Annotated in this window: 62 protein-coding genes, 1 pseudogene and 1 riboswitch (1 of these 64 only partly in view); of the genes and pseudogenes, 15 read left to right on the top strand and 48 right to left on the bottom strand. The window is 39.7% G+C overall.

All coding sequences use genetic code 11. The annotated features are described in order from the left end of the window. Positions 1 to 62 precede the first annotated feature (62 nt). The 6 genes from AC2YHV_RS17825 to AC2YHV_RS17850 form a co-directional block, all read right to left on the bottom strand. A complete protein-coding gene (locus AC2YHV_RS17825; RefSeq protein ID WP_063575253.1) occupies positions 63 to 332 on the bottom strand; it encodes an excalibur calcium-binding domain-containing protein in 270 nt (89 codons plus the stop codon). Positions 333 to 489: 157 nt separating this feature from the next. Beyond that, on the bottom strand, positions 490 to 1047 hold the full coding sequence (locus AC2YHV_RS17830) for a competence protein ComK (RefSeq protein ID WP_377331068.1): 558 nt from the start codon (positions 1045 to 1047) through the stop codon (positions 490 to 492). Positions 1048 to 1202: 155 nt separating this feature from the next. Further along, positions 1203 to 2234: a DNA sulfur modification protein DndB gene (locus AC2YHV_RS17835; protein WP_487373724.1), complete on the bottom strand. Its 1032-nt coding sequence runs from the start codon at positions 2232 to 2234 to the stop codon at positions 1203 to 1205. Further along, positions 2221 to 3327, bottom strand: coding sequence for a DNA sulfur modification protein DndB (locus AC2YHV_RS17840; RefSeq protein ID WP_487373726.1), 1107 nt, complete (start codon positions 3325 to 3327; stop codon positions 2221 to 2223). The genes AC2YHV_RS17835 and AC2YHV_RS17840 overlap by 14 nt, the downstream gene beginning before the upstream one ends. 314 nt (positions 3328 to 3641) lie before the next feature. Continuing rightward, positions 3642 to 3953 carry a protealysin inhibitor emfourin gene (locus AC2YHV_RS17845; protein ID WP_264639374.1) on the bottom strand — a complete coding sequence of 104 codons (312 nt, stop codon included), beginning with the start codon at positions 3951 to 3953 and terminating at the stop codon, positions 3642 to 3644. Positions 3954 to 3985: 32 nt separating this feature from the next. Beyond that, complete coding sequence (locus AC2YHV_RS17850; RefSeq protein ID WP_487373727.1) at positions 3986 to 5044, bottom strand: M4 family metallopeptidase; 1059 nt, start codon at positions 5042 to 5044, stop codon at positions 3986 to 3988. A 383-nt stretch (positions 5045 to 5427) separates the two neighbouring features. Between AC2YHV_RS17850 and AC2YHV_RS17855 the strand changes: the two are divergent. From AC2YHV_RS17855 to AC2YHV_RS17865, 3 genes and pseudogenes are all read left to right on the top strand, one after another. Beyond that, a pseudogene (locus tag AC2YHV_RS17855) lies at positions 5428 to 6770 on the top strand (PepSY-associated TM helix domain-containing protein). A gap of 27 nt (positions 6771 to 6797) precedes the next feature. Next, positions 6798 to 7268 carry a FixH family protein gene (locus AC2YHV_RS17860; protein WP_063575248.1) on the top strand — a complete coding sequence of 157 codons (471 nt, stop codon included), beginning with the start codon at positions 6798 to 6800 and terminating at the stop codon, positions 7266 to 7268. Positions 7269 to 8048: 780 nt separating this feature from the next. Continuing rightward, positions 8049 to 8225 (top strand): hypothetical protein, encoded by a 177-nt coding sequence (locus tag AC2YHV_RS17865; RefSeq protein ID WP_156500252.1) that lies wholly within the window; start codon positions 8049 to 8051, stop codon positions 8223 to 8225. Between the two features lie 221 nt (positions 8226 to 8446). Here AC2YHV_RS17865 and AC2YHV_RS17870 read toward each other — a convergent pair whose 3' ends face one another. Both AC2YHV_RS17870 and AC2YHV_RS17875 read right to left on the bottom strand, forming a co-directional pair. Continuing rightward, the gene (locus AC2YHV_RS17870) at positions 8447 to 9646 is read right to left on the bottom strand and encodes a phosphoglycerate dehydrogenase (RefSeq protein WP_487373728.1); all 1200 of its coding nucleotides are present in this window, start codon (positions 9644 to 9646) and stop codon (positions 8447 to 8449) included. A 106-nt stretch (positions 9647 to 9752) separates the two neighbouring features. Continuing rightward, a riboswitch (ZMP/ZTP riboswitch) is annotated at positions 9753 to 9831 on the bottom strand. Between the two features lie 148 nt (positions 9832 to 9979). Beyond that, on the bottom strand, positions 9980 to 10408 hold the full coding sequence (locus AC2YHV_RS17875) for an ATP-dependent metallopeptidase FtsH/Yme1/Tma family protein (protein WP_487373729.1): 429 nt from the start codon (positions 10406 to 10408) through the stop codon (positions 9980 to 9982). 148 nt (positions 10409 to 10556) lie between these two features. On the opposite strand from AC2YHV_RS17875, the gene AC2YHV_RS17880 reads away from it, so the two are divergent. Continuing rightward, positions 10557 to 11075 (top strand): N-acetyltransferase family protein, encoded by a 519-nt coding sequence (locus AC2YHV_RS17880; protein WP_487373731.1) that lies wholly within the window; start codon positions 10557 to 10559, stop codon positions 11073 to 11075. 59 nt (positions 11076 to 11134) lie between these two features. On the opposite strand, the gene AC2YHV_RS17885 is transcribed toward AC2YHV_RS17880, so the two are convergent. The 4 genes from AC2YHV_RS17885 to AC2YHV_RS17900 all read right to left on the bottom strand — a co-directional run bounded on the left by AC2YHV_RS17885 (position 11135) and on the right by AC2YHV_RS17900 (position 13373). Continuing rightward, entirely contained in the window at positions 11135 to 11551 is a 417-nt protein-coding gene (locus AC2YHV_RS17885) for a VOC family protein (RefSeq protein WP_098863860.1), read from the bottom strand. A 109-nt stretch (positions 11552 to 11660) separates the two neighbouring features. Continuing rightward, positions 11661 to 12152: a PTS sugar transporter subunit IIA gene (locus AC2YHV_RS17890; RefSeq protein WP_048687174.1), complete on the bottom strand. Its 492-nt coding sequence runs from the start codon at positions 12150 to 12152 to the stop codon at positions 11661 to 11663. Positions 12153 to 12243: 91 nt separating this feature from the next. Further along, on the bottom strand, positions 12244 to 12633 hold the full coding sequence (locus tag AC2YHV_RS17895; RefSeq protein WP_095679008.1) for an iron chaperone: 390 nt from the start codon (positions 12631 to 12633) through the stop codon (positions 12244 to 12246). Positions 12634 to 12722: 89 nt separating this feature from the next. After that, positions 12723 to 13373, bottom strand: coding sequence for an alpha/beta hydrolase (locus AC2YHV_RS17900; protein ID WP_487373732.1), 651 nt, complete (start codon positions 13371 to 13373; stop codon positions 12723 to 12725). Positions 13374 to 13568: 195 nt separating this feature from the next. On the opposite strand from AC2YHV_RS17900, the gene blaOXA reads away from it, so the two are divergent. Both blaOXA and AC2YHV_RS17910 read left to right on the top strand, forming a co-directional pair. Then, positions 13569 to 14360, top strand: coding sequence for a class D beta-lactamase (blaOXA, locus tag AC2YHV_RS17905; RefSeq protein WP_487373733.1), 792 nt, complete (start codon positions 13569 to 13571; stop codon positions 14358 to 14360). Positions 14361 to 14542: 182 nt separating this feature from the next. Continuing rightward, on the top strand, positions 14543 to 15277 hold the full coding sequence (locus AC2YHV_RS17910; protein WP_487373735.1) for a DUF1796 family putative cysteine peptidase: 735 nt from the start codon (positions 14543 to 14545) through the stop codon (positions 15275 to 15277). Between the two features lie 48 nt (positions 15278 to 15325). On the opposite strand, the gene AC2YHV_RS17915 is transcribed toward AC2YHV_RS17910, so the two are convergent. The 15 genes from AC2YHV_RS17915 to AC2YHV_RS17985 all read right to left on the bottom strand — a co-directional run bounded on the left by AC2YHV_RS17915 (position 15326) and on the right by AC2YHV_RS17985 (position 32383). After that, positions 15326 to 17083: a SulP family inorganic anion transporter gene (locus AC2YHV_RS17915; protein ID WP_095679011.1), complete on the bottom strand. Its 1758-nt coding sequence runs from the start codon at positions 17081 to 17083 to the stop codon at positions 15326 to 15328. Between the two features lie 16 nt (positions 17084 to 17099). Continuing rightward, complete coding sequence (locus AC2YHV_RS17920) at positions 17100 to 17693, bottom strand: beta-class carbonic anhydrase (protein WP_191929324.1); 594 nt, start codon at positions 17691 to 17693, stop codon at positions 17100 to 17102. A gap of 336 nt (positions 17694 to 18029) precedes the next feature. Further along, a complete protein-coding gene (locus tag AC2YHV_RS17925; RefSeq protein WP_063575240.1) occupies positions 18030 to 18764 on the bottom strand; it encodes a PepSY domain-containing protein in 735 nt (244 codons plus the stop codon). 28 nt (positions 18765 to 18792) lie between these two features. Then, positions 18793 to 20136, bottom strand: a complete 1344-nt coding sequence (locus tag AC2YHV_RS17930; protein ID WP_487373736.1) for a sensor histidine kinase — start codon at positions 20134 to 20136, stop codon at positions 18793 to 18795. Beyond that, on the bottom strand, positions 20133 to 20834 hold the full coding sequence (locus tag AC2YHV_RS17935) for a response regulator transcription factor (RefSeq protein ID WP_034304119.1): 702 nt from the start codon (positions 20832 to 20834) through the stop codon (positions 20133 to 20135). Before AC2YHV_RS17935 ends, AC2YHV_RS17930 begins: the two co-directional genes overlap by 4 nt. A gap of 170 nt (positions 20835 to 21004) precedes the next feature. Beyond that, positions 21005 to 21886, bottom strand: coding sequence for a PhzF family phenazine biosynthesis protein (locus AC2YHV_RS17940; RefSeq protein WP_487373737.1), 882 nt, complete (start codon positions 21884 to 21886; stop codon positions 21005 to 21007). A gap of 284 nt (positions 21887 to 22170) precedes the next feature. Next, positions 22171 to 22890 carry an alanyl-tRNA editing protein gene (locus tag AC2YHV_RS17945; protein ID WP_487373738.1) on the bottom strand — a complete coding sequence of 240 codons (720 nt, stop codon included), beginning with the start codon at positions 22888 to 22890 and terminating at the stop codon, positions 22171 to 22173. Then, positions 22866 to 23927, bottom strand: a complete 1062-nt coding sequence (locus tag AC2YHV_RS17950) for a threonine aldolase family protein (protein ID WP_487373740.1) — start codon at positions 23925 to 23927, stop codon at positions 22866 to 22868. Before AC2YHV_RS17950 ends, AC2YHV_RS17945 begins: the two co-directional genes overlap by 25 nt. Next, positions 23914 to 24372, bottom strand: a complete 459-nt coding sequence (locus tag AC2YHV_RS17955; RefSeq protein WP_197483631.1) for a MarR family winged helix-turn-helix transcriptional regulator — start codon at positions 24370 to 24372, stop codon at positions 23914 to 23916. Before AC2YHV_RS17955 ends, AC2YHV_RS17950 begins: the two co-directional genes overlap by 14 nt. Positions 24373 to 24566: 194 nt before the next feature. Then, entirely contained in the window at positions 24567 to 24887 is a 321-nt protein-coding gene (locus AC2YHV_RS17960; protein WP_440970091.1) for a hypothetical protein, read from the bottom strand. A 174-nt stretch (positions 24888 to 25061) separates the two neighbouring features. Next, positions 25062 to 26357, bottom strand: a complete 1296-nt coding sequence (locus AC2YHV_RS17965; protein WP_239859073.1) for a hypothetical protein — start codon at positions 26355 to 26357, stop codon at positions 25062 to 25064. A gap of 220 nt (positions 26358 to 26577) precedes the next feature. Further along, on the bottom strand, positions 26578 to 27897 hold the full coding sequence (gene argH, locus AC2YHV_RS17970) for an argininosuccinate lyase (protein ID WP_063575232.1): 1320 nt from the start codon (positions 27895 to 27897) through the stop codon (positions 26578 to 26580). A gap of 33 nt (positions 27898 to 27930) precedes the next feature. Beyond that, a complete protein-coding gene (locus AC2YHV_RS17975; RefSeq protein WP_063575231.1) occupies positions 27931 to 29502 on the bottom strand; it encodes an APC family permease in 1572 nt (523 codons plus the stop codon). Positions 29503 to 30355: 853 nt separating this feature from the next. After that, positions 30356 to 31180 (bottom strand): SAM-dependent methyltransferase, encoded by an 825-nt coding sequence (locus AC2YHV_RS17980; protein ID WP_487373741.1) that lies wholly within the window; start codon positions 31178 to 31180, stop codon positions 30356 to 30358. 495 nt (positions 31181 to 31675) lie between these two features. Then, a complete protein-coding gene (locus AC2YHV_RS17985; protein WP_145504418.1) occupies positions 31676 to 32383 on the bottom strand; it encodes a DNA alkylation repair protein in 708 nt (235 codons plus the stop codon). Between the two features lie 459 nt (positions 32384 to 32842). On the opposite strand from AC2YHV_RS17985, the gene AC2YHV_RS17990 reads away from it, so the two are divergent. Continuing rightward, positions 32843 to 33460, top strand: coding sequence for a cell wall hydrolase (locus AC2YHV_RS17990; RefSeq protein ID WP_487373742.1), 618 nt, complete (start codon positions 32843 to 32845; stop codon positions 33458 to 33460). 232 nt (positions 33461 to 33692) lie between these two features. Here the strand turns inward: AC2YHV_RS17990 and AC2YHV_RS17995 are convergent, their stop codons facing one another. The 4 genes from AC2YHV_RS17995 to AC2YHV_RS18010 form a co-directional block, all read right to left on the bottom strand. After that, positions 33693 to 33911, bottom strand: coding sequence for a hypothetical protein (locus tag AC2YHV_RS17995; protein WP_063575226.1), 219 nt, complete (start codon positions 33909 to 33911; stop codon positions 33693 to 33695). 470 nt (positions 33912 to 34381) lie between these two features. Further along, the gene (locus AC2YHV_RS18000) at positions 34382 to 34786 is read right to left on the bottom strand and encodes a YbaN family protein (protein WP_048687144.1); all 405 of its coding nucleotides are present in this window, start codon (positions 34784 to 34786) and stop codon (positions 34382 to 34384) included. Between the two features lie 188 nt (positions 34787 to 34974). Continuing rightward, entirely contained in the window at positions 34975 to 35619 is a 645-nt protein-coding gene (locus AC2YHV_RS18005; RefSeq protein ID WP_340860216.1) for an MBL fold metallo-hydrolase, read from the bottom strand. 220 nt (positions 35620 to 35839) lie between these two features. Continuing rightward, positions 35840 to 36385: a TetR/AcrR family transcriptional regulator gene (locus tag AC2YHV_RS18010; RefSeq protein WP_098187374.1), complete on the bottom strand. Its 546-nt coding sequence runs from the start codon at positions 36383 to 36385 to the stop codon at positions 35840 to 35842. Between the two features lie 235 nt (positions 36386 to 36620). Between AC2YHV_RS18010 and AC2YHV_RS18015 the strand changes: the two genes are divergently transcribed. Both AC2YHV_RS18015 and AC2YHV_RS18020 read left to right on the top strand, forming a co-directional pair. Further along, entirely contained in the window at positions 36621 to 37706 is a 1086-nt protein-coding gene (locus AC2YHV_RS18015; protein ID WP_487373743.1) for an alpha/beta hydrolase, read from the top strand. Positions 37707 to 37997: 291 nt separating this feature from the next. Beyond that, positions 37998 to 39164: an MFS transporter gene (locus AC2YHV_RS18020; RefSeq protein ID WP_487373744.1), complete on the top strand. Its 1167-nt coding sequence runs from the start codon at positions 37998 to 38000 to the stop codon at positions 39162 to 39164. A gap of 411 nt (positions 39165 to 39575) precedes the next feature. On the opposite strand, the gene AC2YHV_RS18025 is transcribed toward AC2YHV_RS18020, so the two are convergent. From AC2YHV_RS18025 to azlC, 3 genes are all read right to left on the bottom strand, one after another. Beyond that, positions 39576 to 39716: a hypothetical protein gene (locus AC2YHV_RS18025; RefSeq protein ID WP_487373745.1), complete on the bottom strand. Its 141-nt coding sequence runs from the start codon at positions 39714 to 39716 to the stop codon at positions 39576 to 39578. 72 nt (positions 39717 to 39788) lie between these two features. Beyond that, entirely contained in the window at positions 39789 to 40121 is a 333-nt protein-coding gene (locus AC2YHV_RS18030; protein WP_063575223.1) for a branched-chain amino acid transporter permease, read from the bottom strand. Next, the gene (gene azlC / locus AC2YHV_RS18035; protein WP_106026228.1) at positions 40118 to 40873 is read right to left on the bottom strand and encodes an azaleucine resistance protein AzlC; all 756 of its coding nucleotides are present in this window, start codon (positions 40871 to 40873) and stop codon (positions 40118 to 40120) included. Before azlC ends, AC2YHV_RS18030 begins: the two co-directional genes overlap by 4 nt. Positions 40874 to 41061: 188 nt before the next feature. On the opposite strand from azlC, the gene AC2YHV_RS18040 reads away from it, so the two are divergent. Next, the gene (locus AC2YHV_RS18040) at positions 41062 to 42450 is read left to right on the top strand and encodes an aminotransferase-like domain-containing protein (RefSeq protein WP_487373746.1); all 1389 of its coding nucleotides are present in this window, start codon (positions 41062 to 41064) and stop codon (positions 42448 to 42450) included. Positions 42451 to 42888: 438 nt separating this feature from the next. Here the strand turns inward: AC2YHV_RS18040 and AC2YHV_RS18045 are convergent, their stop codons facing one another. Further along, positions 42889 to 43575: an MBL fold metallo-hydrolase gene (locus AC2YHV_RS18045; protein ID WP_487373748.1), complete on the bottom strand. Its 687-nt coding sequence runs from the start codon at positions 43573 to 43575 to the stop codon at positions 42889 to 42891. 310 nt (positions 43576 to 43885) lie between these two features. Further along, positions 43886 to 44335, bottom strand: a complete 450-nt coding sequence (locus tag AC2YHV_RS18050) for an NUDIX hydrolase (protein WP_487373749.1) — start codon at positions 44333 to 44335, stop codon at positions 43886 to 43888. 228 nt (positions 44336 to 44563) lie between these two features. On the opposite strand from AC2YHV_RS18050, the gene AC2YHV_RS18055 reads away from it, so the two are divergent. Together AC2YHV_RS18055 and AC2YHV_RS18060 are read left to right on the top strand one after the other, a co-directional pair. Further along, entirely contained in the window at positions 44564 to 44788 is a 225-nt protein-coding gene (locus AC2YHV_RS18055; protein WP_487373750.1) for a hypothetical protein, read from the top strand. Continuing rightward, entirely contained in the window at positions 44785 to 44985 is a 201-nt protein-coding gene (locus AC2YHV_RS18060; protein WP_487373751.1) for a hypothetical protein, read from the top strand. Before AC2YHV_RS18055 ends, AC2YHV_RS18060 begins: the two co-directional genes overlap by 4 nt. A 109-nt stretch (positions 44986 to 45094) precedes the next feature. Here the strand turns inward: AC2YHV_RS18060 and AC2YHV_RS18065 are convergent, their stop codons facing one another. The 3 genes from AC2YHV_RS18065 to AC2YHV_RS18075 form a co-directional block, all read right to left on the bottom strand. Continuing rightward, positions 45095 to 48265: a bifunctional cytochrome P450/NADPH--P450 reductase gene (locus AC2YHV_RS18065; RefSeq protein ID WP_487373753.1), complete on the bottom strand. Its 3171-nt coding sequence runs from the start codon at positions 48263 to 48265 to the stop codon at positions 45095 to 45097. Positions 48266 to 48333: 68 nt separating this feature from the next. Next, on the bottom strand, positions 48334 to 48909 hold the full coding sequence (locus AC2YHV_RS18070) for a TetR/AcrR family transcriptional regulator (RefSeq protein WP_487373754.1): 576 nt from the start codon (positions 48907 to 48909) through the stop codon (positions 48334 to 48336). 281 nt (positions 48910 to 49190) lie between these two features. Beyond that, positions 49191 to 49511: a MazG nucleotide pyrophosphohydrolase domain-containing protein gene (locus AC2YHV_RS18075; RefSeq protein WP_487373852.1), complete on the bottom strand. Its 321-nt coding sequence runs from the start codon at positions 49509 to 49511 to the stop codon at positions 49191 to 49193. A 97-nt stretch (positions 49512 to 49608) separates the two neighbouring features. Between AC2YHV_RS18075 and AC2YHV_RS18080 the strand changes: the two genes are divergently transcribed. Further along, a complete protein-coding gene (locus AC2YHV_RS18080) occupies positions 49609 to 50190 on the top strand; it encodes an LOG family protein (protein ID WP_034304154.1) in 582 nt (193 codons plus the stop codon). 61 nt (positions 50191 to 50251) lie between these two features. Here the strand turns inward: AC2YHV_RS18080 and AC2YHV_RS18085 are convergent, their stop codons facing one another. The 3 genes from AC2YHV_RS18085 to AC2YHV_RS18095 all read right to left on the bottom strand — a co-directional run bounded on the left by AC2YHV_RS18085 (position 50252) and on the right by AC2YHV_RS18095 (position 51825). Beyond that, the gene (locus tag AC2YHV_RS18085; protein WP_487373756.1) at positions 50252 to 50671 is read right to left on the bottom strand and encodes an NUDIX hydrolase; all 420 of its coding nucleotides are present in this window, start codon (positions 50669 to 50671) and stop codon (positions 50252 to 50254) included. A gap of 2 nt (positions 50672 to 50673) precedes the next feature. Next, a complete protein-coding gene (gene fabZ, locus AC2YHV_RS18090) occupies positions 50674 to 51099 on the bottom strand; it encodes a 3-hydroxyacyl-ACP dehydratase FabZ (protein ID WP_487373757.1) in 426 nt (141 codons plus the stop codon). Between the two features lie 111 nt (positions 51100 to 51210). Further along, positions 51211 to 51825, bottom strand: coding sequence for an undecaprenyl-diphosphatase (locus tag AC2YHV_RS18095; RefSeq protein ID WP_098863885.1), 615 nt, complete (start codon positions 51823 to 51825; stop codon positions 51211 to 51213). Positions 51826 to 52009: 184 nt separating this feature from the next. On the opposite strand from AC2YHV_RS18095, the gene AC2YHV_RS18100 reads away from it, so the two are divergent. Further along, complete coding sequence (locus AC2YHV_RS18100; protein ID WP_278089643.1) at positions 52010 to 52384, top strand: SRPBCC family protein; 375 nt, start codon at positions 52010 to 52012, stop codon at positions 52382 to 52384. 115 nt (positions 52385 to 52499) lie between these two features. Next, positions 52500 to 53093, top strand: coding sequence for a dienelactone hydrolase family protein (locus AC2YHV_RS18105; RefSeq protein ID WP_487373758.1), 594 nt, complete (start codon positions 52500 to 52502; stop codon positions 53091 to 53093). Positions 53094 to 53108: 15 nt separating this feature from the next. Here the strand turns inward: AC2YHV_RS18105 and AC2YHV_RS18110 are convergent, their stop codons facing one another. The 6 genes from AC2YHV_RS18110 to AC2YHV_RS18135 all read right to left on the bottom strand — a co-directional run. Beyond that, positions 53109 to 53303, bottom strand: a complete 195-nt coding sequence (locus AC2YHV_RS18110) for a hypothetical protein (protein WP_054399704.1) — start codon at positions 53301 to 53303, stop codon at positions 53109 to 53111. Between the two features lie 25 nt (positions 53304 to 53328). Further along, positions 53329 to 53535: a Fur-regulated basic protein FbpA gene (locus AC2YHV_RS18115; protein ID WP_063575213.1), complete on the bottom strand. Its 207-nt coding sequence runs from the start codon at positions 53533 to 53535 to the stop codon at positions 53329 to 53331. Between the two features lie 185 nt (positions 53536 to 53720). Further along, positions 53721 to 54923, bottom strand: a complete 1203-nt coding sequence (locus tag AC2YHV_RS18120) for a M20 family metallopeptidase (protein ID WP_411738956.1) — start codon at positions 54921 to 54923, stop codon at positions 53721 to 53723. 33 nt (positions 54924 to 54956) lie between these two features. Further along, positions 54957 to 55829: a MetQ/NlpA family ABC transporter substrate-binding protein gene (locus AC2YHV_RS18125; RefSeq protein ID WP_098863891.1), complete on the bottom strand. Its 873-nt coding sequence runs from the start codon at positions 55827 to 55829 to the stop codon at positions 54957 to 54959. A 21-nt stretch (positions 55830 to 55850) separates the two neighbouring features. Further along, positions 55851 to 56501, bottom strand: a complete 651-nt coding sequence (locus tag AC2YHV_RS18130) for a methionine ABC transporter permease (protein WP_048687362.1) — start codon at positions 56499 to 56501, stop codon at positions 55851 to 55853. Between the two features lie 21 nt (positions 56502 to 56522). Further along, on the bottom strand, positions 56523 to 56739 hold the final stretch of the coding sequence (locus AC2YHV_RS18135) for a methionine ABC transporter ATP-binding protein (RefSeq protein ID WP_487373760.1). The gene runs 800 nt beyond the window's last position; only the last 217 of its 1017 coding nucleotides appear in the window; its start codon lies beyond the right edge, outside the window — the gene reads right to left on this strand; it ends in the stop codon at positions 56523 to 56525.

Here is a 56739-nt window from a genome sequence, read left to right on the forward strand (position 1 = left end):
CCATGTTCTCTTTTTTCTCTGTCTACCTGAAGGGGATAATACCAGGTCTCTTTGAATAATCCTTACTTTTCACAAGCGATTAAGTCTTTGTCGCGATCGCTTTTTTTATTGGCATCATAAAGTGCCTTTGAAACGTGAGGCTTGTATTTCGTTTTTCCTCCTTTATTTTTAACGGAAGATGTACGGGCTACGCCTCCTTTGTAGTCTTTATTCAATGCTGTACAGTTTTTATAAGTCTTCACCTTTGTTTTGGCACTGGCAACGTCATTTGCGCCAAACGAGAGACCTAAAACTAGTCCAAAAGATAGTAAAATGGCAAATATTCGTTTCAAAATACGTACTTCCTTCCCTAAATATTAACTTTTTACTAATCATAATGTATCATTCCATTTTTTACAATAACTATTTTTCTGGATTTTAAATAATCCCCGCTCTCACTTCATCCACTCCTAAGAAAAGACCGCCAATTCAGCGGTCTCATAGATTATATTATTCCTTCCTTTTCACCCTGTAATGGACCTCCCCAGGTTGTTTGCAAAAGGTGATTCCGCTTCCCGGTTCGTAATAAAAGGTCTTTTTACCCAATGAGCGTTCATGGAAGGTCGTATGCAGATAGGCTGCTTGGTCCCTTTTGAAGGCGAGCTGATTTTTGCTTAAGTTTACTGGTAGGCAATGACCGTAGTTTGTGTGGACCAGTGTTTCCTTTTCGTTCATTTCCTCTAAGTCACGAATGTGGATGTAGGAAAACCAGACTCCTCCTCTTTTCCGGAATGAGCGGGAGGAGAACCAGACCATCCCCAGTTGGGCGTTTATGCAGACGGGCAGTCTGTATTTACCGCCCAGTACGGATTTGGCTGCCGCTAGTCCGCCATCCAGATCCAATCCAAAGTGGTTTAACGTGTTATTCAGGATTTCCTGGCGCGGTTGCCTAACATGGAAAGTGCTGTCTCCCTCCACTACCGTAGTCATCTCGACACCATTGGCGTCGTATCGCTCCATCATTCCTACCGTTTCCATATTCAATAAATAGTTTTTTCGTATCATCATTCCATTCACTCCCCATTTCACTATTCCTTTTTATGGAGTATACTGGACATAGAGGCAGGTATACTCCTGCTCGCAAGCCCTTAGGTGATTGTCTGACCGGACGTCCTCACCTAGGGGTTTTTCACTTTTTCATTATCACATTTCCCCTCACCTCCTCAACAGCTATACAGCCAGCTTACTAGCTCTTCGATATTGTTTTTATCTTTGCTTAGGTGAAATAATGGCGGCCGCCCTTTGTATGTTCCTTTAAACTCTTTCCAAATGGGATTATCAGGGCTCCAGTCCACCTCTTTCAATTTTGACATTCTCGTGGCAATCAGCTGTTGTCTTTGTTCGATTGGCTGGTTTTCCATTTTGTCATTGATATAAAGGGCAACGGCAATGAAAAGCGGGTAACTGGCAAGCATGCATTTTGTGTAATCACCCATCTGTCCTGCCGGGTATATGTCGAATAGTTCATTAAGATAGAGATGAATGAGTGTGATGTATTCACTGTTCGAAAGCGGACTTTGTGATACTTTCTCTTCGATGTTTACGTTTGCCTTCCCAGTCATGAAGATGCCGATGACCTGCCTCAATTGCGATAGCGATAAGAGGTTTTTATTGGCTGGACGATTGATGGAACGCTTTTCAAGTTCGACACCGGCTGTTTTTAGCGATTGATGGGTATGGAGCACCTGATTGGTAATGACGTTGAGGTTGTTTCGCGAGTCGAATGATATCCGTTTGGAAAGGGCCACTTTCTTGCCTTTTAGATTGAGATCCAGGTAGAGCTGGGATTCTTCCGCTCTTGTTAGCCCTTCAAATACTTGGATCGCAATCGAGCTGTCCTTCATGAGTGAATCCAGTTCGTATGCTAGTTTCACCTTTTCTTCACCTTTCTTTAACGCTTTAAGGATACTGTCCTCCAATTGCGCGAAAGCCGCTATTCGTTGTGTTCCGTCGATGATCGAAAGTTCGATAGGATCTCCATTAGGGGCTGCTCCTTCCCTGCTGCTGGCAACAAGTGGCGGCAGGTAGATATTTTTCGTTAATGCATTGTCCAAAAGATAGTTTTTGATCGATCGGACCCGCAGCTGGTTGATTTCCCTCGTGGCGATCTGACCGTTGCGATACATATGGACCAGCTCGATGATGGAGCAGGAAACCATCGTCCTTCTTTTCCGGTCCAATTCACCTAGAATCATTTAGCCATCCTCCTTCTTGTTCTATTTTTCGTTTGAACGCGAGAGCCGTTTTCTGGATGGCGTTTGTAGTCGAATGGTTTTTGACTCTTTTTTTCAAGGGGTCGTAAATGTGTGAATAAAGGGTATCATCATGCTTCCAAGTACAGGCTTTCTTCAAATGCAGCATATGATTTATTGCTTCTTCATAGGGGATTTCATGATGTTTTCGGAGTTGGTGGATCGTTTGGGCAAGGGCTATTTGAATGCCGGAATACCCTGATGTGAATGTAGTCCGGTCTGTCATCTTCTTCGGAAAGATTTCCAGCCATGACTCGAAAAACGCGGTCGCGGTGTTGATGATTTCGGCTTTGTTCATATCACCATAATTGGCTTTACCCGTTTTCGCGGTGACGTTTCCTTCAAATAAAGCAATAAGGCAGCGCCTCATGATCGTCAGCGTAGTCAGCGCCGTACATCTCACGGTAATCCTCGAAAGGGTGGCCTCTATCTCCATCTTACTTTCTAATATCCTGGCAATGTTCCGTGTTAGTTCTGCATATTCATCGCGCTGGTCATACTTCATCACCAAGCCGTTATGCGGCTCTTTTCGCTTCGTATTAATATCATTGAATAGCTGTCTTTCTTCATGCGTTTCCAGATTTAAATAGATTTGAATCGTGACCGGATAGGTTTTCAACTTATCAATTTGGTTTTGGAGCTTTGCCGCTTCGGGAAAGTTTCCGATTTCTTCTTTCGTTTCCTTCCGTGCCCTTAGGTGACTGATGGCTGAAATGAGGGCATAGGTCCTATGCTGCCCGTCAAGTATGTATATTTTACTTCCTGGTGGCAGTTCCCCGCCCACGGGCACTTCTTGGATCGCTCCCCTGCTCGAGAAGATGAATGGGGAAAAGTAAAAGTCCCCTTCCGATACAGAATCGATGATGAACTCCCTGATTTCAGTCCTTCGATTGAGATCAAGCTTTCTTTGAACCGCCTCATCGACTTCGAATATCGCCTCCAATGTCGAGAATTGAATCTGCGAGATTAATATTCTTTTCCCGAATTGGGTAAGGCTGTTTCCGGCTATCGTCACTTTCATTTCTTGATATGTCATTCACTTCACCTCTCTGCGACCATTATCCTATTTTATGCTTTTTTTGTAAAACCGCTCTTGTATTATCTCTTTCAAAATTGGTTCCCTTTTGTGACTGCTTTACCTGTTTGATTGGCTAACTCTTTACAAAATCTCATCAAAGGGCTATACTATCTAATTTCCGTTTCAAATTTGCTGCTGCGGATCGCTATTTTGTGTCCATTTAGAGAACAAACAGCCAAAATTCAGATAAAAGTGAAACGAAATGACATTTTTGTGAAGTTTTACGACTCGTCAAAAAAAGTCTATCTGAATGATAGACTTTTTTGACGAGGTTATTCTGCCAGCTTTATTTCAATTGCTAAATTCCGTAAATAATCCAATAAGGGCCGGACTTCCTCTGGAGCTGTTGTGTCTGTGAATGAGAAAGACTGCTTCTTCTTTTCAACGGCTATATCCAGCTTGTACGAAAACGAGTCGAACCCTTGCGTTTTTACCATTTTACTTTGGGCAGCATTATGAAGGTCAGCATGTTTCATTAAGTTCTGCAATTCCTCATACTTCTCTTTCGGCAATTCATCCGTATCTATTTCGAAATTCAAGTCGAGGTTGGCAAATCCCCCTATGCAGCTAAATTTGATATGCATGGTAGATGAAGCCTCCTATTCATGGAATATTTCTACTCAGGCAGTCCAACCGCTTTAAAAGCATTTTCAATTGTCTTGATGGCTGTTTTCGTAACATCGCCGCTATCAACAAGTTTTTGCGCTGCCTTGATGACGATTTGCACGAATTGATTGAAATTCGCCGTCGCAAATAAATTCTGCATCGCATTGAACCAAATCAAGGCCGCTTTGTCCGTTCCAATTTCCATCGATACTAGGTAAAAGGCCTTGTTTGGTATGCCGCTATTGATATGGACACCATGATTATCGCGTTCTCCCTTATAGAAGTTCTTCATATGATCAGGCTGAATATCCTTACCCATTAACTTATTGTCAAATGCCGTACCTGGTGCCTTCATCGAACGGAGTGCCTGCCCTTTCAGTGTCGGTCCCATTATATCAGCACCGATCAGCCAATCGGCATCTCCTGCAGTTTGCTTTAAGTGAAATTGTTTTATGGCAACTCCAAACACATCTGAAAGATGTTCGTTCAATGCCCCGGACTGACCCTCATACTCCAATCCACTTGTGAACTGCGTAACCCCATGTGTCAATTCATGTCCAATTACATCGAGTGAATTGGCAAAATTGCTAAAGATGACCCCATCGCCGTCACCAAATACCATTTCATCTCCGTCCCAATAAGCATTCGTGAATTTATTGCCATAATGAACGTTCAGAATGAGATCAAGACCTTGGTTATCAATGGAATTACGGTGCAAAACATCCTTGAAATAATCACGCACAACTCCGCTATAATCATATGCAGCGTTAACAACAGGGTCTGCACTTGATCGATCTCCTTCTTTCCTTGCTTCATTCTGCCGGAGTTTCGTTCCCCCTTTACAATCGTAAACATGTCGGGCAGATTCACCTTGCCGTTCAGATCCTGCATCCGTTAAAGCGATAACACCGTCAATATCATATTCTTTAAAGATTCTGCGCCTGCGCATTTGACGGCTTTTCGCTAAACTGATCCGTGCTTCTTCCACTTCATTTTGTGCCATGTTCTCAAGAATATAGTTAGGTACGATGAAACACTGACACCTTTTGGAACAATCCTTATTATGCATATTCGTCACTCCTTTAAAGTTTTTTCGATTTATACCATTTCTTCTTTCAAGAGTACTGCTTTTCTTATTGCGATTGTCTTCAACATCGGTTCATTAGCAGTTTACCTGATCCGTTTACATTGAGATCTTGATGCCTATCTTCAACACATTTCTATAGATTACTTTCGCCACAACTACCTCATTTCCCTCCATTCCTCCCTGCCCCACTGCTTGCTAACTCTTTCTCAGGAAGTTCACTCCTTAGTTACAGTTGTTCTTTTTAGTTGATATGACTTAATTATTCTTTAACAAATACAAACTTCCTTTTTTTATAAATTTCATATTTTTCTCACAATTTTCTTTTATCATCTATATAGTGAATACGACTCGGAGGTTCTGTATAAATGGAAACTAAACAACCAAACACCTCTCTGTATAGAACAGTATGGAGATGGCATTTTTACGCTGGAATCATTTTTGCACCCTTACTTATTATTCTTGCAGTTACCGGCTCAATCTATTTATTTAAGCCGCAGATTGAACAAGTTCTTTATCAAGACTACCAAGGGGTTACACCGCTAGGAGATAGATTGCCGGCATCCCAGCAGATTGAGAATGTGAAGGAACTTTACCCTGATGCGGTGGTGACAAAATATCATCCCGGAGAAAATGCATCTCGTTCGAGCGAAGTAAGCATCACTTCTAATAAAGAGTCTCTTACGATTTTCATGGACCCGTATACTGGTAAATCTATTGGAGAGTTAAATGATGAAGACAGAATCATGAATAAAATCGAGGAAATTCATGGTGAACTGATGGCTGGCACCTTAGGAGATAGAATTGTAGAGTTAGCTGCGTGTTGGGCAGTTGTGTTAATTGTCTCTGGTCTTTATTTATGGTATCCCAAAAAGAAGCAAAGCCTTTCTGGTGTTCTTTTTCCAAGACTAAATAAAGGGAAACATGTTTTCAGAAGAGATTTACATGCAGTACCTGCCTTTTGGATAACTGCAGGCATGTTATTTTTAATCATGACAGGATTGCCTTGGTCAGGTTTTTGGGGAAATAATTTTCAATTGTTAGCTACCAACTCCGGATCTGGGTACCCTCCTTCCATATGGACAGGAAGTGCTCCAACTTCCTCAATTAAGACAAAAGACATTGCAGATGTTCCCTGGGCAGCAGAAAATTTAGATGTACCACTCTCAGATATCCAAGGTTTTCTCCCACTTTCCATTGATGATGTAGTTACGATAGCCAATCGTGAAGGTATGCATCCAAGTTATAGCATTAATATTCCACAACAGACAGATGGCGTTTATACATTGTCAGCTTTTCCACCGAAAGCCCAAGATGAAGCGACCATTCATATTGACCAATATTCCGGTGCAGTTCTAGCTGATTATCGTTATGACCATTACGGTTTAATAGGGAAAATAGTTGCTTGGGGAATTACCTTGCACAAAGGGACTCAATTTGGTTTGATTAATCAAATCATCAGCCTTCTTATTTGTTTAGGAATCATGCTTGTTGCATGTAGCGGTTTTTATTTATGGTGGAAGCGAAAGCCGAAAAAAAGCTTAGGTGCACCAAAAGCTCCTCAAATAAAGAACATGAAACTCTTTCTATTTCTGTTAATAGGGCTTGGAATTTTGTTTCCATTGGTTGGTTTGTCCCTTATTGTTGTTTGGCTAATCGACTGGTTGATCATTAAAAGAATATCTCAGTCAAAAAGTTTTTGAATGCCTAATTCAAAATGTAAAGGGTGGCTTTTGCCGTGAAAAAAAATATATGCATTTCTTTCATCTTTATTTTCAGCATATTGCTATGTGCATGTTCCCTTGAAAAGGATGTCACTGATCTATACAAAGAAGAAACACCTCTTGAAGCCGAAATAATTATACCAGCATCCTTTTCAGCTCATACACAGGAGACCATAAAGGCTGTGCTTACTCAAGGTGGTCAAATGGTTGAAAACGCAGATTTTGTTCATTTTGAGATATGGAAACAAGATGGCTCGCTCAAATATAGTATGGAACAGGCTGAGGAAGAGGGAAACGGTACTTATACTTTAAGTAAAAACTTTGATAGTGATGGCCTATATTATATAAAAGTACATGCTAGTAACGATGATTCAATCATTATGCCTCAAAAACAATTCATCGTTGGAAAACTGTCTGAAAGTGAATTGGAATTCTTGCAAAAAGGAATCCAAAAACAAGCAGAAAGTCATGAACATCATCATTAAAAGATTCATAACAAATCCGGTTTTCAATTGAAAATCGGATTTGTTATGAATCTGAGAGAATGCATTTACAGTACTTCACCTTTCTTTATTAAATTATTCTGCTCGTGCTGCATATACTGCTTTAAACAAAGAATCTTCCTCGGAACATAAACGACCATTAAGGGAGGGCATAGCATTGGTAAGCCTCCCTCTCTGCAAGCAGGTGAGTCTGGATCGTGGATTGCCACTACAGATATAGCTCAGAATTCATTTCCTGTTAGCGGTAATGCGTATACCGGGCAATTGCCCCCTGTTGGAGCTTTTTTAACATCTAATTTCCTTCATCAGCACCAGAATTTTTTGGGAAGAACAATATAGGGTCATCCTTTTTTTGTAGAAAGGGTGTTTAAGATAGGGAATCGTCTCTGGATTAGGGGCGATTCTTTTACTTAGATGCGCTGAAGTGAACGTAGGCAAGGAGGCATACAAGTGATTCCATTGTTCAGGTTCGCAGCACGTTGCTTCCTGCGTTCAGTTGATCGCATTGCTTCCTCGTTTCTGTACCGTTTTACCTATATATGAGATAGTTATTTTGACTGATAACTCATGAATCCGATCACTAAAAACAGGAATATGGATTGACAGCACTTCCCCTGTACTTCATACTATTGTATTAATGGAAGTGACAGAATATTTAGTTAATTAGGAGGATGAAGCTATGAAATTAGCAGATTTTCTAGAAGAAAAGGGTTTTCAAGTGGCTCATGTATTGATATTGGAGGATAAATGGGGGGAGGACATGTGACTAAGCACAGAATCCTTTTAAGCATTCCCATTTTGCTATATGGAATGTACATATTTGTGGTCATTCAAAATGATAAAGATGTTCCACTTTATTTGCATCTCCTATTCGCAATCTACTTGATGTTTTTTGTACATTATGAAGATAACACAGAAGGAAAGCATGACGGATTTTGAGAATTTCGATGCTAAGCAATGCGTGTGGAAGATGTTTGGACTTCAACTGAATGTATCGAGCTGCCCGCAGGCTGAGTCCGTTGTAATCCCTAGGTTGTTAACACGTGAGCCAGTTTAGCATGACCACCCCAATATCTATTCCAAAATCATTAATAAAGCCTGAAAAAGCCTCAACTCCTTAAAGGAATTGAGGCTTTCACTATTTATTATTTTGGTTCCAATTAGATGATACGAGTTGTAACGATGCCTTCGATTTGTTTGATTTGATCTTCCAAGGCAGGAATGATATTGCCGTTTACTTCACCATCAATGTCGATGATCGTATATGCATATCCCCCACGGCTTCTGTTAACCATGTCAGCGATGTTCAAATTAAAGCTTGATACAGCCAGCGTGATTTGCCCAACCATGTTCGGAACGTTTTCGTGGAAAGTTGCCACACGACGGTTTCCTGTAAAAGGAAGGGAAGTATTCGGGAAATTCACAGAGTTCTTGATGTTCCCTGTTTCTAAAAAGTTCTTCAACTGACGAGCTGCCATGATGGCACAGTTTTCCTCTGATTCTAGCGTAGAGGCACCAAGATGCGGAATTGGAACGACATTTTTCATTTTCAACACGTTTTCATTCGGGAAATCAGTAATGAACTTGCCTACTTTTCCGCTTTCAAGTGCAGCTTGCATATCATTTTCATTCACTAGCTCGCCGCGTGAGAAATTCAAGATATGTACGCCCGGCTTCATGATGCTGAATGTTTCTTGGTTAAACATTCCTTTTGTGTCGTCAGTTAATGGAACGTGTACTGTAATATAATCAGATTCTGCAAACAATTCTTCAATTGTCATGGCGCGCTGTACATTGCGGGATAAGTTCCAAGCTGTATCAACAGAGATGAACGGGTCAAAGCCAATGACATCCATGTCCAAATCAAGCGCGTCATTCGCTACAAGTGCACCGATTGCTCCTAAACCGATTACGCCAAGAGTTTTTCCCTTGATTTCTTTACCAACGAATTGTTTCTTTCCTGCTTCGACAAGCTTCGGAATTTGTTCCCCTTCGCCTTCAAGCGTCTTTGTCCAAGCCACACCGGCAAAAAGGTTACGAGATGAAGCCATCAATGTCGTCAGCACCATTTCTTTTACAGCGTTTGCGTTAGCCCCAGGTGTATTGAAAACGACAATTCCTTGCTCAGTGCATTTGTCGACCGGAATATTATTGACTCCAGCCCCTGCCCTTGCGATTGCTTTTAACTGATCGCCGAATTCCATAGTATGCATGTTAAAGCTGCGAAGAACGATCGCATCAGGGTTTTCACTGTCATTATCGACCTTAAAATCGCCTTTATTGAATACATTCAGCCCGCTTTCGGCAATATTATTTAACGCTTTGATCGTTTTGACTTTTTCTAAAAGTATTGTGCTCATTTTGTTAGCTCCTCTTTTGATTATGATGTTTTTGAAATTTCAAAATATTGACTTTAAACCTTTACTATCTGTTAATATACAGAAAGAGGCAAGGGATAAAATCCCTTACCTCTGCCCAGGCGAACGGCTACGACACTATGTGTTCCCTCACGGTTATCCGTGTTTCGCCAGTTGCACATAGTCTTTTTCATTTATTTTATTCTATCAAACTATTCAGCAATCTTCAATACCATTTTAAAGGTTTATCTCTTTTTTTGCAGAAGCCCTAACTCACTAGAAATATCGACGAAACTTGCAGTTTTATCTCCGAAAATAGAAATATATCGTCGAAAACTACCTTTTTATTATAACTCTAAATAGTAATAAGACTAAAAACAGGAAGGAAATGATCATGAACGGAACGGTCGTTGTAAACAGGGTGACCCATCCGCTTACCTCTATGTATGGTGTAAACTCCATTTTTTCTATATCATGTTCCTCTGCAGCATTATTCATTCTATCTAGCGAAGTTTCACTATTTGGGACAGACGCGACAAAGTATTGATCCTTTTCATACCCTGCCAGCCGACCGCTTATTTCAATCACACTTTTTCGCTGCTCCACCTCTATAAATGTCACTTTTCTATCCGCTAAATTTGTAAAAAATTCATCGTCAGTTAATTTCTCAGTCGGTTCTTCGTCATTATTTAAAACCAGCACAACCCCCAAGCTAATCAAGCAGCTTATTAAATAAAATATTTTACTACGGAAAATCTGTTTCATCTCATTCCTTCTCCCACATTAAGCAAACTATAGGAAATAGTAACACACAAAGTTAATTATTGGAATATCCTGGGCCGATTAGTTGCTAATTGGATAATAGTAGTAAAAAATAAGAAGTATAGCAAACTTAAAAAAAGGAGGAACCACTATGCTAATAAGAGAGGCGACGTTGGCTGATGCGGAAGGGATAGCGAAAGTCCATGTGGATTGCTGGCGGACCACCTATAAAAATATAATGCCGAGTGATTTTTTAGATAAACTTTCTTATGAGAAAAGGAAAGACATATGGATAAAGAATATAACTAGTAATGGCAATCATGTTTATGTCGCAGAAAATGACGAAGGAAAAATAGTAGGATTTATATGCGGAGGGAAAAGGGAGACGAATCAAGTTGAGGATTCGGGCGATTTAACTGCGATATATATCCTCGAAAATTCACAAAGAATGGGGATAGGTAAGAAACTCATCAAAGAATTATTCTTTAAATTCGAAGAACTGGGATTCAAGACAATTTTCGTTGAGGTGCTTGAAGATAATAAATCTCGATACTTCTATGAAGCATTCGGTGCTGAATTGCTTAAAACTGAAAAAATCAAAATAGCTGGTGCTGAATTGAATCTATTGGTTTATGAGTGGAAGGACATTAGCCCCGTATGTTATGAATGAAATTCAGCTACTATTTCTAAAAAAGGCACAGTCCTTCGTGAAGGATTGTGCCTTGCTTTTTATTCTTGATTAAATCCGCTTTCGTCCATGTAAAATACTTCCCAAGAATGGCCGTCGATATCTAGAAAACTCCAACCGTACATGAAACCATGATCAATGGCTTCATTGAAAGGCTTTCCGCCAACATCCAGTGCCCTATTCACGATCTCATCGACTTCTTCCTTGCTTTTAACGGACAGGGCGACGATGGTTTCCTTACTCGCAGCAGAATCAGGGATTTCCTTCTTGGTAAACGTTTTAAAGTATTCTTCCACTAACAACATGACATATATGGACTCACTTATAACCATGCATGTCGCATTTTCATTGGTCATTTGCTCGTTAAACTCAAAACCGACCTTTGTGAAAAATTCTATTGAGGCATCCAAATCTTTAACAGGCAAGTTTACAAAAATCTTTTCTGCTTGAATTCCCATCCAATTCACCCTCGCTTGATTTTATTTGTTCACTCACCTACTATTCGCTGCAATTTTCGATTTTCCTGCTTGCAGCCTAAAAGGAGAGGTCATCATGGAAGCTTTCTTTTCATTTCAAATAAACACTCATGATCTCCGTATCGTTAATAGTTGCTTGGGTATTATTTGTTTTTTCCAGTTTTTCAACCAGCTCGCCATTCGTGACAACGATCGGAGTAACGATGCTTGGAGCGTTGGATTTTAGAAAATCGATATCAAATGTCACAAGCTTGTCTCCTGCTTTTACCCTTTGCCCTTCTGCGACATGGACTTCAAATCCCTCGCCTTTAAGGTTAACTGTTTCCAAGCCAATATGAATCAACAATTCTATGCCATTCTTCGTACGGAGGCCTAGGGCATGTTTAGTATGAAAAACCTGGATCACTTCTGCATCGATTGGAGATACGACCAACCCTTCCTCAGGAAGAATCGCTATTCCGTCCCCCATCATTTTCCCGGAAAACACCGGATCCGGAACATCTTCTATTTTTATTACTTGTCCGTTTATAGGAGCAAGCAGTTGTTCTACACTTTCTTTTTTACTGAATAATTTTTTGAACATATTATTTCCACCTTTCTCTTTCGGTCCTTATATCCTTGCAGTTCATACTCTCATATATTAAGCATTTTGTGAATTCTGATAATAATCGATGTTATTTTTTCTTTTGAGATTTGCCTTCTGCTTTTTTCCTTTTGTTCGCTTCCACTCTAAATATAACCATCTCGGTTATTAATTCATAAGGAATTGGCTTGTTTAGTGGAAACTGAACGGCCCCTTTTGAACATTTATATTCAGATAAGGCAGATTCAAACGCAGAGATCGCGCTTGGAGTTGGATAGAATCCTATATGTTTTTTATAGGCAGCGAAATGTACCAGATTTCCATATAAAACAAAGGTAGGCATTTGATAGCTTATCTTCTCTTCTGCATCCGGTGCTGCATCCTTTATGACTTTTCTTAACGTTTTTAATATCTCCTGAACTTCCTCGGGAAATTGTATGATATATTCATCAATTGAATGAAATGTATTGGTTCCCACCATCATTTCTCCTTTCAGAACTCCAAACTACAATACTCTTATTATAACATTTTTCACCTGCTAACTCCTGGATTGAATCCCTTTGTATTCCGCTAACCTATATTTTTTAAAAACTCTTCCATTCTATTCATTATACCTTCCAGCACGATGATCGTCCTTGAAGTATCGAAAGGTTCAATATCCAAGGAATGGTTTGCATGCGGGATTTTATTCATGCTTATGTTCGGTTTATTTTCAATCGCTTGAATTTTATCTGGAATATAATGATGATCCTTTTCACCTATAACTATATGTGCTGAATGATTGCAGCTCAATAACCCATCAAAAATCGAATCGAACTTCAATAGAGGCGTCAGCAAAATCATTTTGGCATTCGTAAACCGCTCACTTTTCATGATTCCGTTGATGATGGGGATGGTGCCAAGTGATTTGCCAAGAAACACAGTTCCTTGATATTCATGATTTTGAAGCACTTCCGTAATGACGGGATTGATGTCATTAACGATCACTTTTGTGATATCCACCAATGGATGCTTGAATATATCCTGGTCGTAGGCGTAATGAATATGCACGACATCATACTGATTTTGAAGCATGATCATCGTCGAATAATAGAATAGCGGCTTCTCATACGTGTACCCTGCACCTGAAAACATAAAACAAACGGCCGGACTTCCGGTTTCAATATGTGTGTATGTAATTTCTTTTTCATTACTATTTATTTTTCTTTGGTTAACCTCCATGATAGATTCCTCCTATTCCATCGTTTGCTTTATATATTCATTAGCTACTCGCTGCATTCCTCCTTAATCGATACTATCTAGATAGAGTCCAAGAATAAGGTTTCGTTTTTCATCAGGAATAGGTATACTTTAGCTATCAACCTATTTTATGGGAATTATTGATCGATCAATCCATGCCTTAAAGGAGAGTGTGTAATGAAAATCAAAACGTTATGTTTCATTCTTGTCCTGCTAGTCACTGGTTCCATGGGCACGATTCATGCAAGTGCTAACGATCAAAAGGTGAAAGAACTGGATATCGGGGATTCCTTCGATGGTGCGGAAGGCACGATGGTACTCCAAAACTTAAAAAATGATAAGGTATATATCTATAATAAACAGAGAAGTAAAGTACGCTACACACCAGAATCGACATTCAAAGTGGCGAATGCATTAATCGGTTTACAGACAAAAGCGGTGAGCGATGAATATGAAGTGAAGCGCTGGGATGGCGTAATCAGGGAATTTGAAGATTGGAACAGAGATCATACGCTTGCTTCAGCCATGAGGCATTCCGTGATTTGGTATTATCAAGCAATGGCCCGCGATATCGGGGCGGAAAACATGCAGCAGTATGTGAACCTGCTCGATTACGGCAATCGTGATATCTCCGGCGGGGTCGATCAGTTCTGGCTGGATAGCAGCATAAAGATTTCTGCCCGGGAACAAGTCCAATTCATGGAAAAGCTTGTAGAGGAAAAGCTGCCTATCGATAAGCAGCATATGAGAACCGTAAAGAGAATCATGATCAATGAAGAAGCGGACTCATATGTCCTCCATGGAAAAACCGGTACACGCCTTTCTGATATGGGATTGGGCTGGTATGTGGGGTACATCGAAACGGACAAAGGGGAATGGGCCTTCGCAACGAACATGGACGGCAGCGGAAGCAAAGCCAAAACGATTACGCTTGAAGCCCTGAAAGAGTTGGATATCATAGAAGAATAAACGTTCACGCATGCTCTTAATTAGGGCATGCGTTTTGCTTTGTCTAAAAAGATCGCTGAACCTATTTATAAATATTCATGTTGGCATTGCCTGATATAAAGCCTTTTTTTGGTTTGTCCAATCAATAAAAAGAAAATTACCATCTAATATAGTATAGATAGTTATAGAAAGGGGGATTAATAGTGAAATTAACGGAAATCAAGAAATCTTATGATGTAATCATTCCTTCAGGCAGTGCTTGCACTCCCGCTTTGAACCTAAGAAGACTTGGCTTAAGAAGATTTTCTTTGCCTCTTGACTGGGTCTTTACCGAGTCATTTGCAGAAGTGGCCAGGCTATATAGTAATCAGTTCAAGGAATATATGGAATTGAAGAATTTGACTTTAGTAGATGGTTCCGGTACTTATTTTGACGATGACATAGATATAAATGCTGTAAATACCTATTTTGTAAGAGATAACCATTATAAAGTCACTTCAGTTCACGATTTCCCCATCCTGCCTGATAAAGAATGGTTTGAAACATATCCTGATTTCAAAGAGAACTTAGATAAAAGAATAGCAAGATTCATTGAAACGATCAAAGATAGCGATTCAATCCTATTTGTAAGATGGTCAACAAAATATGAGCAAGCCACTTTGTTTCAACAAGTAATGAAGGACATGTTAAAAGAAAAGGAATTTACTGTATTAATACTAATCCCCTCGGATGATGCAACAAGTATTTCTGATTTAGCATGGAACATAGAAAATGTTTGTGTTTTAGAAGTACCTAACCAAGTTTGGGATGAGGCGATTTGGGATCAGGTTTTTAGTGGCATACAATTAAATAGTCAGGATAAATCCCTGAGCGAACAAGCTCGATGTGTTAATGATTTCAATAAGCCGAAATCTTGCAGCAGAAATAAAAGAAGTTGAAGAGAAAGGCATCCGCCAAAAGCGGATGCCTTTTCTTCTTGACGGAAATCAAGTTAACCCTATCTCCCGTTTTCTGCTTTGTTTTAATAACGCAGGCTTTTGAACTTGCTGTGAGAGTGCGGTACATTCAGCAAATGAAAACTGTTTACACCCTTTACAACGGTTCTCATCCAGTTTGGATAAAGCTTTATTGATGGCATCACCCGTACTGGAAAAGAACTGTTCCTCACCAACCAGTTCAATAAATCCGGTTTTTCTCAGCATTTCTTTAGGTTCCTGTTGAATTCCTGAAATCAGCACTTGTAGGTTATGAAACTTGAATTGCTTCACGATGTCGGTTAGCAGTGCTTCCCCCGATGTATCGATAAAGGACACATTGCTCATTCTTAATAGGAGGACTTTTGGTTTTGATCGCATTATTTCCTCGATTTCTTCTTGCAGCCTTTCGATTGTGCCAAAGAATAAAGGTCCTTCTATCGTATAAATGTTAATCTGCGGGCAGCTTGAACCTTGTTGCACCATTTCTGGTTTAACTAGTTTATCAGCTGGATCTGGTAATACCTTTGATAATTTCAATGTACCGCTCATCAGTTTAACGAACGATAGAATGGCTAATAGTAATCCAATCCCGACGCCTGTTGTCAGGTCAATCACTACGGTTAACACGAAGGTAACGAGCAATACGACCGAGTCCATCGTTTTGGCTTTTAAAATATGCGAAAATTCTTTGCGTTCGCTCATGTTCCATGCGACAAACATAAGAATCGGGGCCATGCTGGCCAAAGGAATGGCCGAAGCATAAGGCGCCAAACTGACTAACACCAGCAATACCACCAACCCATGAATCACGCCTGATATGGGGGAGACTGCACCGTTTTTAATATTCGTCGCAGTACGGGCGATGGCACCTGTAGCCGGAATGCCTCCAAATAAAGGCGCAATCATATTGGTCAATCCTTGTCCCATCAGCTCTTTATTGCTGTTATGTTTACTGTTGGTCATGCCGTCTGCCACTACAGCGGATAAGAGTGATTCAATACCTCCAAGCATGGCAATGACCAAAGCAGCCGGAAGGAGTTCAATTACCAGACCGCCAGTGATATGGGGAAACTGAAAATGGGGCAATGCATTAGGAATGGCGCCATATGCCGATCCTATGGTCGCTACCTGACCTGGAAAGAATAAGCTGGCGACAAGAGTTGATACAATCAATCCCAGCAATGCTCCAGGGATTTTCGGTAAATATTTTGGAGTTAATATGACGAGAGTCAGACTTATGCTAGCTACCAGTACACTATAGATATTCACTGTATTGAAGTTCACTAAGATTTCTTTCATATTTAAAAGAAAGACCTCTTCTTTTTTTAAGTTACTGAGTCCAAAGAAATTGGCAATCTGCCCCGAGAAGATGATCACGGCAATTCCAGCTGTAAAGCCGATGGTAACTGGACGCGGAATAAACTTGATGAATCTTCCCAGTTTGAAGACACCTAAAAGAAAAATCATGATACCTGCCAGGAAACCGGCGATTAACAGTTTTTCATATCCGTACTGCATGACCACCCCTAACAAGACCGGGACAAAGGCTCCAGTCGGGCCTGCAATTTGATATTTCGATCCGCCAAATAGGGAGACCATGATTCCTGCAATAATCGATGTGTACAGTCCGTATTCCGGCCTTACTCCGGAAGCAATGGCAAAAGCCATCGCTAAAGGAATCGCTACTATCCCAACTACCACCCCGGCAACCAGGTCTTTCTGAAAATGGCCTAAGTTATATCCTTCAAACCTGCTAGAACCCATCATTTTATCGCTCCTTCTTTTATTGAATATGCATTTCTTCCTTGCTGACAATATTGCTATATCCATCTATGATTCGATCCAGTTTACCCGTTTCGGGATGGATGACCATACCGTGGACGGCAATGGAATCCGGTAATAATGGATGGTTTTTGATCAAATGGACACTATTCCTTACACTCTCCTCAACGCATTGAAAGCCTGTCAGCCACTTTGATAAATCAATACCAGAGTTTGTAAGGATATCAATTTGCTCCTGGCTGATTTTCTTCTCCTTTGCGGCATCAAGCAGTGAAGAGGATTGAAGCCCCACCATACCGCATCCGTGATGTCCGATCACACACACTTCCTCCACTTTCAGCTCATAAATGGCGACAAGGATACTGCGCATAATGCTGCCAAATGGATGAGAAACAATAGCACCGGCGTTTTTAATGATTTTCGCATCTCCATTTCTTAACCCCATCGCCTTTGGAAGCAATTCCAACAGCCGGGTATCCATGCACGTTATGATGACGATCTTTTTATCTGGATACTTTGTCGTTTGAAACCTTTCATATTTGTTTTGATCGACAAACGTCTTGTTGTAATCCAGAATGCTAGAAATAACTGACATTACTGATTCTCCTTTCTCTTTGCAAAACTTTATTAAAGTGTAAATATGATGGAATGTCTTATGTACAATCATCCAGATGCCTTTCATCCACTCGCTTCTTTGGCACTGTTTTATCATTTGGTGCTTTATTCCATGTTAGAGTTAGTTAATTAGAGTTAAATGATAGAAGGATTAGAAATTGGTGAGAATTATTACAGTTCCTTCTCTTTTTTTTTGCATTTTCCTTACTCACCAAAGCCAAAAAGGGTGATGCATATTAGACAGCTAATAGCATCACCCCTTTTTTTGCTTTATTCAATTTACGTCTAGATTAGTAAACCCTTATGAGCCACTATTTTATTCAGGGCCATCATTATCGTTCTCTTCGTCATCTTCCCACGTGATTGTTTTTACTTCCTTCGTGTAGCCGTCCACTTGAACGACTGCGTCTCGATCGTCCTCCAATTCAACTTCGACCAAATAATAAGGTGTCTGATCTAGAGGTTGATAAAATTCTGTATCATCACCTGTTCCTTTTACATGTTTTTCGGCAATCGCAATTGCTTCGCTTTCTGTAATGATACTATCTGCCACCAGTGTCGAGTCAATTATAGCTCCTGTATATGGATCGAGTATCAAGGTGATTTTTTCGTTATTCTTATTTACCACTGCTTTATAAAAGGAGTTGTCTTTCTCCTGTACAAAATCAATTTGTTCCAGGTCACCTTGTGAGGAAATACGCGTCTTTATTTCGTTTTGGGTCAGTAGCTTTTGGTGTGCTTTTTCCGTAGTCGCTTCAGCTGTATGACCAATGGTTTCTTTTTTTATAGAACGGACTTCCCCACTTTTGGCATCCATCCTAATTTGATAGACCCCGGTTTCAAGCTGCATTTCAATCTGATATTCTTCACCTTCACTTTTTGTTGTCTTCATAATGGTTCCAGGAAATTTATCCTTTGCTGTCTGGTTCACTTCTTCTTTCGTCAAACTTTCCGCGGATAATGATGGAGCCCACCATTGAAATCCGACGAATGATAGCAGACCAAAAACGAGAATCGATCCGGCTGTTATCAGCACTTTTCTAATCTTCATCGTATCCCCCATCCAACATCATTCTGGCTTAATTAAATAAAAGAGTAACGATCGTTCCCCTGCCTTCGAGACTGTCCATTTCAATCCGCACATCTATTGCATCAGCAATTTCCTTTGCCACGGAAAGCCCCAATCCAGATCCGCCTTGCTTTCTGTTTCTAGCTTTATCCACACGATAAAAACGATCGAACACTTTTGGCAATTCAGCCTTTGGAATTCCATCCCCTCTGTCTTCGATGCGGATATATGCTTCATTACTTGTTTGTCCTATGTAGACGGAGATTAGCTCGTCACTATACTTTCTGGCATTGTCTAAAAAAATAAACAAAAGCTGTTTTAACTTTTGAACATCCGTTACTGCTTCAATTGCATCGACACTATAAATCTCCACTGTCCGATTGTACGCATTCTTATATACTTTCGCTAACTCTGCCATGATATCGGTCAGATTGACGTTTTCCTTCTCTATATTCCATTTTTCCTGATGCTTTGCAAGCAGGAGCATTTGCTCTGTCATCTCTCTCATTCTAATGGCTTCAGAATGAATGGCCTCTATGGATTCATCAAACAAATCAGGACGCTCCAACCCTTTTCTCTTCAAAAGGCTTGCATAGCTTTCGATGACAGTTAGCGGTGTTTTTAATTCATGTGAAGCATTCGATACGAATTGCTCCTGTTTTTCGAAGTTGGCCTGCAGTAAATCGATCATGTGATTAAATGTTTTTCCCATTTCCACAAGCTCATCCTTTGATTTTTCTTCTAAGCTAAGCCGCTTAAATTGGCCGCTAGTTTGAATTTCCTTCATCGTATCGATCATCGATCGAATCGGACGGGCGATGAAGTTACTAAGAATAGTGCTTGATATCAGAACTGGTATCATGGCAATGATGGTTACAGCGATTAATACGATGCGCAGAACAGCGAGCATTTCTTCGGTTGCTGACATGCTTTTGGTGATTTGAAGATTAACTACACTTCCATCCCCCCAAACGATCGGGTTTGAAACGAATACATACTTTTTCTGCTGATAAGTGATGATCTCGCTCTTCTCACCGGGGTAAAAGCTGCTATTTCGATTGCTTAATTGTTTTTCAGAATTGGATGTAACAGCTGTTCCTTTTCGTTGACCTTCGATTACGATACCAATCATGCCATCTATAGGCAAATAGGCTCGAAGTAAATCATTTGGAGATATATTATTAACATTTTCACTAACATCAAAGGCAATTTTCCCTGTCTCCGCTTTCGCACGGTTCATTTCATTCACCATCATCAGATTACTGAAAACAAAATAAATGGAAACATTCATCAAAAGCAGCAGGAAAATAAATAACACCGCTGTATATAAGTTGATTTTCTTGCGAAGTCTCATTTTGCTTCCTTCATGACGTAGCCAACGCCTCTTACGGTATGAATGAGCGGCGTTTCAAAGCCATGTTCGAGCTTTTTGCGAACATAACGGATATACACATCCACCACGTTTGTTTCTCCCTGGAAATCATACCCCCAAACCGCTCCCAGAATTTGATCACGGCTTAGCACCTGACGCTTATTCTTCAGTAAATAAAGAAGTAAATCATACTCCTTTGGCGTTAGTTCAATATGGCTATCACCTCTAATGACCTCGCGTGTTTTGACATTCACTTTTAAATCGGCAGTATTTAGCCATCCACCGATTTCAGCTTCCATTGAAGGTGCCGCTGGCCGCATTCTTAAAACCGCACGAATTCGGGCAAGCAATTCCTCAATTTGGAAAGGTTTGGTGATATAGTCATTCGCGCCGAGATCAAGACCGGAAACTTTATCTTCAACCGAGCCTTTTGCCGTTAACAGGATGACAGGAGTGATATTATTCTTTGTTCGAATTTTCCGAAGCAGCTCGATCCCGCTTATGCCCGGAAGCATCACATCCAATAAGATCAAATCCCACTTTCTTGATTGATATGCCTCAAGGGCCTCCTTGCCGTCCATTGCCTTTCCGACTTGATAGCCTTCGATTTCAAGCTCCAATTCAAGCAGTCTTAAGATCTTTTCTTCGTCTTCCACGATCAGTACTGATTCTTTATTCATTTGGAAGACCTCCTTTTGTGTGGGACTCTCCCCATTAATTGTCATTCATTTTCAAATTAAATCGATTGGATTATCGGTAAGTATGCCTGTTCGTTCAATAAGAAAAAGGCTGCCTCAGCAACCTTCCCTGTTTTGAAGTAAAGCATTTGTCAGTTGAAAAGGTCAGGTTATTAAAGAAACCATTCACCTTGAGCAATTTTCACTACTTTACCTCCAACATGAACGTCGATTTCCCCATTATCATCACTTGCTTTTAAAAACAATAAAGAAGGCCTTTCGATTTCGTATCCTTGTTCTACGCGAATGTCTATTTCACTTCTTTCAAAATACCCGTATTTAACTAAGTAAGCAGCTAAACATCCATTAGAACTGCCAGTGGCTGCATCTTCGGGGATACCATAATAGTCCGCAAAGTCGCGAACATTCAAATCATTTTTCGAATCATATGGTTCTGGAGAAAAAACCATAATGGCTTTTGCATCCATATGTTCAATTAACTCAAAATATTTTTCTCTATTTATCTTTACTTTTTTAACGGCTTCCAATGATTTTAATGGGACAACAAGCACTGGAAGTCCCGTCGAAACTTCTTGAATGGGGAATCTATCATCTATGTTTTCTTTATGTATATTTAAAACTTCAGAAATTTTATCTGTATCTAAAATCCGGCCAAAAGTTGGTTGATTTTGTTTCATCCATAGAAGCTCTTCTTGATTATTGAATGATACTGTTATCTGTCCACCTTTAAAGTTTAATATAATGTTATCCAATGGTGCTTCTAATACTTCGTTTTGAATGATATATGCAGTTCCTATAGTCGGATGTCCAGCAAATGGAACCTCTTCATTAGGTGTAAATATCCGGACATCATAACCGCCATCATTTTTTGAATCAGACAAGATAAAGGTAGTTTCGGAAAAATTAATTTCTTTGGCTATCTGTTGCATTTCTTTATCCGGAATATTCCCAGCGTTTTTAAAAACCGCGAGTTGGTTTCCTGTATATTTTCCATTTGAAAACACATCAACAATAGAATAATTAATCCTCTCCATCAGACTCCCCCTCGTTTACTTTTTAGTTATTTTAACGAATGTCCCAATTATTGCATGTAAATTTTAAAAATTAAAGTCGCTATTTGCCCAGTTAACTCCAAAAAAAAAAGAGCTGCCAGAACAACTCTCATGTTAAAAGCCCTATTTACTTTGTACCTTATTTCAATCTGTTCCTGTCAAAATGATTTTTTTTGGATTTATATTTAGGTTCGATAAACTCCCACCAACTAAAAATAATTGGCGACTTCAAAGGATATGGAGTCCATACTTTTCATTAGCAGAACTTATCCCAATAATTGAATTTTAATCCTTTTTTTCGTGGGACCTTTTTGTTGAATTTTCATAATGGAAAAGTCTTTAATTTCATTCGTGTTGCCGACGTGGGTTCCCCCGCATGCTTGCTCATCAATATCATTTATTTGAACGATTCGAATTTCGTTAAGAGAAGCCGGAAGTAAATTAATGACCGTTTTAATAACCCCTTCTTTTTGCTCTGCTTCAGCTCTGCTAATTGTTTCCGTACAAACATTATGGGGTTGTGCCAGTATCTTCTTTATCGATTGTTCCAATTGATCGAATGGTATTTCTTCCATTATGTCAGGAGAAAAAGACAGCTCTAATCTCGCATGTTCTTTTTCAATTTGACTGCTTGTAGCTAAAGCATTGTAATGTTGATAAAAATAACCTGAAATGACATGCAATAATGTGTGATACTGCATATTCTGATACCGCCAAGTCCAGTCAATCTGCATCTTTGCCGTTTGATTAATGTCCTTTAATGGCCGTTCCAATTCATGAATGATTTCACCATCTACTTTTTTTACTGTTAATATTTTATAAGTTTCATCACCTTGTTTTATGATTCCCCGGTCACAGGGCTGCCCACCGCCGCCTGGATAAAAAATGGTTTGATCGAACACCACAAATCGGTCTTGTATTGAAACAATATTTGCCGAACATTCTTTTAGATAACTATTATCTAAATATAACTCGATCGTGGCCATTTTTTTGTTTCCTTGATATCCTCTACAAGCATGTCAACATGTTCTTTTTTCGTAGCCCAACTGGTACAAAATCTTACAGCACTGTGTGTAGCATCGACTTTTTCCCAGAAGGAGAATGAATACTTTTTGCCTAATTCCAAAATCACATCTTCCGGCAAGATGGGAAATTGCTGATTTGATGTGGAATCATATCGTAATGAAAATCCATTTTCAACAAATGCTTCTCGAATCATCATTGACATTTCCACGGCATGTTTAGAAATTTCATAGTATAAGCCATCTTCAAATAAGGTTTCAAACTGGATCCCCAAAAGTCTCCCTTTAGCCAGCATTCCTCCCCTTTGCTTGATGAAATAGCGGAAGTCCTTTTTCAGGGCATCATTCATGATGACTGCCGCTTCACCAAACATTGCCCCAACCTTCGTTCCCCCTATATAGAACACATCACATAGCCTTGCAACATCAGCCAAGGTTAAATCGCTGTCCTTCGAAGCCAAGCCATACCCTAATCTGGCGCCATCCAATACTAATGGCAAACTACATTCCCGGCAAACTTCACTTAATGCTTCCAATTCGGCTTTACTATAAGTCGTTCCATTTTCTGTAGGGTTGGAAATGTAAACCAAGCCTGGCTGTACCATATGCTCATGGGTAACATCATTCCAGTGGGCATCATATAATTCCTTCACCTGTTCAGGTTGAATTTTTCCATCATCACTCGGCAAAGTAAGCACTTTATGGCCAGTGGCTTCAATTGCGCCTGTTTCATGTACCGCGATATGCCCTGTAATTGCAGCAACTGCACCTTGATGCGGCCGCAAAATTGAAGCGATGATAGTTGTATTCGTCTGTGTTCCTCCCACTAAAAAGTGTACATCCGCATTCGCGGCACCACACTCTTTTCGAATGTAAGCTCTCGCTTTTTCACAGTGTTCATCCACTCCATATCCGGGTGTTTGTTCTTCATTGGTTTCCATTAATCGGTTCAGAATTCGCTTATGAGCACCTTCTGTATAATCATTTTCAAAACGTATCATCCTTTAATCTCCCCAAACCATCCAATTTCTTCTGAATGAACATCATAGAAGCATGGATTTCTTTAATTTCATTTTGTGATAATCCTTGGAATAATCTCACTAATTGTTCATCAGATCTTTCATTAAGCTGGTTAAAAAGAGTCATCCCCTCTGGAGTCAACCGAATCAGAATCGTTCTGTTATCCAAGGTCGAGTGTTCCTTCATAACCAGTCCATCTTTTCTTAACTTGTTAATTATTCTGCTCATATAGCTGCGATCAATTTCCAGTTTATCAACTAAGTTGTTTGCTATACACTGCTCCATCAAACCGATTTCCATAATGACCCGTGCCTCAGTGAAAGAATATCCGGTATCCAATATATGCTTATCCAACACACCAAGTATATTTGTATAAAATCGATTGAATTGCCGGATATCAGCCATGGTATTTTTATTTATATTCATGATTCACTTCCTTTTAGTGGACATTATCCACTAATACTTTATTGTTATTAGTGGACTTTGTCCACGTTTTTCCATAAATCCATCAATCGATACCACTAGTTTGACCCATTTTAAAAATTTCACTTCTATTTTTCCTATACGGGAACTTCAAAATAAAAAGGCTTACCTTAAAGGTTAAGCCTTTTATAGTATCGTTATTTAATAAATCCATTGAGAAATTGATATAACTCTTCTAATTCGCCCTCTTTTGCCACAATACAGTTAGGATATTGTTTTATTTCCGCTACGCTGGATAATTTAAAATCATTGGGAGTCGGGAGTCCAGAAGCACAAATCATTAAATAGTCAGCAAAATGAATTAATCCTGTCACTGCAGACGTTTTTATGGTCATTTGCCCCATTGCTCTCCCAGCAAATAAACCCTTCATTGCACTCTTTCCACCTGTTCTTTCTATTACTATTCTACTTTCGTCTATTATAACTTTTGTTCCTGATTTTAAATCAAAAGTTTTCATTTTCTCAACCTCCTACGTGTCATTATTTTAAACCATATCTTTAAATCGAAATCTTAAGTATGTATTTATTTATCACGTTTGCTTATTAAGCTAACCTGCTCCCACATAGTTGCAAAAGAAAAGGAACTGCTGTTCAGTTCCTGATATTCAATATAACACACCCGAAAATGGGTCTTATTTTAAACGATAAATTTTACTCGGTCTTCCTCGAGAAGAATAAGATTCCTCACCAATGATTTCTGCTAAGTTAACTTCACATAAACTTACTACAATGCGCCGTGCATTGCTTTCATCCCAATAGAGATGTGTTGTTAAATCTTTTATTGTAAAATCTTTCAATTTCATTCTGTTGACTAAAGCATACAATTTATTATAATTTTTCACACTTATTTTAGCTTTTTTTAGTTTTTCCATAAAATTCTTGTCATCTATCCGGTAAGAAAAACGTAATTCTTCCTCTTCACCTGCAGACTCAATCATTGTTCCGTCCTCTTGTACAATGACGATGCCCTTGTCTGACTTTTCTTTTGAAAGTTGGATGGCACGTTGAGCGTTTATTTCTGCTGAGTGAAGTGTTTGCCCATATCCAATACCTACAGTTACAGTAGCATTGGATTCATTTGACAACAGAAAGACAGTATCTTTTAAATCTTTTATTTTGGATTCGATTGTACCCCGTGTACTAAAGATAAAGTAGCGGCCGTTTCCCTTCTCAACTAATGACCCCTCCAATTGTTCGCAAAATTTAAGAAGGGTTTCTTTTAATTTTATCTCTAAAAATTGCAGATGATACGAGCTTTTAGCTTTTTCAAATATTTTATCAAAATGTTCAATTTCAATAATTTGAACACCAATTTGGGTATCTCTAAAGTAAAAAGTTCTCGATTTTTCTGCAAGAATTCTTAATGATTGGCGAATTTCCATATCAGTTGTAGATATTCGATAGGTTGGTACACCTGCTTTTTTTAAATTTAGATATACAGCCTCGAAACAAGTTAGTGCACCTTCCGTTTTTCCGGCTTTCCATAAATCAAGATGGAATGCGATTAATTCTTCCGTGCTTGAATCGATATTGAAGTTTTTTATATACATTTCTTTTGGAGTAATATCAATTTGTTTTAACGCCTGCTCTAAATGGGTTGTAGTTATTTCGTCAATACTTACTTTACTCAAAAACTCCTTTTGAAAATATCCCATATGCAAAAGACTTTTATAGATGCCTGATTCAGTATGATCGATATATAATAGGTTTTCCCCTATTCCCACAGTATTTTTTGCAACCATATATGAAATTTGGCCTGAAAAAAACCAGACATCCACATTTTTGTTGTATTCCAAAACTATTTTTTCAGTTTCTCTGAAATCCTCATATGGGTAGGCTTTAAATTCCATGATCGACTCATATTCTTTACCTAAATTAATAATGCGCTCAACTGATGAATTAGGACCAACTACCCCAATTTTATACATATTTTTCTCCTTAGTTCAAAAACTTAATTACTTTAATCTTATCTTTAAAATGGAGGAAATTAAAGTTTAATCCTTCTTCTATTGGAAAAACATTTATCACAAAACATTGTATCTCTTGATTTAAAGGGGAGTTTAATTATGTTTTAAAAAATATAAAGAGCTATTAGCATAGATCGTACTTATCTTCTATGCTATAGCTCTTCAATTGGAGAAAATTAGATTATTTTAATAAATTCACCTTAATGCCTTTATTTAATATATTTTGATAATCAATAAAGTCATATAAGTCCCCTTCAATTAATGGATTTAAGCTCTTCAATTCTTCCGGAGTCAACTCTTCTATTGATTTATTATGATCTTCACAATAAATGACAATAGAACCAACAATACTGTGGGCATCTCTGAACGCAACCCCTTTGCTGACTAAATAATCAGCGACTTCTGTTGCATTGAGAAAGCCATATTTTACAGCATTTTTCATATTTTCAGTATTCACCTTCATGGTAGAAATCATATTGGACATAATTTCCAGACAAGACAAAACTGTATCCAATGCATCAAAAAATGGTTCTTTATCTTCCTGCATATCTTTATTATAAGCCAATGGTAACCCTTTCATCGTCGTTAAAAGCGAAGTAAGAGAACCATATACTCGTCCTGTTTTCCCCCTTATAAGCTCTGCTGCATCAGGATTTTTCTTTTGAGGCATAATACTACTACCTGTAGAATATGCATCATCAATACTAATAAATTTAAACTCTTGACTACTCCATAAAATCAGTTCTTCACTTAATCTGCTTAAATGCATCATGATGATCGAAAAACTAGACATTAATTCTAAAAGGTAATCTCTATCACTAACACCATCAAGGAAATTGTTTACAGGCTTTGAAAAACCCAACTCCGCCGCTGTCATTTCTCGGTCTATATTATGAGTCGTCCCTGCCAATGCTCCACACCCCAGTGGACTTTCGTTCATAATTTCAATTGCATTAAGAACTCTTTTTCTGTCCCTATCCAGCATATTAAAGTAGGCCATTAAATGGTGCTTAAGAGTTACTACTTGAGCTCGCTGTAGATGGGTGTATCCTGGCATAATCACATTGTTTGCTTTTGCCTTTTCTTCCAGGTTATTTTGAAGCTCTTCAATATACTCGATCACTTCTAATGCCTTATTTTTTGCGTAAAGCCTGATATCTAAAGCAACTTGATCATTTCGGCTTCTTGCTGTATGGAGTTTTTTTGCTGTTTCACCTATTCGTTCTGTTAGTTTTGTTTCAACAAAACTATGAATATCTTCAAAATCGCCTTCGATCTCTAATGTTCCGCTCTCGATATCTTCCAATATAGAAAGAAGAGACTTTATAATGCTTTCTCCTTCTTCCTTGGTAAGCAATTCACATTTCACAAGCATATTCACATGTGCAATACTCCCTTTAATATCTTCAGAATAAAGTCTCATATCAACATGAAGAGAACTATTAAAGTCCTCCATTAATTTATTTTCTTCTTTTCTAAAACGTCCACCCCAAAGCTTCATAACCATTTCTCCTTTTGTAAAATGAAATTGATTTTAAATATCTGTGTTATCCATATCTTGCAATTCTTGGACGTTCCCTTTTTTTCGCATGTACCAAACACCGTTATAAACAGCAAAATAGTAAAAAACGAATCCTATTATTGCCACGATGTAAGACATAAATGGCTCTGGAATAATACCCTTACCACCAAAATTTCCGATTGATGATATCCCAACGAGCATCAGAATATAAATAACAAGATAGATCCCACCTAGGATTTCTACCGATTTATGTTTATTGATAAAATGAGTAATCAAATATCCAACAATTCCAATTGCCAATCCCCAAATTGCAAGTTGAACCCTACTCCAATTTGTCCAATAAATAAGTAGAGTGGCAAATATAAAGGCTAAAGGAGCAATAAAATTCATGCCTGGGATACCGTTGTCTTTTGTCAAACCAACCTTACGAAACACCATTACCGTGACACATGCTGAAGCGTATTTGAAAATACCAATTGCTCCAACAATTGCAACTATCGCAGTCCAACTCTTTAAAGGAAACAAGAAAAGCAACCCGATTAGGAAATTAAGAGTAAGTGCACGTGTTGGAACTCCAAATCTTTTATTAATGGTTCCGAAATAAGAAGGGAGGAATCCACTCTTCGCCATTCCAAAAACATGTCTTGAAGTTCCTGCTGTATAAGCAAGTGCTGATCCAGTTGGGGAAATCATTGCGTCCGCTGTAATGGTCCAAGAAAGCCAAACCATATTCGCCATCAGTGCTAAATTAGCAAATGGAGAGTCAAATTTAATTCCACTCCAACCATTAGCTAGCATTTCGGGCGGTACGGCTCCTATAAAAACGATTTGAAGTAAAACATATAAAATTGCCGAGACTGACAGCGATGTGATAAGAGCAAGTGGAATATTCCGTCTTGGGTTTACCACCTCGCCACTCATCATTACCACATTTCCGAATCCTGTATAGGCAAAAAATATACCACTAGTTAAGATTGCGCTTAATCCTGCGCCATAGCCATTAGGCGCAAACCCATGACTTGTATAATTCTCTTCATGAAATCCTGTCATAAAAAAAGCAATGATGGTTAGGACAGGGACTATAAATTTAATCGTGGTGATAATGGTGTTCGTGACCGCAAATAATTTCACGCCAAAATAGTTCACCACAACAAAAAATACCATTAAAACAGTCGATGCTAGAATTCCTGTTGTCGTTAGTTGCTCCTTAGATATATCATATAGGCCTGGCCAAAACTCGTTAGCGTATTGTATAACTCCCGATGATTCAACAGGTGCAGTGGCGCAGTAGCCAAGCCAAATCGAATAACTAGTCACTGTAGCAAGCAATTTTCCATGGGAATAAAGGGGATAACGACCTAAACCACCTGTTTCTGGTCTGACCCTTGCTAATTCAGCATAAACAAGAGCTATAAGAGTAATGACGAATGCAGCAATAATCCAAGACATAATAGCAGCTGGTCCAGCCATTTTTGCCGTATTCCATGGACCAAAAAGCCAACTTGATCCAATAATTCCTCCAAGAGATAATGCAGTAAGTGACCAAAAGCCCATTTTCTTTTTCAAATATCGTTCTTGATTCATGAAATTCCCTCTCTCTTAATGGGGTATATTATTATTCGCCAACATAGATAGCTTAGTACTGTACCTAAAATAATTAACTCCTTTCAAATTTTTACGTTCATTTGAGAAGCTAAATTTACCTAATGGATACAAAATCCATAAAATAGCTAGGACACATTAGCTTAACCCACATAGATTAGCTCAATTGCAAATCTATTTTAAGGTAATAAAAAAGTATTTACCTTAAAATAGATTTTATTTGAATTGTTTCCATTTTGCAATATCATTTTTTGAAAATTCACAATACAAAACTCTAAAGGAGCTCGTTCACTGAGTAAGGCGTCCATGACCCGCTTCATGTGGCCCGTTCCAGGTGCTTTCCGTTGTCCAATTCCAGACTTAGATCCACTCCAAGGAAAAAATACCCTTTTTTGTCCTCTTCCTATGCTTGTCCCATTTTCGGATGGAAAACTGTTGGCCAGCCCCTATAGGTTAGGGGAAATTTGCTTTATTAATTTCTAAATTTGCTAAGAGTAATTTCCCTCGTAATGCTTCTACCTCATGCCCATCAAGCTAAAATATCAAGTCGACAAAACGAAACCATAAACCATTCCGAAAAAAGTTGAGCTAATTCACTAGAAACTACTTTCTTCGGAGGGTTACACGGCCATTCTCCCCATTATCTTAAACATCAAGTGAGAGCCCACATATCTCATGGAGATCACCCCTCACATGTCTTTCTGAGTCGGTGCTACTACATTCCTTCGTTCAACCTTTCAGGAGGTGGATGTCGGTCATGATGCCCCGTTTTTAGTAAGCAAAAAAAGCAACCCATTAGGCTGCCCTGGATCTTGAATTCATTTGAATGCAGTTATTACTTTGCACAAACAACGAAGCTATTTAATGATTTCTCCTTACCATTCGAAGTGTTCATCAGTTCATAATAACCAGTTATTAACGTTTGTATCATGTTAGGGACTTTAATAAATTCTTCACGGATACTATTGGCATAATCTTTTTCCCATTGACCGTCCTGTAAAAATGTTGCATCTACTGTAAGTTGTTTTACCACTTCAAAATTTGTTTGCTGGAGCAGCTGGAGAATTTGAGTTTTATGAAATAAGTTTTGGATATTTCCTTCACTCTTTACGAAGTTTGAATGCAGTGCAAGAATGGAAACTGCACAAAAGTGGGAACGTTGAGAAAGGCAGGTGAAGTCGAGGTCCCATTCTGCAAAACATAATTGTTTTGCCAATCCGCGAATCTTTTTAAAGTATTTCAATAAATCCTCTGGTTGCTTGAAATACCATGAACAATGGGATAATACAGCTACATCAAATGGGATGGGTGATTCAAAAAAATCAAAGTCCATTTCAAAATGGAAGTCAATCCGTTCTCCTAATGAAGATTTCTTTATGCGTTCTGTTGCTTGACCTAATGTTAACGGTGCTCCGTAATCGGGACTGGCAATATCTTTTGCGACAACAGATCCGCTTTCCCCTACTGCATCTGCTATTGCCACGGTAGTATCCCCTTGACCACAACCTATTTCCAATACACGCATTCCTTTTTGGATCCCAAATGCCCCCACTAATTCCAAACGGTGCTGCAACTGCACTTGTTGTATCAAATCATCTTCAAATAATTGATATTCCGCTAAAAAGGATCTTGTTTTTTCGTTTAGTTGAAATGACTTCAAGTATCATTCACCCCACATTTAGTGTGTATTGGTTCATCAACAAAGAAAAAGGCTGCCTAAGCAACTCCCAGACTGTAGACAAACTCGATGAAGAACAAGTTCATCTCAATTCTTATTTAGGTTTATAAAACCTAGAACGTCGATTGGAACGTAGGGCACTCGCTTTCCGCGGGCGGTCCGGGAGCCTCCTCGGCGCTTTTGCGCCTGTGGGGTCTCCCCATGACGCGCTTTTCCCGCAGGAGTCTCGCACACCCGCTCCAATCAACTTTGTTTTGAAATTTAGATAAAACCCCTTTTGTCTACAAACTCAGACCCGAAGCAACTCCCTTATTGAAAAAAAACACACGTTAGTTGATGATGGATATTTTGATGTAACCATTAAAATTATCGTGAAGAATATACTTATTATCCTCTAAGGATAAAGAATATACGTTTAAATAATAGTGCTTTACACATTGATTTTCCTGGATTACACTTCCATTTTGCAAAACCAATCTAACATCTTACATGCTTGCGTTTAAAACCAAGCCTTCCTCTACCGACTTCTTTTTGAATACTTTCGTATGCGTTTAGAAAACTGTTTTTTTTCTTGTCCCGTTTGACTTCTACGTTCCCTATTGCCTTTGCGGTCTCGACTGCCTTTTCATGGAGCGGCAAATAGGAAATCCCCACGGTGGATAGAAAATTATTCATAGCGGATTTCGTTCGTTCTGGCGATTCGTGAATCGTATTCTTCACAAGGTCCAGCATATCGGAAATTTTGCTTTCTGAAAATTCAACGTCTTTTCGATTCCCCAAAAGCCAACAGTAGCAACTCCAGCCCGCTGACATTCTCAGCTCTTCACCGCTTGCAATCCATTTATCGGATACTTCTTGTGCAATATCTGACTCCGATAAAGTTACAGCCACTACATAATCGGACAGCATATAAAAATAGGCAGCATCCATCCAACGATCATAATCAGACTCAGTCATGGCTTTTGGGTCTGCTATGATCCCTGCAAAGTACATGGCATCATAGTTGCCTGTCGAATAAAGCTCTTCAGCTAAATCCTGATTTATTTTAATTTTCCTTACAATTGGTTTCATGGCGCCTGTCGCCACGCCAAAAAGCGGCTCATGCGCACCATTGGATATGTACATTTTTTTAGTTCGTTCCTTGCCTAGGGCTTCAAGCTCCTGCATGACCATTTCTACATTCATCGTTAAGCACATCCTTCTATAGGGAGTTTCCCCCCAATATTTTGCCCATCAAATATATATCCCATTATCCTATAACAGACTGCCATTTGTCAGCACCGTCTAAGTACATGTGTGTTACGCAGGGTTCCACTTGTAAACTTTATGACTCTCGATGTTTTGTTGAACTATCCTGCCTCGATAGTTCCATAAGGGGTCTTGTCGTATCCCCATCAAGTTAAAATTTCTTTACACCCCAAAACGAAAAAAGCCATCTTCAGCAGCATATAGCTTAATTTTTCGTTTTGGGTATAATCCTTTTACTAAGCTTGATGGCGATAGGCGGTACCCAGAAAGCAGATGAATTTGCCTGAAGACCCCCTAAAATTTTGGTTTAAAATAGTAATAATGTAATATAAATCTATTTTTCTTGTATGATAAGGTAGAATAGTAGGAAAATGAATCGAAGGGTGGTATTACTTGATGGTAAATGTAAAAAAAATGTCGTTTGTTATTTTTATTTGTTTCATGTTTCTTATACCCAATTCAATCTTTGCTCAAGAAGTTTTACACAATGGAAGTCAAGGACAAGCAGTTTATGACTTACAAGAAAATTTAAAGGAAATGGGTTACTTTAACAGGCAACCAACAGGGTATTATGGTTCAATTACTGATCATGCGGTGAAACAACTTCAACTAGATTCTGGAATATTGCCAGATGGAGTTTTTGGATACCAAACACAACAAAAATTAAATAGTATTGAAATGATGGCCAGGGTTGTTCATGGAGAAGCTCGAGGAGAAACTTATGAAGGAAAAGTAGCTGTCGCTGCAGTAATTTTGAACCGAATGTCAGCGTCAGGTTTTCCTAAAAATACTTACGATGTTATTTTCCAGACAAATGCTTTTACAGCTGTACATGATGGGCAATATTATTTGACCCCAAATAACCATTCTTATCGAGCTGTTATTGATGCATTACAAGGTTGGGATCCTACTCATGGTTCTGTTTATTATTATAATCCGATGTCGGCAACAGATGAATGGATTTTCACAAGGGAAACAGTCATTAGAATAGGTAACCACTTATTTGCAAAGTAAAACTAATCTACATACATATTGAGGAATGATATTTATAGTTTCTAATTATTAATATCCCATTATCTATGTCGTGGAGTATAGTTGAAAGGTCGGGCAGTATTTGCCCGCCCTTTTTGGCGGTACCCCAGAAGAAAACGGTTCCAGCCACTACGTTTGTTGAACTATCCTGCCCCTTTTGTTCCATAAGAACTGATCGACATAGCTCTTTATAGAAAATGCAAAGCCATGGACTTTACATCCCCCTACTTATAGGGGCTTTTTCATGAGTACAGAGCAGGTATTGTCGGAATACATCATTAAAATATCCTACATCAATAATTGCTTTTTCTCCTTTATAAGGGCATTGAATATGCGTCAGCTGAAGTGATTCATTTATGATGACCAGGTCTATTGCGTCTAATTCTTTTTTGCAGCACGAACATTTCACAGCTAGTAATTTTTCTTTTTCCATTAAAGAAGCCCCCTTTTATAAATAGGTATTCTTTATGTCTAGTTGCTAATCCTACCTGTTCACACAACCGTCAAAAATTCCTTTTTCCATTAAGTATTCAGTTGGTTCATCATAGCTTGTTTAACTAACCTGCCGCGATAATCCCATAAGAAAAAGCTGCCTTAAAGGCGCTCTAACCTTCAGCTAACGCACCCATTATTTGCAAAAAAAACACCATTCGGCGCTCTGGTTCTCAACTTATGTACCTGTTTGTTGAATAAACTTTTTATAATCCATTACCCTGAAATACCATTCTCATTAAAGCAAACGATATAACCCCTAAATATTTTTTCATGATTCCCCACCCTTCTTTACCAAATTTATATATATGTATTTTTTTATTATTGAAATATCCTACTTCTTTAGAACCATGAGAAAAAGAGCTGCCGAAGCAACTCTCTTATTGCGGTTTGGACCCGTTATTTGAAGGTTCAAAACGCTCTTTTTTCCGTACCGTTTCGATCAATTGTCTTAATTTTTTTTATGAAATAATAATGTTTGTAGAGGGCGAGTACGACCAATAAGATTTTCACCAATAGGATGTCCACATAAAATACAGAAATCACGATGAAGAAATCGGCAATTAAATTGATTCTTATTTTCTCTCTTCGGGTCATGCCTTTTTTTTGAAGGAATGCTTCAACGTATTTTTCATATAATGAGGTGCTCTTGAACCAGTTTTCAATCGACTTGGAGCTTTTAGCAAAGCAAAAGGCAGCAAATAAGTAAAACGGACCGCCTGGCAGAACTGGTAAAACAGTCCCTGCGATACCAATCAAAAGAGATATGGCCCCAAGAAGAAAGAATAGGATACTTTTTACTTTTTTTATTGTCATCACCTTTTTATTTATATTCTATCTCCTTATAACGTAAAGAGGAAGCTTAATTGATTCAATTAATTGATTAGTATCTTCCCTTTTTGTTCTTGAACTAACCTGCCCTTTCGTTACTAACAAGATCTCTTATCAATTTGCAACATTTTTTAGACATCGCAATCATTGTGATCCATATCGCAGCCTTATATTCATTCATAGAGCATGGTAACGACACCAGCATATTCCGGCAAATTTTCTTTGGAAATATCCAATGTCTTAACTTCGGTTGTCCGCTTTCCGGAAATCTGAAGAAACTTGTCTACCTTTGAAAACATCAAGCCAACAACCGACAATGACTTTGTTCTGTAATGCATGGGAATCGTAATAGTAGATTTCAATTGACGCATTACTTGAGTGGCCTCTAAGGCATTAATCGTGACTGTACCTCCTACAGGAATGATGAGTACATCCACTTTTCCAATTTCATTTACTTGTTCTTCTGATAATAGATGCCCTAAATCTCCGCAGTGACAGATGGTCAGATCGTCCATTTGGAAACGATATAAAATATTGGGACCTCTCTTCTCGCCATTTACCTTGTCGTGAAATGTCTTAAATCCTCTAATTCTTACATCTTCGCGGATGTATTCCTTCGGCTCATTTACAAGCAAGTAATCACCTGTTGCAGCTTGAATTTTATTGTGATCGAAATGATTATGGGTAACGGCGACTATATCTGGTTCAACGCTTGGCATACGGTAACGGATGAAGCGATAATATGGATCAATAAGAATCCTGGTTCCTCTTTCGGATGTTAGTAAAAAGGCAGAATGTCCAAACCATTTTATTTTCATACTAAAATTCTCCTTACTTTGCAATTGATTTAAAATCAAGCAACTTTTAAGGAACCTTGGACTACAGTTAAAAATATATTCCATTTATTATAATTCCACTATTCCTGTAATAGTCCTTCTACACCCATCTATCCCTTTTGTTCCATAAAAAAAGAGATGCCTTAAAGACACCCCTTTGCGTCAAGAGACCACTATCCCAGGTAAGTTTCTCATTAGCTAGTTATACAATCCTCTCTAACAAATCCCCCACTTTTTCTGCCATGACACGAGGTGGATAAGGCATTCCATTCTTTAACCACCATTCCACTACCCCTACGTATGCATTTGCAACAAATTGAACAATTACATCTTCATTTTGATCGGAATTTTTCCCTTTTGTTATGTCCACATCTTTCTTGAACTCTTCGATATTGAACTTAAGGAACTGACTGCGAAAATATGGAGCTCCTTCACTCGCTAACATCGTTGAAAAGAATAAATAATTGCTCTTAAAATATTCCATACAGTGTACAGTCGATTCTATATAATCCATTTCAGTTGCCGATTCACAAAAATTACTCATGTTGTTTATATGTTCTTCCATGATTTTATCTAATAGATCAAATTTATCTAAGTAATGTAGATAGATGGTTCCTCGATTAACATTTGCTCTGTCTGCAATATCCTGAATGGTAATGTCATCAAAACTTTTTTCGGACATCAGTTCAATGAGAGCCTTTTTAATGGCTTCTTGGCTTCTGGTTATTCTTCTGTCTACTTTCGGCATGGTTTGGTCACCAAACTTTCCTAAAAATAATCAACAATTTTTATTGATTTGTTGAGTAATCAACGAATTGCGTTCATTTAACCATTGAGAGCATTCTGTTTCTATTTAATAATTATAAACAGATGTTGATTAATCAATCAATGATGCTTTCTTTTTGAACGAGGGCAATGTACACCATGATAGTCACCAAAGAATTTTTTTCAAAACAAAAATAAGAAAGGGTGTTGTTTTAAAAATGAAAAAAAAAACGATTATCAGGCGTGTACTCACATTGATAGCACTGGGCTTGCTTTTATCCGTGACCATCATTGCACCCAAGACCGGCGTTGGCGCTGCATACACGCCAGACATGACGAATGGGGCAGACAACTTTTACAAAAGCAACAAGGTAACCATGAAGAAGGTTACGTTTAAAAACCAATACAACATGAATGTCGCAGGGAACCTTTTCATACCCAAAGGTTTGAAGAAGAACACCAAAAATCCCGCGATCATTGTCGGGCATCCTATGGGCGCAGTAAAAGAACAAAGTGCGAATTTGTATGCCGCTAAAATGGCTGAACGGGGATTTGTTACTTTGTCCTTGGATTTGTCTTTCTGGGGAGAGAGTGAGGGTCAGCCCCGCAACGCTGTTTCGCCGGATATCTATGCCGAGGATTTCAGTGCTGCGGTGGATTTCCTAGGCACCCGGCCGTTTGTTGACAAAGATCGGATTGGTGTTCTCGGGATTTGCGGCAGCGGGAGCTTTGCCATCAGCGCAGCCAAGATCGATCCTCGCATGAAAGCCATTGCGACAGTCAGTATGTACGACATGGGGGCCGCCAACCGTAACGGGCTTAAACACTCGCAGACTCTTGAGCAGAGAAAGAAGATTCTCGAAGAGGCAGCGGAGCAACGCTATGTGGAGTTCACAGGCGGTAAAACCAAATACACCAGTGGGACAGTACATGAACTGAATGAAAACTCAACGGCGATTGAACGCGAGTTTTATGACTTCTACCGCACTCCAAGAGGTGAATTCACTCCCAAGGGCACATCGCCGGAACGGACGACACACCCTACTCTGACCAGTAACGTCAAGTTCATGAACTTTTACCCGTTCGAAGACATAGAGACGATTTCCCCTCGTCCGATGCTTTTCATCACGGGTGAAAACGCTCATTCCAGAGAGTTCAGCGAAGACGCCTACAAGCTGGCGGTCGAACCGAAGGAACTCTACATTGTTCCAGGCGCAGGTCATGTGGATCTGTACGACCGGGTGAATTTAATCCCCTTTGATAAGCTCGAGTCCTTCTTCAAAAAAAATCTGACGAAGAAATAAGGCCAGTATGAACCGCAGCAAGCTTTGCGTGAAACCACTGTGTGAGTCCTGCAAATCTTGTCGGAACTCACACTTTTTTGTCTGAATTCCATACGCAATGAGTGGAATTCAGCTATTTTTTATATGGCCTTTGGATATGACTTATTAAACTAGGGAAAATTGAATCTGGAGTAGATATCAACAAGTGATTTTACCGTTATAATTGAAAAAGTTTACCTAATTGATAAATGTAAGATGACTCCTTATCGCTACTAGAAAATGACACTTTCCTGAAAGAAGGAAATCTATTTTATGACTAAACCAAATAACTTACTTATCTTTATATTAACCATCGGTGTTTTCGGAATCATCAATACTGAAATGGGGGTAATCGGCATCTTGCCTTCCATTGCCGAACACTTTCATGTCAGCATCTCAAAAGCAGGATTGCTTGTGAGTCTTTTTGCCCTTGCTGTAGCTGTATCCGGTCCAACTATGCCGTTATTATTTTCGGGGATGAACCGGAAGAAGGTCATGCTGCTTGTGCTAGGTGTTTTCGTTTTGGGGAACATCGTATCCATATTTACAACTAACTTTACCCTTGCATTAGTTGCCCGCATAATTCCAGCCTTTTTTCATCCGATTTACTGTTCATTGGCTTTTACCGTCGCGGCAGACTCCGTCAGCAAGGAAGAAGCCCCAAAAGCTGTTTCTAAAGTTTTTATCGGAGTATCCGCTGGAATGGTAGTCGGTGTACCCATCGTAAGTTTTATTGCTAATGCAGCTTCGATTGAAATGGCGATGGCATTCTTTGCGATTGTTAATGCGATTGTATTTCTTGCTACATTGATTTTTGTACCATCCATGCCTGTTAAGGAAAAACTTTCTTACGGAGCGCAATTATCCGTATTAAAAAAATCGATTACATGGCTTTCCATTGTCGCTGTCATTTTATTGAACTCAGCCATATTTGGAGTTTATAGCTATCTTACTGAGTATCTGAAAACTGTTACGAATATGTCTTCGAATACAATCAGTTTAATGTTACTCATTTACGGTGGTGCCAATATTATTGGAAACATCGCGGCAGGGAAGCTGCTTACTAAAAATGCGAACAAAACTGTAGTGATTTTCCCTTTTGCATTGGGAGCAGTTTACATCATATTATTCTTATTTGGACAGTTCACCATACCTATGGCTATCCTTACATTAATTTGGGGGATTTTAGCTGGTATAGGGGGTAATATCAATCAATACTGGATCATGTCTTCAGCCTCCGAATCTCCTGATTTCGCTAATGGACTATTTTTAACAGCGGTTAACTTGGGAACGACAATTGGAGCTGCAGCAGGTGGATTATTCATATCAGAGCTGGGTACACAATATGTGGTATTCGTGGGTTTACTATCATTGTTATTAAGTTCGGTAATGATTTTCCTAAGAAACTACAAGTTTACTCCTGCACAACAACTTTCCTGAGTATGTGCCCACTGCCTAGCCTGCTTGTAGATAAAAGGGGATCCATCTGAATTTTTAAACAAAGTTGAATGGAGCGGGTGTTCGGGACTCCTGCGGGAAAAGCGCGTCCAAGGGAGACCCCCCAGGCGCAAGCCGAGGGCGGACCGCCCGCGGAAAGCGAGTGCCCTACGTTCCAATCAACGTTCATATTTTACACTCCCTCAAAAAAATGTAGGCCATCTTAATTAATATCGCTACAGTCCGAAGCTAGGCATGCCCACTGCCTAGCCTTTTCAGCGATTCAGAATAACCGACCCATTTCAGGATTGCTGGAAAGAGGATTGATTAATGTTTCAATAACTTATAAAGAAATGCATGTAAACTGCACTGCCCTAAATGCCATAAGAAAAAGCTGCCTTAAAGACAGCTCTGCTATTCATCAAGTTCTATAAAATAATGATCTTTTCGGTATGATACTGCCTCCATGGCTGCGAACAGGTTTTGCTCATGCAGGATGTCTATCCGATAAAATCCTGTCCGATGGTTTCGTTTGACTTCCGTTGCACGGGCCACTATACCTGCCCCTTCCAATTCCATTGATATCAGTAATTGTGATGGGAGTTGGCTGTGCTGATCATTATCTCTTTAAAAAACCAATTGAATCAGCATCATGTAGACAATGGTTCCCCCCGCTATCGAGAGGAGCATCATTTTCTTCCAAATGTGAAGCAGGGCAACTACCGCCACCCCAATAAATTCAGGGATGCCATGACTTCCGGATTGCAGGCTTACATCCTTTAAACAATAAATGATTAAAAGCCCAATTACTGCGGATGGCAGCATTTTACCGAGATACTGTACATACTTCGGTGTGGGTTTTCCTGATGGGAAAACGATGAACGGCAGAAACCTTGTAAGCATTGTACCTAAAACTACCATCGCAATTGTAATGATTTGCTGAGTTAAAGTCATTGTCATATGGTTCTCACCTCAACTTTCTCTAACGGCTTTCTAAGTAAGGAAAGTAACCCCAAAATGGCAAGCATGGCAGGGATAATGAAGTTGCTTCCGCCAAATATAATTAGGCAGACAGCTGACAGGCCAAGCCCAGCAAGAGCACTATGATGGTTTTTCTCTTTCATCCATTGTTCAATGAAAATCACGACAAAGAGAGCCGTCATAACAAAATCGAGTCCTTCTGTATTGAATTTGACAAAAGAGCCAAAGATGCCGCCAATCGCTGCTCCTATCACCCAATAACAATGGTTGAGCATTGTCACGAAAAACATGAACCAGCCCTTATCCACATCCTTCGGTACATCAACGGTACAATTGATGGAAAAAGACTCATCGCAAAGCCCAAAAATCAGATACAGCTTTTTCTTACCGGTCCCCCTATATTTATCAAGCATGGATATGCCATAAAACAAATGCCGTGCATTCACCATTAAGGTTAGAAAAAGGGCGTTAATCGGATTGAACGCGACAAGCAATAAATTGGCTGCAATAAACTCCATCGATCCTGCAAATATCGTTAGACTCATCAATATCGGGTAAATCGCGCTGAACCCTAATGAATTCATAAAGATCCCATAAGCGATGCCTAAAAATAAAAAGCCTGCCAAAATGGGCACTGTGTACGGAAAAGCCGCACGAAATGCTGGTATCAGTTGAGTTCGTTTTTTCATATAAATCACATCCTGATGGCTAAATTTATTTAAACTTAACATACAAAATCCGTACAAAAAACAAGTTAATTGTATGGATTACAATTAAAATAAAATTGCCCCATTTCATCAAAATGGGGGAGTCTGATAGGTTAATCACCTAATATTCTTTTAAAGCCGACCGTTTCAATATTAGAATTCCATACAAAAAATGATATGATTGTATGGAATAAGTCTAGGAGAGGTGAAATATGCCAGTAAATTCATTTGACAATTATCCAATGTCCTGGAAACCTGATAAGAATGCATTAAAGCGTCCTTTTTATAAATCTCTCGCATCATTACTTGAACAAGATATAACAAATGGCTTTTTAGCACCTGGAACCAAGTTGCCCCCTCAACGAGAATTGGCAGATTTTCTTGACTTAAATTTCACTACGATTACCCGTTCCTATAAAGTGTGCGAGGTAAAGGGATTGATATATGCCGTTACGGGAAGCGGAACCTTTGTGGCTCCCAATGCCACTCGTTCCATAACCATTTCCGCGGATAAAACGGCAAACAGCATCGATCTTGGTTTTGTGGCATCTTTTGAGCAAACCAATGATATCGTTTCAGAAACCTTACAAAAAACCGTGAACAAAAGTTATTTGGAACAGCTGCTCAATTACAACGATCCGACTGGTATTCCACATCAAAAAACAGCAGCTCTAAACTGGATGGAATCTTTCGGCATTCACGCGGATCAAGAGCATATAGCAATCGTTTCCGGTGCCCAAAATGCATTGGCTGTTGCCCTCGCTGCTTTGTTTGAGCCTGGTAATAGAATTGCAACCGACTTATACACATATTCAAACTTTATCGAGCTGGCAAAGATGTTTCATATTAAGTTAGTGCCCATTCACGGGGACCAGTTTGGAATGCTGCCAGATGAACTTGAAAAGCAATGCTGTCAAACAAATATTGACGGGATATTTCTGATGCCCTCCTGCAACAATCCGACCACAATCATGATGTCGGATATTCGAAAGCAAGAATTGGCAGCGGTAATCCGAAAGCATCGGTTAATTTTGATTGAGGATGATATTCATGCATTCCTGACGGCAGGCATTATCTCCGACTACCGGCAGCCGATGTTCCATTTGCTTCCGGAACAGAGCGTTTATATTTGCGGCACCTCTAAGTCCATATGTTCCGGATTAAGAGTTGCCTATATGGTTTATGGAGAAACATTACGCGAGAAAATTTCCCAGGCCATTTTCAACATAAATGTAAAGACCTCTTCTTTTGATGCAGAGGTCATCACAGAGCTAATCCTATCAGGAAAGGCTCATGAAATTGTTTCTCATAAGAAACGGCTTGCACAGACTGCAAATGATATTTATTCGGAATATTTCCCCTTAAGAAAGGATGTCGGACATCCTCTCAGTCTATATCGCTGGCTTCCAATTAAAGGGCATAACGATGCGTTACAGCTGGAAACCGATTTGAAAAGGCGCGGTATTCGGGTTTTTCATTCCAATCGTTTTCAAAGCGGGCAGACCACTCCTGATATGTATTTGCGTATCGCCCTTTCTTCCACAAACTCATTCGATGAGTTAAAAATAGGATTAGAAATATTAAAGCAGTATTTAGGCTGATTTAAGTCTAGTAAAAAAACATTCTAGTTGATTGGATCGGAAGGTTCAAGAATCCTGCGAGAAAATCGAGTATTAAGGAGATCCCCAGGCGCAAAAGTGCCGAGGGCGAGCCACCCGCCGAAAGCGAATGCCTAGAGTGGATATAAATGTTCAAGATTTGACAACTTGATTATTATCGAGTTAGTCTACAAATCTCCGGAATGGTCTCACCCCGGACCATTCAAATGAAGACCCGTTTATCCTTCATGAGAAATTTGCGACACTCCTGCCGAATAACTGGCTAGCCGAAACCCCACAGCCGCTTGCGGTGAGGGGCTTGGCAGACAGTCTGCGGAAAGGGAGCGGATTTCTGAAATCAACTCCGAACGTTTTTTAATAATTGCAGACAGACTTAATTATGGGAGTATATCGACAAAAAGAGGTTAAGCAAGGACCCATTTATATAGTGAATGTCCCGCCATGATAACAGTAGTAGTTTTCAGCTTTTAGATCCTTAATCTTTCTTAAAGACTGTTCTGCTTTCTCTACATTTAAACAAAAGTGCGGATTAGCAATGAGCAATTCATTATTCTCTATAACAGCTGCATCACCTGCTATTACACTTTTTAAACGTGGAAAATATAATGAAATATGACCTGAAGTATGTCCCGGTGTTGCTACTACTCTACATTCGTTATCCAAAATCCAATCACCATCATGTACCTTTTCATCAATTGAAACATGCTTTAAATTCTTTAATTGTTGGATAAACCATTTCCCGAATTCGATTTCTTGAATTGGCATATTTTCCAGCATTTCTTCGGCCTGAACCAATCTCTCTGACTTCATTTCACCACTAATATATTTTGACTCCACTTCACTTGCAATCAGGTTAATGTGGGGATACTTTTCCTTGAAGTCATATAAGGAGCCTATATGATCAATATCATAATGAGTAATGATAATATTCTTTAACTTCTTCATGTCATAACCATTTTTTAAAAATTCATTTTCAATGAAAGGTAAAAAATTTGGATACCCTGTATCGACCAAGGTTAGTTCATCCTTTGAAATAATCAAGCTAGGATTAATATGATTTTTTTGTCCATTAAATTCAAATTCAATTGGCAGTTCCATTATCTTCATTTTCCTCCCATACACCTCCCGTTCATTCTATATATTCTTCAACTTTTTATTAATTGCAAGGGTGCCAAAAACAGTTATTGAACTAACGCTGTTAGTCCATCAAGAAACCCTGTATGGAAACAATGAAAAGAAATAATTAGACAACAGCAACCTCAAAAAACCTCATTTTCTATCTTTTTGATGTTCCGCTAATCCTGTTATTAACAAAATCGAACACTTCCGGTAATTAGCTGATAAGCATATAAAGCAACTATTATTCTGATGAATTTCGCCTTTAAGGATTCAAGTTTCAAAAGGGTACGAGATTCGTTCAAAATCTATGCATTTGACCATTTTTGTAAGTGAATGTATAGTTGCCTTCTTTTTTCAATAAAACCGGCAAGTACTGTGAAACCATCTCAGCAATTCCGAGATTAAGCGGATGAAGTATCCAATCAATGGATTTCCAATCAAGAATGCCTTCCCGCGTTTTTTTCGGTGTTTCATAAATTAAATCCTTATCCGCCATATACAAATATACATATATTCCATCCAATTCACCTTCTGGAGTCTCCCAGGTTACGGTTCCTTTTGAAAAAAAGGACTCTACCTCTATCCCCGTTTCCTCAAATACCTCACGCTGCGCACCAATATCAGGTGTTTCACCTTTCTCGATTTTCCCACCCACCCCATTCCAGACACCCATAATTGGAGCTTTCTCCCGGTTAAGCATAAGAAGTTCATTATTCTTCTTTACAAAACAAACAGTATACTTAAACATTTTAAAAAGAACCCCTTTATCGTTAGTTCTTGCCACATCATGGCTAAGCTGGTTAATGGGAGTGAAGCAAAAAATACTTAACACATAAATAATAAGAAGGACCATGACCAAACATCCCTCACTTCCACTGCCTCCAAGTATTAACACATTCTCAAATTCTAACAATGAATATAGAATCCGTAAACGCTCTCCGTCATCATTCGAGGTTTGAGCGATATATTCAAGAGTTTGATTGATATATTTGTGAGTTTGGGCGATATATTCAAGATTTTGGGCGATATATTCGAAAGTTTGAGCGATATATTCGAGATTTCTGCTGTTTTACACGTGTATTTGCAATTTACTCGTGAGTTTTGCTGTTTTACTCGTGAGTTTGAGCGATTTACTCGTGAATTTGCACTATTTACTCGTGATTTTCGCTGTTTTACTCGTGAATTCGGGCTTTACTCGTGAGTTTTGCTGTTTTACTCGTGAGTTTGAGCGATTTACTCGTGAATTTGCACTATTTACTCGTGAGTTTCGCTGTTTTACTCGTGAATTCGGGCTTTACTCGTGAGTTTTGCTGTTTTACTCGTGAGTTTGAGCGATTTACTCGTGAATTTGCATTATTTACTCGTGAGTTTCGCTGTTTTACTCGTGAATTCGAGTGATTTACTCGTGAGTTTCCGCTATTTACTCGCGAATTTGCACGATTTACTCGTGAGTTCGTATTTTCATAAAGAAAGCAGCGATTCCTTTAAGGATCGCTGCTTTTCTTATTTATGCTCCTGCCCAAACATCTTTCGCATATCTGCCATTCTCTTCTAATGATTGCAGCCATTCTGTGGCTTCTTCTCTCTGTGTTTGATAGATATGCATATAGCTGTCAACTATGGTTCTTTCAACATCTGGCGCCATTTTGCTTCCGTCTCCGCAGATGTATAGGTGTCCTCCTTCTTCTTTTAATAAAGGAAGGATGTCATGGGCGTTTTCCGCTAATCGGTTCTGGACATATGTTTTTTCTTGACCGGGACATCTGGAGTAAGCGGTGTGCAGTGTTACAAGGCCTTCTTGTTCGGCTTGCACGAGTTCTTCTTGATAGAGGAAATCGTGTTCCGGATTACGGCATCCAAAGTAAAGGTGGGCCGTCCCTAGCGTTTCACCTTTTTCTTTTAAAGCGCGACGTGATTGTATGAATCCCCTGAATGGTGCAATGCCTGTTCCAGGGCCGATCATGATGATTGGTTTTCCTGTTTGCTTTGGCAGCTGGAAGTTGGATTGCGGCGTATTGATAAAGCAGGCTATTTTGTCTCCTTGGGAGCGTTCTGCCAAATAATTCGATGCAATTCCTTTGTATTCCCCGTTGCCGCTCAAAGCTTCTCCACGGACGACGCTTACGGTGATGCTTGCTTCTCCTTCGTTGTGGAGTGGTGAGCTTGAGATGGAATAGTATCTTGCTTTTAAAGGTGGCAGTAAAGCCAGGAAACGTTCAAACGGGATTACACATGCAAGATACTTTTCTAATAGATCAAGCATGGTTATGCGCTTGTTCAGGATTTCTTGTTTATAGATATTGTCCAAAAGAAGATCTTCAAGTTCTTTTACATGTGGAGGACATACCGTATGAGTGGCAAGCGCCCGTATTTGAGACCGGGTGGCGGGTTCTTGGAACTCCACATGGTTTGATAGTAACTCTTCCAGTTTTACCGGTTTTCCTGTAGGAAGATGGGCTGCTTTTCCGGAATCCCCAGTCAGATTCACGTAATCTTGGCCGTTTAGGTTAAATCGACCGAGCACTCGCTCGACAAGTTCCGCCGGATTTTGCGGAAGCACCCCGAGATGATCGCCTTCCTGATAATGTATTCCCTCTGGCAGCGTTAATTCTATATGCCGTGTACTTCTTCCGCTATCTTCATGCTGTAATTCAATATTCCTTTTTACAATGGATGTAAACGCATGATGAGTCCGGGCAAGCGGTGTGCCGCTCACATCACTTACGAAGTTCATCGTAATCGAGCTGACTTCCCGATCATTCTTATTCACTTCAATGTTCAGGGTTTCGGCAAGATTCGGCCAAAGCGCTTCTGACCATTTCTCGTAATCCCCTTCAAAGTCATCGCTTGCATCCCCATAGCCTGTTTCTGACAGCCGCACTGCTCCTTTTTGTTCCAGCTGCTCATCAATGAAGATTGGAATGCGTTGGTACGTATTGGCCCAATTGCGGTCCCCGCAGCCGAAGATCGCATAGTGAACACCATCCAATGTGTCACCATGGCTTTCCTTCAGCCATGAAACGAAGTCACCTGCATTATCAGGGGGATTTCCATTATAGGATGCCGTGACAATGAGAACAGCTCCTTCTTTTGGAAGCCGATCGGTGTAATCATTTAAAGGAGCAACTTCGGCATGGAAGCCTTGCCGCTTCCCTGTTTCGGCAAGGTCGCGAGCAATCCCTTCCGCTGTTCCCATGTTTGATCCAAACAGGACGAGTAATGGTGTTCCATGTACTGATTCGGTTGGAGATACCGCGGCACCTTTTTCCGGAGACTTTGGTTCTGAAGAAGCAACGGTAAACGATAACGCCTTCTTCCTCGGTGAAACGCGCATGGTCAATCCGTCCGGTTTAAGAGTCAATGTTTCTTTAACTTCCAATTGATATTCTTCATGATCGATCAGGTCAAAGTGCTGTAAAACCATGCCAAGCACCAGTGTCGCTTCATGAAGGGCAAACTGCTGTCCGATACAGGCGCGCTGCCCGTTTCCAAACGGTTTATACGCATGATAAGGGATGGAATCCAAATCCTCGAACCGCTCAGGAATGAACGATTCAACGTCATCACCCCAAACGGATGGATCACGGTGAAGCTCGGGAATGAGCAGTGAGAACACATCATCTTTCTTCACATTGTATTTTCCGTCCAGCATGGTATCTTCTTTTGCATATACGGAAAACGACGGAGCTGTCGGCCACAGACGAAGCGTTTCATTCAGTACCATCCGGACATATTTCAGCTTTTTCACTTGTTTGTAATCAGGAACATCATCACCAAGCACTTCATCGACTTCTTGCTGCGCTTTTTTTAACTTGTCTCTGTTATTCATGAGGAAATAGATGGCGAACGATAGAAGACCGCTCGTCGTTTCATGCCCAGCTATTAAAAAGGTAATGATTTGGAAACGAATATTTTCATCATCCAGTGATGCACCCGTTTCAGGATCGACTCCTTTCAACATATGGGAAAGAAGGTCATCTTCTCCGTGATCACCATTTTGTTTTCGTTCGGCAATCAATTCATCCACTAGAGAGAACATATATTGAATGTCTTCCCTGAATTGTTTTTTAGATTTGATCATCAGTTTATCTTGGATGCCAAGCCGCTGCGTTTGGCTCATCGCTTCATCCAGCGCACGCACCATACTGTTCACAAATGGATGGGTGGTCTCCCGATAAAAACTGTTAAAGCGGTAATTGAACCCGCATAGTCCGATCGTATCCAAGGTCAATCGTGTCATATCCTCAGGAACATCTATCTCATCAGCCGGATTCAGGCGAGCCCATTTTTGAATGAGCTGGGTAGCAAGATCCACCATTTTAGCATGATAGCCCCTCATTGCCTGCTGGCTAAAGCTGGGCAGCAGGATGTTATGCGCCTTTTTCCAATTCGGTTCCTTCGTTTCACTTGTGAAGAGACCATCACCGCCAAACGCCCTCACTTTCTGAAGGGCTGGACCGACTTTCTTATCAAATCTTGTTTCATCACATATTTCTTTAGCAAGGGTAGCACTGGATACGAATGTAGTGATTCGTCCCGGAAATTGAAACTGAAAAATCGGCCCAAGTTCTCGTGCCAGCTTCATGAAAGACTGAAGCGGCTTATCCTTATCAATGATAGGCAGGCTGCCTAGGGGGCCATATGTCTTTGGCTGTGGAAACTGAGTTGTATTTTCCATTTTATTAGCACCTCATTAGATAGTTAGATTGCGGAATGAACGTTCATTCCGTTTATTTTGAAAGTGTCTCAAACATGCAATCGCACTGCATCCCAAAAGCTTTCTTCCACATCTGCCAAAAGTTTTGGGTCAGGTTCAAACTCCCCGATGCGAACAAGTCGCTCAAGCTCAAGAAAAGCTCCGTAAATGATGGCAATCAAAGCTGAAGAAGGAAGCTCCTTAATTTCTTTTTTCTCTTTTCCTGAATCAAAGAAGTTTTTGAATATATTCAATAGCCCTTGAAAGCTGGCATGACTATCTTCATTTAAAAAATGGGCTCCACTATGGATTTTAATAAAATAAAGAGCTTGTTCCTGCTCGGTTGTAAAGTGAACCATCGTTTTAAAAATATGGTGAAACTGCGTGCGAATTGAATCATCATGAGGAAATCCATTTTTGACCGTTTCAGTGAAAATATCCAAGTACTCTTGAAAGATCTTGTTGCCCAGCACTTCCTTATTCTCGAAATAACGATAAATGGTACCCGCTCCAACTCCGGCCGATGCAGCAATCATCGGAATCGTCGTCGCATCATATCCCCGTTCTGCGAAAAGCACTAAAGCGCTTTTTACTATACTGTCTCGTTTATTTGCTGCCGTGATCATAATGATCCCCCCCTTTTTTTCAAAAGATGCGGAATGAACGTTCATTCCTTTAATCCAAGTGTATACCCAATAAAATCCAATCTCAATCGCGCATACTACCCATATTTTGTGAATTCTTTATTAATGGAGGGGGATAAAAGTCTGAAATTATTTCTTTTCCAGGAATAAAATGGGATGATGAACTATCGTTTGCCCCATAAGAAAAAGAGCTGATAGTCACAGCTCTTTCACAGGTTTACTAAAATTATATAGGCAAACTTTTTGTTCACACGAAAAAAAACTTATGCTTGATTATAGCGTTCAGATAGTTTATTTTTATGGGCATTGAACACTTCCTCCAAGGGGATATTGTATTTGTTCGCAATCACAATCAAGTTTCCTAACACATCTCCCAATTCTTCGGTTAGTTCCTGTATGTTCTCTTCAAAAGAACCAATCACTTCATCAGGTCTATCCCTGCCGATCTCAAGGGAGCGAATGGCTCGTGCAACCTCTCCAGTTTCTTCTGCCAAAAAGCCAATGCGAATGAAAATGTCCAATTCTGACCATCCCCGTGCTTCATAATATTCTTTTACCCATTGTTGAAATTCAGTGACGTCCATATCCATCCACCCTTCTTTTTTATCATTCAAGTTTAACAAATCCCCTTTAATTTTGTATGATAAGAAAGCAAGATTACTAAATGGGAGATGTGATATTTTGAAAAGTCTAGCTGTATTTTGTGGATCAAGCAAAGGTGCATCTGCTGTCTATGTAGAAGAGGCTAAAAAACTGGGTGCGGAACTGGCAAAACGTAAGATTACCCTAGTTTATGGAGGATCAAGTGTAGGAATCATGGGTGCAGTTGCAGATTCCGTCTTGGAAGCAGGCGGAAATGTAATTGGCGTAATGCCGGATTTCCTGGAAAAAAAGGAAATTGCACATAAGAACTTAACCGAGCTGATCGTCGTGGAATCCATGCATGAAAGAAAAGCAAAAATGGCTGAGCTTGCAGATGGGTTCATGGCTTTGCCAGGCGGGCCTGGAACATTGGAAGAATTCTTTGAGATTTTCACTTGGGCTCAGCTTGGTCTTCATCAAAAACCTTGCGGACTCTTAAATATCAATCACTATTATGATCCCTTGGTCGCTTTATTCAACCATATGGCCGACGAACAGTTCCTGCATGAAAAATTCCGTTCCATGGCGCTGGTAGATGTTGAACCTAATGGACTTCTTGATCAATTCATTACATATGAACCGCCAACCGTCAAAACTTTCATTACCGAGAAACAAACCTGATCATTAAAAAACAGCCGGCCAAGATCAATAATGATCTTGGCCGGCTGTGATAAACTGCAGGTTAGGTAAATATCCGGTTTAAATAATCTCCATGCCCTTTGATAAGTTGCACTTCATGTTCGGATGAAATCCAGAAGAAATGAAAAGTCAGCCCCGCTTCATCTCCTCCACCCGTCGGCTGATGGTCCCATTCATCAGGAGCATTCGATACACTTATTTGATAAAAATATCTATTATGTATGGCACCATCGACGTTCTCCCAAAAATCTTCTGTTATTAATTTCTCCACATGAAAATTTTCCAGACCTGTTTCTTCTTTCATTTCCCTAATCACTGCTTGGTAAGCATCTTCTTGAGGCTTCACCGTTCCCTTGGGTATCTGTATACCGGCTTCCTTAATGGGATGTTGAAAAACCAATAACTGTTTTTCTCCATTATTGATTCTTGTCACATACCCGTAAGCTTTTTTTATCGGTATCATCATCAATCACCAAAAGCAAAAATGAGCCCTGTCTCGCATACAGTTTCCCCCTCGACAGTAGCCCTTCCTGTACCTTTACCGATAGGACCTTTCAAGCGAGTAATCTCCACTTCTAAACGTAATTGGTCCCCTGGTTTTACTTGCCTTTTAAAACGGCATCCATCGATCCCGGCCAAAAGCCCGATCCGCCCTTTATTTTCTTCTTTTGTAAGCATGACAACAGCACTTACCTGTGCTAATGCCTCTATGATCAACACACCTGGCATCACTGGGTAATCGGGAAAGTGACCAGAAAAAAACTCTTCATTTGCCGTGACGTTTTTAATGGCCACCGCCCTCTTTCCTTCTTCCAGTTCCAAAACTCTATCAACTAAAAGAAATGGATAGCGATGCCTGATAATGTCTTTGATTTCTTGGATATCAATCAATATTAAGACCCCCATTGCGATGGATTGCTTTCACTTAATTTTACCATCAGGATCATCATATGGATATTTTTGTATTATAAAAAAAGGCTGCCTTAGCAACCCTGTTTTCGCTTACAAATCCTTTGATTTTTTTTCCTTCGATTTAGTTAACGGGGATAGAACCATTTCTTCATACCTCTCATATCCCCCTAATAATTTATGAATCAAGCTTATTTTAGGAACAATAAGGTATACCGCCAATCCTGAAATGGTGCTCAGTATTGCTCCTGCCAGCACATCCGCCGGAAAGTGGACACCTACCCAAATACGGGAAATGCCAACAAGGAAAGCCAGCATGATCCATAACAACCACCATCCTCTTTTGAAAAGCCAAAAGGAGACACAAAACGAGAAAAACAAAATGGTATGGTCGCTTGGAAATGAATTATCCACTGCTTTTTCAATTAACTGATTAACATTGGCCAATTCGGCAAATGGCTGATTATTCGAATGTAATCTCCCTGCCATTTTTCCCATCATTTCAGCCATTACAAACGTAATCATCCCACAAACAACCATCATCCTACTCTGTTCATTTCGAGTGAACCATATTACGATGACTGCCAAAGCTAATAAAAATACCATGTACTCGGCAATGAAAATGGCAGAAGGGTTTAAATAATCGTACTGTTTCCCTAAGTCATTGATCATTCTGAATACATTGGTATTCAACTCAAAAAAGTCCATTTCATACCCAACCTTCCTCTTTTTCTTACATATTAAAGAGAAAGGAAATATATCGCCATCGTTCTTCCTAACAGTTTAAGCTGCCGTCTTACAATTTTGTCACGCGGTTAAAGAAGCTTAGTGGGGTCTTGTATATTCCCTGAACTTTCTATATAATCCAAGGAAAAATACGGAGGTTAGTCAAATGAATAATGATAGGAACTCTGTTCTAATTCATGAAAAACAGGAAACGATTTGGAATGCGATCACGAATGATGAAATCATTTCAAAATGGAATATTCCTAAACTCCAGGTTGGAGAGAAGGCAATCTTCGTATTAATGCCTAGTGCACATAACAACCTTAAAGAGAATGAAAGCATCCCAATGAGCTTTACAATCCAAGAGATAATCCCTTACGAAAGGTTTTCTTATTCCTCGGATTCGGATAAACTCGTTTACACTTTTGAAATATTCCCAGAATCCGAAGGCACTAGAGTATCCATTAACATGGACGGATATGAACTTAGTTTGGCTAACTTAAAAGCATGTTTAGAAGGAAAAGAACTTCCCTATACCTAATCATTCATTTGAAAGAGAATCTAGTTCATTTCCATGTTTATAAAAAATCGTTGCTGTCCCCCTTCTGGAGACGGCTGTATTTATAATAGAAGAAATTCGCACAAGGAGGTAAAAAATGCTGAACATACAGAAAAAGTCCGATACTGTCATCATTGTCATTCACGAAATATATGGCCTGAACCGACATATGCAGGGTTTTTGTGAGTTATTATCAAGACAGGGTTTTGATGTGATATGTCCGGATTTGTTAGAACGTGAGAGGCCATTTGATTATTCCGAAGAGGATGCTGCTTATCGGCATTTTATGGAGAACGTAGGTTTCACGGGTGCTTTATATAAGATAAAGGATATAGTATCGGATATAAAAGATGCATACCAAAAGATTTTCATTCTTGGATTCAGTGCAGGGGCAACTGTAGCTTGGCTGTGCAGTGAGGAAGAGTGTGTCGATGGAATTGTTGGTTACTACGGTTCGCGTATTAGGAATTATGCAGAATTGGCGCCACGATGCCCTGCACTGCTATTTTTCCCACTAGAAGAGCCATCATTTAATGTCGACGAGTTAATTTCAGCTTTAGAAAGTAAGGATGTCGAAGTTCATAAATTCATGGGGGGACACGGATTCAGCGACCCTTACCATTCAAAATATCATGCAGAATCAGCACAAGCAGCCGTTAGCAAAATGCTGGAATTTTTTATGGTGAATTAAGGTTCCACATTCACCCTACTGCCGTTTTGTATGGATCCAATGTATGGAACCCGCATCACTATGGGGGTGACAATCATTTTGAACCTTTTTATATTCTGTTTCCAACTCTTTCAAGGTTAACTTCATAAGCTGTTCCACTGTTTTATTTACAGTATGGATCATAAGTTTATAGATTAATTCCTTCCGCCTTTCTTCCACACCCTTCCTCATTTCACCCTCTCCTTTTATTCTGATATTATATGAAGTGTATCTCTAGACAGGGGGAATGATCGTCGGATTCCTTCTCTTCGATTTTGTTTATTTTAATATATTCATTCTCTAAATCGGTTAAGGTCAATTCAAATAGATGGATGTCATTCTTTTTATAAACTCCCTTGTTAATCAACTTATTGATCAGGAAGTTCCTTTTTTTCTCAATGGCTTTACGCAATAATATCCCCATGATACATCCTCCTTTTTAATACGTATTGACTTGCCCATTCACAAAAAACCGGAGACACCTCTTTACATGAAAGAAAAGTCTCCGGTTTTCCGGTCAATTAACCTATAATTCCTATTCAATTACTTGGTATTATTATAATACTAACTACATGCTCCGTAGTCAACTATTTTTTTCCTTCATCTTATTTATTTTTGCTTCGCTTCATGAAATGCCGCTTTCACTTGATCCAACAGGTCTTTATCCGAAAGCAATTTATACCCCGTAAGTGCTAGAGCTTTTGCTCCGGTCAGGATGGCCTTGTCTCCAGCAGGAGATTTGGCACAGTCGCGGAATTCATTCGTATGGGCAATCAACTCATCATGTCCAATTTTTATATAAGGATGTGCTGTCGGCACTGCATGGCTTACATTACCTGCATCCGTCGAGCCAAAGCCACTCTCTTTTCGAGGAGCCACCGCTTCCCCTAATTGAGTCAGTTCTTCTTTTAGCAGTTCATCCAGAACTGGATTGATGACAAAATCGAGTACTTCATTTTGGAAACGTTCCACTTTAACCGTGCTTCCTGTGGCAAGTGCTGCCCCTTCAGCAACTGCACGTATTTTATTGGATACTTCTTGGCAAAGTTTCCATGTTGTCGCTCTAATGTAAAATCTGGCGGAAGCATATTCAGGAATGATGTTAGGCGCTTCCCCGCCATTGGTGATGATTCCGTGAATTTTGACCTCGGCCGGGAGCTGCTGACGCAAAGCATTAATGCCATTGAACAGCTGAATCACCCCGTCAAGTGCATTCACGCCTTCTTCAGGTGCAGCTGCTGCATGGGCTGACTTCCCGTAAAAATGAAAATCAAGGGGGTCGACAGCCAAAAACGGACTTGTTACACCCGTTTTTCCTGCAGGATGGATAAGGATGGCCGCATCCACCCCATCAAATAGACCGTGCTTCACAAAGCTTCCTTTTGCACTTCCATTCGGCCCGCCCTCTTCAGCCGGTGTTCCGAAAACGATCACCTCCCCGCCCGTTTCCTCCAGCACTTGAGCCAGGGAAATGCCTGCCGCCACACTCGTTGTGCCGATGATATTATGGCCGCAAGCATGGCCTAAACCCGGCAATGCATCATACTCGGCTAAAAAGGCAATTGTAGGTCCTTTCTTTGAAGAGATTTTTTTGGCGATGAATCCTGTTTCATGCCCGGCAATATTGCGTGTCACTTCAAATCCTTCATTTTGAAGTATTCCGGTTAATGTATCCGAAGCGAAAAACTCTTGATTCCCAATTTCAGGTTTGGCATGAATGGCTTGACTCGTTTCGATATATAATTCGGAATGAAGGTCGATATGATCTTCAATGATTTGCTTATGCTGCTTCAGCACTGATTCTCTCGCCATGTCTTAATCTCCCCTTTTTCTTGAATGCATCCATTACTTTTCATTAGCTGGTTTTGTCCAAGCGTCCTGGTAATTCACTAATTCATCTACAGAAACATAGGCAGGAATGGTGTTTCCTTTAAACGTTTTTTCAATGAACGCTTCCACTTCTTTCGATTGATAAAGCTCCACTAATTTTTGCAGCTCAGGACGATCGGCATTTCCCTTTTTAACTGCAATGATATTAATATATGGTTTCGCCGTTTTACTTTCATGGAATAAAGAATCTTTTAATGTAAGGCCTGCTTCGACGGCAAAGTTATTATTGATGGCTGAAGCATCGGCATCATCCAATAGACGCGGTGTATTGCCGGCAGCAACAGGCTGGATTTTCAAGTTTTTCGGATTTTCCTTAATGATTTCCAATGATCCCGATCCATTGAATTCTTCTTTCAATGTAATCAATCCAGCTTCCTGAAGCAGGAGCAGTGCCCGGCCAAAGTTTGTTGCTTCATTCGGAACGGCTATCGTAGCACCATCCGGAAGATCTTTGAGACTTTTATGTTTTTTCGAATAAAGGCCCATAGGTGCAATGACAGTCGACCCGATGGCCTCCAATTTCAGATTTTGATCTTGAACGAATTCATCGAAATAGGCGACAGTTTGGAATGAATTGGCATCAATTTCACCTTCGCTTAACGCAAGGTTCGGTTGGATATAATCATTGAAAGTGACCAGTTCGATATTAAGTCCTTCCTCTTTCGCCAAGTCGACAATGTATTCCCATGTTCTCGTATCCCCGCTGCTGACACCGACTTTCACAGTTTTTACATCATCCGAACTTCCTGATGCACCCTCATCGTTCCCGCATGCTGCAGCCACGATGGCCAATGCCAATACCATGATCGTTAATAAGATTTTTTTCATTTTTCCAACCTCCTGTTAGTTTTATCTTCTTCTTATTTTTCTTGAAACAAAGTTCCCGGTGGATTGCAATAATTGAACGATGATCACGAGCGCCGCTACTGTGACGATCATCGTCATCGTATCGAACCTTTGGTAACCGTAAGCCAAGGCTAAATCCCCGACCCCGCCTGCACCGACAGCACCTGCCATCGCCGTAGATCCAACAAGCCCGATTGTCGCTGTTGTAAATGTCAGAATCAACGAACTAAGTCCCTCGGGAATCAAAAAGCGGTAAATGATTTGCCATGTTGTCGCCCCCATCGCCTGAGCTGCCTCGATGATCCCTTTGTCCACTTCCAACAGCGAGTTTTCCACAAGCCGGGCAATATAAGGAGCCGCGTAAAAGATTAGCGGAACAATGGCAGCATTCGTTCCGATCGCACTGCCGACAATCATTCTTGTAAACGGAATGAGTGCTACAAGCAAGATGATGAAAGGAACGGACCGCAGGATATTGATGATCGGATTCAATACATTAAAAATCCATTTATTCTCCAGGATGTGACCCTTTCTTGTAATGACAAGCAGGATACCGAGCGGAAGCCCGATCAATCCGGAAAATATCAATGAGATGGCTACCATATAAAGTGTGTCACCGAAAGCTGTCGACAGCTGGTCTGCCGTTATTTCCATACCCCAAAGCGTATTACCCATTTATACTTGCACCTCCTGGACGAGAATCCCCTCATCTTTAATATATTGATAAGCCTTGTCGACCTCATTTTTGCTCCCGGTCACTTCGATGATCAAATTCCCGAAAGGCGTTTCCTGGATTTCAGAAATATTGGCTGATAAGACACTTAAATGAACATCATATTTCTTCGAGATGGTTGAAAGTAAAGGAGTACCCGAAGTAGTTCCAATAAAATTA

This window comes from Peribacillus sp. SRI_006 (assembly GCF_057586375.1).

Excerpts from the sequence above, each read along its gene's own strand:
- AC2YHV_RS17830 (WP_377331068.1), bottom strand. The coding sequence starts at position 1,047 with ATGATGATACGAAAAAACTATTTATTGAATATGGAAACGGTAGGAATG.
- AC2YHV_RS17835 (WP_487373724.1), bottom strand. The coding sequence starts at position 2,234 with ATGATTCTAGGTGAATTGGACCGGAAAAGAAGGACGATGGTTTCCTGC.
- AC2YHV_RS17840 (WP_487373726.1), bottom strand. The coding sequence starts at position 3,327 with ATGACATATCAAGAAATGAAAGTGACGATAGCCGGAAACAGCCTTACC.
- AC2YHV_RS17845 (WP_264639374.1), bottom strand. The coding sequence starts at position 3,953 with ATGCATATCAAATTTAGCTGCATAGGGGGATTTGCCAACCTCGACTTG.
- AC2YHV_RS17850 (WP_487373727.1), bottom strand. The coding sequence starts at position 5,044 with ATGCATAATAAGGATTGTTCCAAAAGGTGTCAGTGTTTCATCGTACCT.
- AC2YHV_RS17870 (WP_487373728.1), bottom strand. The coding sequence starts at position 9,646 with ATGAGCACAATACTTTTAGAAAAAGTCAAAACGATCAAAGCGTTAAAT.
- AC2YHV_RS17875 (WP_487373729.1), bottom strand. The coding sequence starts at position 10,408 with ATGAAACAGATTTTCCGTAGTAAAATATTTTATTTAATAAGCTGCTTG.
- AC2YHV_RS17880 (WP_487373731.1), top strand. The coding sequence starts at position 10,557 with ATGCTAATAAGAGAGGCGACGTTGGCTGATGCGGAAGGGATAGCGAAA.
- AC2YHV_RS17885 (WP_098863860.1), bottom strand. The coding sequence starts at position 11,551 with ATGGGAATTCAAGCAGAAAAGATTTTTGTAAACTTGCCTGTTAAAGAT.
- AC2YHV_RS17890 (WP_048687174.1), bottom strand. The coding sequence starts at position 12,152 with ATGTTCAAAAAATTATTCAGTAAAAAAGAAAGTGTAGAACAACTGCTT.
- AC2YHV_RS17895 (WP_095679008.1), bottom strand. The coding sequence starts at position 12,633 with ATGGTGGGAACCAATACATTTCATTCAATTGATGAATATATCATACAA.
- AC2YHV_RS17900 (WP_487373732.1), bottom strand. The coding sequence starts at position 13,373 with ATGGAGGTTAACCAAAGAAAAATAAATAGTAATGAAAAAGAAATTACA.
- blaOXA (WP_487373733.1), top strand. The coding sequence starts at position 13,569 with ATGAAAATCAAAACGTTATGTTTCATTCTTGTCCTGCTAGTCACTGGT.
- AC2YHV_RS17915 (WP_095679011.1), bottom strand. The coding sequence starts at position 17,083 with ATGATGGGTTCTAGCAGGTTTGAAGGATATAACTTAGGCCATTTTCAG.
- AC2YHV_RS17920 (WP_191929324.1), bottom strand. The coding sequence starts at position 17,693 with ATGTCAGTTATTTCTAGCATTCTGGATTACAACAAGACGTTTGTCGAT.
- AC2YHV_RS17925 (WP_063575240.1), bottom strand. The coding sequence starts at position 18,764 with ATGAAGATTAGAAAAGTGCTGATAACAGCCGGATCGATTCTCGTTTTT.
- AC2YHV_RS17930 (WP_487373736.1), bottom strand. The coding sequence starts at position 20,136 with ATGAGACTTCGCAAGAAAATCAACTTATATACAGCGGTGTTATTTATT.
- AC2YHV_RS17935 (WP_034304119.1), bottom strand. The coding sequence starts at position 20,834 with ATGAATAAAGAATCAGTACTGATCGTGGAAGACGAAGAAAAGATCTTA.
- AC2YHV_RS17940 (WP_487373737.1), bottom strand. The coding sequence starts at position 21,886 with ATGGAGAGGATTAATTATTCTATTGTTGATGTGTTTTCAAATGGAAAA.
- AC2YHV_RS17945 (WP_487373738.1), bottom strand. The coding sequence starts at position 22,890 with ATGGCCACGATCGAGTTATATTTAGATAATAGTTATCTAAAAGAATGT.
- AC2YHV_RS17950 (WP_487373740.1), bottom strand. The coding sequence starts at position 23,927 with ATGATACGTTTTGAAAATGATTATACAGAAGGTGCTCATAAGCGAATT.
- AC2YHV_RS17955 (WP_197483631.1), bottom strand. The coding sequence starts at position 24,372 with ATGAATATAAATAAAAATACCATGGCTGATATCCGGCAATTCAATCGA.
- AC2YHV_RS17960 (WP_440970091.1), bottom strand. The coding sequence starts at position 24,887 with ATGAAAACTTTTGATTTAAAATCAGGAACAAAAGTTATAATAGACGAA.
- AC2YHV_RS17965 (WP_239859073.1), bottom strand. The coding sequence starts at position 26,357 with ATGTATAAAATTGGGGTAGTTGGTCCTAATTCATCAGTTGAGCGCATT.
- argH (WP_063575232.1), bottom strand. The coding sequence starts at position 27,897 with ATGAAGCTTTGGGGTGGACGTTTTAGAAAAGAAGAAAATAAATTAATG.
- AC2YHV_RS17975 (WP_063575231.1), bottom strand. The coding sequence starts at position 29,502 with ATGAATCAAGAACGATATTTGAAAAAGAAAATGGGCTTTTGGTCACTT.
- AC2YHV_RS17985 (WP_145504418.1), bottom strand. The coding sequence starts at position 32,383 with ATGAATGTAGAAATGGTCATGCAGGAGCTTGAAGCCCTAGGCAAGGAA.
- AC2YHV_RS17990 (WP_487373742.1), top strand. The coding sequence starts at position 32,843 with ATGGTAAATGTAAAAAAAATGTCGTTTGTTATTTTTATTTGTTTCATG.
- AC2YHV_RS17995 (WP_063575226.1), bottom strand. The coding sequence starts at position 33,911 with ATGGAAAAAGAAAAATTACTAGCTGTGAAATGTTCGTGCTGCAAAAAA.
- AC2YHV_RS18000 (WP_048687144.1), bottom strand. The coding sequence starts at position 34,786 with ATGACAATAAAAAAAGTAAAAAGTATCCTATTCTTTCTTCTTGGGGCC.
- AC2YHV_RS18005 (WP_340860216.1), bottom strand. The coding sequence starts at position 35,619 with ATGAAAATAAAATGGTTTGGACATTCTGCCTTTTTACTAACATCCGAA.
- AC2YHV_RS18010 (WP_098187374.1), bottom strand. The coding sequence starts at position 36,385 with ATGCCGAAAGTAGACAGAAGAATAACCAGAAGCCAAGAAGCCATTAAA.
- AC2YHV_RS18015 (WP_487373743.1), top strand. The coding sequence starts at position 36,621 with ATGAAAAAAAAAACGATTATCAGGCGTGTACTCACATTGATAGCACTG.
- AC2YHV_RS18020 (WP_487373744.1), top strand. The coding sequence starts at position 37,998 with ATGACTAAACCAAATAACTTACTTATCTTTATATTAACCATCGGTGTT.
- AC2YHV_RS18030 (WP_063575223.1), bottom strand. The coding sequence starts at position 40,121 with ATGACAATGACTTTAACTCAGCAAATCATTACAATTGCGATGGTAGTT.
- azlC (WP_106026228.1), bottom strand. The coding sequence starts at position 40,873 with ATGTTAAGTTTAAATAAATTTAGCCATCAGGATGTGATTTATATGAAA.
- AC2YHV_RS18040 (WP_487373746.1), top strand. The coding sequence starts at position 41,062 with ATGCCAGTAAATTCATTTGACAATTATCCAATGTCCTGGAAACCTGAT.
- AC2YHV_RS18045 (WP_487373748.1), bottom strand. The coding sequence starts at position 43,575 with ATGAAGATAATGGAACTGCCAATTGAATTTGAATTTAATGGACAAAAA.
- AC2YHV_RS18050 (WP_487373749.1), bottom strand. The coding sequence starts at position 44,335 with ATGTTTAAGTATACTGTTTGTTTTGTAAAGAAGAATAATGAACTTCTT.
- AC2YHV_RS18065 (WP_487373753.1), bottom strand. The coding sequence starts at position 48,265 with ATGGAAAATACAACTCAGTTTCCACAGCCAAAGACATATGGCCCCCTA.
- AC2YHV_RS18070 (WP_487373754.1), bottom strand. The coding sequence starts at position 48,909 with ATGATCACGGCAGCAAATAAACGAGACAGTATAGTAAAAAGCGCTTTA.
- AC2YHV_RS18075 (WP_487373852.1), bottom strand. The coding sequence starts at position 49,511 with ATGGACGTCACTGAATTTCAACAATGGGTAAAAGAATATTATGAAGCA.
- AC2YHV_RS18085 (WP_487373756.1), bottom strand. The coding sequence starts at position 50,671 with ATGATACCGATAAAAAAAGCTTACGGGTATGTGACAAGAATCAATAAT.
- AC2YHV_RS18095 (WP_098863885.1), bottom strand. The coding sequence starts at position 51,825 with ATGGACTTTTTTGAGTTGAATACCAATGTATTCAGAATGATCAATGAC.
- AC2YHV_RS18100 (WP_278089643.1), top strand. The coding sequence starts at position 52,010 with ATGAATAATGATAGGAACTCTGTTCTAATTCATGAAAAACAGGAAACG.
- AC2YHV_RS18105 (WP_487373758.1), top strand. The coding sequence starts at position 52,500 with ATGCTGAACATACAGAAAAAGTCCGATACTGTCATCATTGTCATTCAC.
- AC2YHV_RS18110 (WP_054399704.1), bottom strand. The coding sequence starts at position 53,303 with ATGAGGAAGGGTGTGGAAGAAAGGCGGAAGGAATTAATCTATAAACTT.
- AC2YHV_RS18115 (WP_063575213.1), bottom strand. The coding sequence starts at position 53,535 with ATGGGGATATTATTGCGTAAAGCCATTGAGAAAAAAAGGAACTTCCTG.
- AC2YHV_RS18120 (WP_411738956.1), bottom strand. The coding sequence starts at position 54,923 with ATGGCGAGAGAATCAGTGCTGAAGCAGCATAAGCAAATCATTGAAGAT.
- AC2YHV_RS18125 (WP_098863891.1), bottom strand. The coding sequence starts at position 55,829 with ATGAAAAAAATCTTATTAACGATCATGGTATTGGCATTGGCCATCGTG.
- AC2YHV_RS18130 (WP_048687362.1), bottom strand. The coding sequence starts at position 56,501 with ATGGAAATAACGGCAGACCAGCTGTCGACAGCTTTCGGTGACACACTT.